Origin of the sequence: Falsirhodobacter sp. 1013, from assembly GCF_051195255.1 — a bacterium.
Taxonomy (GTDB): Bacteria; Pseudomonadota; Alphaproteobacteria; order Rhodobacterales; family Rhodobacteraceae; genus Falsirhodobacter.
On sequence record NZ_JBNJLK010000004.1, the window covers coordinates 53,968 to 109,001 of the forward strand.

Here is a 55,034-nt window from a genome sequence, read left to right on the forward strand (position 1 = left end):
GCGCCAACGTGCCGCCGTGACGCAAGGCCCGCAGCCCCGGCACCAGGCCGGCTGCACCGACGATGGCGGACATGGTCCAGTCCACCGGCCGGTCCGCGGCCTCGGCGATGGCCTGCACCCCGCCCGCCACCGCAATTCCGCTTCCCGCAAGGGCGTCGCGCAACGCCGGCAAGCACTCCTCATAGGCGGTGACGGCCAGTTCGGCCCCCAACGTCCGGGCCATTTCGGCCAGACGCGCGATGTTGCGCCCGCCCGTCAGCGCCACGGTCCGGTAGGTACCCGGCGGGGCACGGCGGATCAGGTCATAGGTGCTTTCACCGATGGAACCGGTGGCACCGAAAATGGAAAGGCTGCGCATCAGATGCTGTCCGGTACGGGAAGAGGGAAAAGAAGGCTCAGCAGCATGATCGCAACCACGGCCCCGATGACGGCGTCGAACCGGTCCAGAAGACCACCATGCCCCGGGATCAGGCTGGAGCTGTCCTTGATGCCGGCCCGCCGCTTGATCCAGCTTTCGGCGATGTCCCCCAGCTGGCCGGCAAAGGCCACGATGGCGGACAACAGGATGACCGGCCACGGCTCCCCCGCGAAGATCACGGTGGCAAGGCCGACAAAGGCCGCGCCCACCCAACCGGCGATCGTGCCGGACCAGGTCTTGTTCGGGCTGACGCGGGGCCAGAACTTCGGCCCGCCCAGGCTGCGCCCGACGAAATAGCCCATCACGTCCGACGCCACCACGATGGTGATCAGCCAGACGATGACCAGCGTTCCTTCCATGTTCCGAAGATCGATCAGGGTATAGCCGGTCAGCATGATCGCCAGCGCGTAGACGGCGGCGACCTTGCGGTGATGCAGGCTGGCCAGACAGGCCAGGGGGGGAATGCCCATCAGCACGGGCCGCCACAGGGGGGGCGTGTACAACAGCGCCAGAAGGCAGCCCGCCGCCAAAAGCCCCAGCCCGATCGGCACCCAAAGCGCGCGCGGGTTCTGCATCCGCGCCAGTTCCCATGTCATCAGCCCCGTCAGCAGAACCACCAGCAGCGAGAAGGTCGTCCCGCCCAGCCAGATCTCCACCACTCCGACGCTGAGCATGATCGCGGCCGAGGCCATGCGCTTGGGCAGATCGCCCCAGCGGCCCTGCTTGCGGCCCGCCTTCATGCCTGCCTTACGCCGCCGAAACGGCGATCGCGGTTGCCGAAGCGCGCCACGATCCGCGCCAGTTCATCCGGTGAAAAATCGGGCCACAAGGTCGACGTGAATTCATACTCGGCATAGGCCGTCTGCCACGGCAGAAAGTTGGAGGTCCGCGTCTCGCCCGACGTGCGGATGACCAGATCCGGGTCCGGCAGGTCCGCGGTGTCCAGGGCGGCGGCGATGGTGGCGCTGTTGATCGCCTCGGGCGCCAGCCGGCCGGAAGCCACGTCGGCCGCCATTTTGCGGATGGTGCGCGTCAACTCGTCTCGGCCGCCATAGTTTATGGCCACGGTCAGGTTCAGACGGGACAGGTTGGCCGTCCGCGACTCGATCCCCGCCATCAGGGTCTGCAACCGGGCGTCCAGCCGCGACCGGTCGCCGATGAAGCGCATCCGCACCCCTTCGATGGCCAGCCGGTCGGCTTCCCGCTCGATATAGCGGGCGAAGATGCCCATCAGACCCAGAACCTCTTCGGTGGAGCGTTTCCAGTTCTCGGTGGAAAAGGCGTAGATCGTCAGCCACTCGATCCCCAGATCAGGGGCGCAGCGGACGATCTGCTTCACCCGTTCGGCCCCCTTCCGGTGGCCGACCAGCCGTGGCCAGCTTCGATTCGTGGCCCAGCGGCCGTTGCCATCCATGATGATGGCGACGTGGCGCGCGCCGTCCTGTTTGATGCCGGACACGGGTGTTCCTCCGATCATGCAGGCTCAGACCTGCATGATCTCCTGCTGTTTCTGCTCCAGCGTCTTGTCCACGTTGGCGATGGCCTTGTCCGTCAGGGCCTGAACCTCGTCCGACCACATCTTCTGGTCGTCCTCGGCCATGCCGGCGGCTTTCGCCTTCTTGATCTGGTCCATGCCGTCGCGGCGTACGTTGCGGATGGCCACACGGGTGTTTTCGGCATAGCCGGCGGCGACCTTGGTCAGTTCGCGGCGACGCTCCTCGTTCAATTCCGGGATGGGCAGGCGGATCAGCGGGCCGTCGACCACCGGGTTGATGCCGATGCCGCTTTCGCGGATGGCCTTTTCCACTTTGGAGATCATGCCCTTGTCCCAGACGTTGATCACGACCATCCGCGGCTCGGGCACGTTGACGGTGCCCAGCTGGTTGATCGGTGTCATCTGGCCGTAGGCGTCGACATGGATCGGATCCAGGATCGCGCCCGAAGCGCGCCCCGTCCGCAGAGAGCCGAACTCCACCCGCAAGGCCGCGATCGCGCCGTCCATGCGACGCTCGATCGCGTCGAGATCGATCTCCAGATCGTCAGACATCGGTTTTCCTTCCTGATAGTTCCGCGCTTCATAACAGCCTGTCGCGCGGGGGTATAGCCTTAGCCGCGCACCCGCGTATAGGTGCCTTCGCCGCGCAGGATGCCGCGGAAACCGCCCGGTTCATCCAGCGAGAAGACGATGATCGGCAGGTCGTTGTCGCGGGCCAGCGCGATGGCCGAAGCGTCCATGACGCCCAGATGCTTGGCCAGCACCTCGTCATAGGTCACGTCGTCGTAACGCTTGGCGTCGGCGTGCTTGGCCGGGTCCTTGTCATAGACGCCGTCCACCTTGGTGCCCTTGAAGATGGCCTGGCAGGCCATCTCGTTCGCGCGCAGCGTGGCGGCGGTGTCGGTCGTGAAATAGGGGTTGCCCGTGCCGGCGGCGAAGATGCAGACGCGCTTCTTTTCCAGGTGACGCACGGCGCGGCGGCGGATGTAGGGCTCGCACACCTGGTCCATCGGAATGGCGCTGATCACGCGCGTGTGGATGTTCAGCGCTTCCATCGCGGCCTGCATGGCCAGCGCGTTCATCACCGTCGCCAGCATCCCCATGTAGTCGGCCGTCGTACGCTCCATCCCCTGCGCGGAGCCTTGGAGCCCGCGGAAGATGTTGCCGCCGCCGATCACCATGCAGATCTCCACACCCAGATCGTGAACGGATTTGACCTCGCGGGCGATGCGGTCGACGGTGGGGGGATGCAGGCCGAAGCCCTGATCACCCATCAGCGCCTCTCCCGAAATCTTCAGCATGACGCGCTTGTAGGCAACGGGGGTAGGGGCGATCGTGTTCATGGGGCGCTTTCGTCGGTTTTACTTCGCGTGAAAATGTCTCAAAACGGCGCCGGTTTCAACCGGAGCGACGCGCATGATCGACATTCCCCCCGACCGGCCCGTCCTGATCGCCGGACCGACGGCCAGCGGCAAGTCGGCGCTGGCGGCCCGCATCGTGCGCGACGGCGGGGGCATCGTGGTGAACGCCGATGCATTGCAGGTCTACGGCAACTGGCGGATCCTGACCGCCCGTCCTTCGGTGCCCGAGGAAGAGGCACTTCCCCACGCGCTTTACGGCCATGTGGCCCGGGATGCCCAATATTCGGTCGGTCACTGGCTGCGCGAGGTCGAGGTGATCTTGCAGGGCCCGTTGCGTCCCGTCATCGTCGGCGGCACCGGACTTTATTTCACGGCGCTGACGCAGGGACTGGCCCCGATCCCCGCCACACCCGTCGAAATCCGCACCGAAGGCGACGCCCTGCCCCTGCCCGACCTCATCCGCGCACTGGACGCGGACACGGCCGCCGGAATCGATCTGAGCAACCGCGCCCGCGTTCAGCGCGCGTGGGAGGTGCTGCGGGCGACCGGCAAGGGTCTGGCCGCCTGGCAGGCCGACACTCCGCCCCCCTTGCTGCCGCTGGACCGAGCCATGGCGCTGGTCCTGCGGCCGAAGGCCGCATGGCTCGATGCCCGCATCGACCGACGCTTCGACATGATGATGGCCGATGGCGCGCTGGAGGAGGCGCGGGCCGAACTGCCGCATTGGCAGGCAAACCGCCCCTCGTCCCGCGCCATCGGTGCGCCGGAACTGATCGCCCATCTGCGGGGTGAGATGACGCTGGAAGACGCGGTGGCCGCGGGAAAGCTGGCGACACGGCAATACGCCAAGCGGCAAAGAACATGGTTCCGCAACCGGATGCGCGCATGGCAGGAATTGACCCCGGAAAACGCGGACTAGATCCCCTTCATGCACATCCTCGCCCGCCGCCATCTTCGCGACCACCAGAACGGCCGCCTGTCCCGGCGGGAGTTTCTGACGCGCGTGACAGCGCTGGGCGTGTCGGTGCCACTGGCCTACGATCTGCTGGGCACGGCACCGGTCGCGGCACAGGAAGCACCTGTGGCCGGGGGCACGCTGCGGATGCAGATGCCGACCCTTGCGCTGTGCGATCCGCGCCTTGCCGACTGGCCCGAGATCGGGAACATGCTGCGCGGCTGGCTTGAACCGCTTGTGACCTACAACGCGGACGGCACCTTCACCGGCCACCTGCTGGAGCGGTGGGAACTGTCCGAGGACGGCCTGCACCTGCGCCTTCATCTGCGCCCCGGCATCCTTTGGCAGAACGGAGAGCCGATGGTGGCGGAGCACGTGGCCCACAACCTGCGCCGCTGGTGCGAGCCGGTTCCGCGAAACGGTCTGGCTGCGGTCATGGAGGCGGTGATCCAAGGGCAGATCGAGGTGGTGGATGACCGGATGCTGGACCTGACCCTCGGCTTCCCGGATGCCACCCTGATAGCGAGCATGTCGGACTATAATGCGCTGATCGTCCACCCCTCGTATGACGGCGCAGATCCGGCGGTAAATCCATTAGGGTCCGGACCTTACCGGCCAATCTTGAACGAGGTTGGCAAGATGCAGTCGCTGGAAAAGGTGACGTGGTGGGGCACGCCCGTCTTCGGCGGCCCCTGGCTGGACCGGATCGATTACGTCGACCTCGGCACCGCGCCCATGCGGGCGCTGGAGGCGGCGCAGGCCGGCCTCATCGACGCCGTGGATCAGACGGTCGCCGACAACATCCGCGCGATGGAGGATCTGGGCTGGGTCGCCTCGCAAGCCGAATCCTCGGCGACACTCGCGGTGCGCTTCCAGCAGCAGGACCCCACCTTTGCCGATCGCAGGGTGCGTCAGGCGCTTCAACTGGCCGTCGACAACGGGATCGTGCTGGACATCGGCGTGAACGGGCTGGGCATCCGCGGCGAGAACCACCACGTGTCGCCCCTGCAGCCCGATTATGCCCGCGTGGATCCGCCCGCCACCGACATACCCGCAGCTCAGGCTCTTCTGGCCGAGGCTGGCTTTGCCGAGCACACCTTTATCCTCACCTCGCTCGACGACACGTGGCAGGCGCTAAGCTGCGACGCGGTCGCGGCGCAATTGAACGACGCCGGCATCACCGTCCAGCGCCAGATATTGCCGGGGGCTGAGTATTGGGCGAACTGGCGGTCCTACGGGTTTTCAGGCACCTATTGGAACATGCGTCCGCTGGGGGTTCAGGTGCTTCGGCTCGCCTATCGTAGCGGTTCCGCCTGGAACGAAACGGGATTTTCCAACCCCGATTTCGACAAGGCGCTGGATCGTGCACTGGGCATCGCCGGCGCCACCGAACGGCAGAAGGTGATGGCCGAACTGGAAACGATCCTGCGCGAGGAGGCGGTGCTGATCCAGCCCTTCTGGCGCAGCCTGACCCGCCACGCCACGCCACGATTGCGCGGCGCGGCGATCCTGCCGACGCTGGAACACCGCCACCACGAATGGTGGCTGGCGCCCTAGGGCTTCTTCTTGTCCAGGTGCTTGCGAAGACGCGACGGTGTCCCGAAGTTCTTCTTGTCCTTGTAGGGATTCTTGTCGCCCTGCCCGCGCAGCGTCAAGCGGATCGGCGTGCCCGGCATGTCAAAATGGTCGCGCAACCCGTTGACAAGATAGCGTTTGTAGCTGTCGGGCACCATGTCTTGATGGCTGCACATCACGATGAAGCCCGGCGGACGGGTCTTCACCTGCGTCATGTAGCGCATCTTGATCCGGCGGCCGCCCGGGGCCGGCGGCGGGTGGGCCTCCGTCATCGCGCCCAGCCACGAGTTCAGGCGCGCGGTGGGGATGCGCTGGTTCCAGGTGTCGTGCACGCGCAGGATGGCGTCGCGCAACCGCTCCAGTCCCCGGCCTGTCTTGGCCGAGACGGTGATCAGCGGCGCCCCACGAAGCTGCGGCAGAAGACGGTCGAACATCTCCTTCACCTCGGCCAGCTTGTCCTGCTTGTCGTCTTCCAGATCCCACTTGTTGACCGCGATGACGACGGCCCGCCCCTCCGTCTCGGCATAGTCGGCGATGCGCAGGTCCTGCTGCTCGAACGGGATCTCCACGTCCAGAAGCACCACGACGACTTCTGCGAAGCGGACGGCACGCAGACCGTCGGACACCGACAGCTTTTCAACCTTGTCCGTGATCTTGGCCTTCTTGCGCATCCCCGCCGTGTCAAAGATACGGATCGGCGTGCCGTTCCAGTCCGTGCGGATGGAGATGGCGTCGCGGGTGATCCCCGCCTCCGGCCCCGTCAGCAGACGGTCATGGCCCAGGATCTTGTTGATCAGCGTGGATTTTCCCGCGTTCGGACGGCCGATCACGGCGATCTGAAGGGGGTGCTTGTCAGTAGGCTTGTGCGCCTCGGGATCGGATTCTTCTTCCGAGTCCTCGGGCACATCGACGTCGATGATCGGGGCGTCCTGCTCCGCCCGTTCGGCAAAGCCGTCGGCGATGGGAACGAGGATGCGGTAAAGATCGTCCATCCCCTCGCCATGCTCGGCCGACAGGCGGACGGGTTCACCCAGACCAAGGCTCCAAGCCTCGATCGCGCCGCTGTCGCCGGCCTTGCCCTCGGCCTTGTTCACGCCAAGGATGACATGCGCGTTCTTGCGGCGCAGGATGTCGGCGAAGACCTCGTCGCTGGGGGTCACGCCAACCCGGCCGTCGATCAGGAACAGGCAGACGTCGGCCATGTCCACCGCGCGTTCGGTCAAGCGGCGCATCCGGCCTTGAAGGCTATCATCGGTCACTTCCTCCAGCCCCGCCGTGTCTATCACGGTGAAGCGAAGGTCGATCAGCTTGGCATCGCCCTCGCGCAGATCGCGCGTGACGCCGGGCTGGTCGTCGACCAGCGCCAGCCGCTTGCCGACCAGCCGGTTGAACAGGGTCGATTTGCCCACGTTGGGCCGCCCGACAATGGCGAGGGTGAAACTCATGCCGCTCTCCTTACGAAGGTCGGACGCTTACACTGTCCTTGCGTCAGCGGAAAGCGTGAATCCGACCATCCGTCGATACCACATAGATCGCGCCGCCCGCGACCGCCGGTTGCGCCGCAGCCCCGCCGTCCAGATCCAGCGTCCCCACAAGGTTGCCGTTGATCGGATCGAACATCCGCAGGACCCCGTCGGCCGAGGCCACGACGACCCGCCCGCCCGCGATGACCGGCCCGTAATGCGCCACGATCGCCGCACGCTTGCGAACCTTCTTTGCCTTGTAATACGGCATCGGCACGGACCAGATGGTCTGGCCCGTCGCGGCGTCCAGACGCACCAGATGCGCCTCGTCCGACACGAGGAAGAGCGAGTTGCCGCCCACCGCGACGGGGCCGTAAGCCCCTTCCTTCGCCGCCCAGATCCGTTCGCCGGTGCCCCGGTCGACCGCGACGGTCTGACCGCCCTGGTTGCCGACATAGATGCGCTGGCCATCCACCACGGGATCGCCGGTGATGTCGGACATCAGGGCATAGGTGCGGCCACGCCGCTGTCCCGCCACGGCGGTGGTCCAGCTGCGCGAACCCGACTGGCGCAGAACGGCCATCACCTCACCCGTGGCGAAGGGAAGGATCACCTCACCCCCCGCGACGGCGGGGGAGCCTGTCCCCAGCATGCCGCCGATTTCCGACGTGCCCAGAACCGTCCAGTCCACACGGCCGGTGCCGGCGTCCACGGCCCAAGCCGTTCCGTCACGCGCCACGGCATAAACCGTTCCGCCCTCCACCGTCGGCGCGCCGATCGCGGCCGCGCCCAGATCCTGCCGCCACAGAACCGCGCCCGTGGCAGGGTCGAGCGCCACAAGCTCGCCATATCCCGTCGTCGCGAACAGGCGCCCGTCCCCGAAGGCGAGCCCGCCGCCCGAGATCTGGGACCCTTCACCGGACGGACGCAGCGGCGTCGTCCATTGAAGCTGCCCCGAGGTCGAGACCGAGGCCACCCGCGTGTCCGCGTCCATGGCAAAGACCTGATTGCCGGCGGCAACCGGCGCGGCGGCAATGCGCTGCCGATTTCCGTTCCCGTCGCCGAGCCGCACCGACCACACCTCGGTCGGGGTGGCCGACAAGGCGCCATTGCCCGCAAGATGCTGGGCGTTGCCGCCGCGATGCGTCCAGCTTCCCGCCCGCTGGGCCGGAAGGGCGATGGGTGCCGCGCGGTTGGTGGTCAGCCCCGTCGTGTCGGCGCCGCCCGACAGGCTCGCCTCCAGCGGGGCGCGCACGTCGAAACGGGGACCGGGCAAGGTGGCTTCCCGCTGGCAACCGGCCACGGCCAGTGCGGCCAGCGTGACAAGAGCCGTGGTTGTCTTCATCATGGGGAAACCCTCCTAGCCGGCGGCGATGGAACCGCCCAGGGCGGTGATGACCTGCGACGCGCGCTGGCGAAGATCGGCCGGGCTTTGCTGATCCGTCAGCAGCGCCTTCAGGCCTTCGATGGCAGCCTGCGTGTCGCCGGCCTCGATGTCCAGATAGGCCAGCTGCTCCCGCGCCAGTGGGCGATAGGGCTGGCCCGGCCCGGTCAGGGGTTGCAGAAGAGCGCGGCGTTCCTCGACCGACAGGCTGTCGCCGGCCACCACGGCCTTGCGCAGAACGGCCAGATCATGGAACGCGGCCGGAAGGCTGGTGTCGGCGATCACGCTGTCCAGTGCGGCCACCGTGGCGGCGCGGTCCTGATCCGGGTCGGAGGCCTTGATGAGGCCGACCAGCGCCTCGCGCGGGCCTTCGGCCGTCACCCCGTCCAGCGCCGTGCGCCGCGCCTCGGGCGTGTCGGCCTGAAGGGCGGCCATCAGGGCATCCCCAAGCGCCTGCGACGACGTTTCATGCGCCTGCCGCTGCCAACCCGTCCACGCCACGCCGCCGGCGATGGCCAGCACGATCACACCGGCCACCCAACCGTAACGCTTCAGCGCGCCGAACAAACGCTCACGACGCAGCTCGTCGGCCACCTCGCTCATGAAGTTGTCGGAGTTGCTCACGAAAACCGCTCCCTTGCCTTTGTCATCGTCTTACACAGTTTCAGCGCGGATTGCCAAGAGCGTCCGCCTCTTCCGCGGACTGGTGCGCCCAAAGGCGCGCGTAGCGGCCGCCAAGGGCCAGAAGCTCCTCGTGCCGGCCATGTTCGGCCACGCGGCCCGCTTCCATGACAAGGATGCGGTCGGCGTCGGCGATGGTCGACAGACGGTGCGCGATCGTGACCACGGTGCGGCCCTGCGACATCTCGCGCAGGCTGTCCTGGATGTCCCGTTCGGTCTGCGTGTCCAGGGCCGAGGTCGCCTCGTCCAGAAGCAGGATCGGCGGGTTCTTCAAGATGGTGCGGGCGATGCCCACGCGCTGCTTTTCCCCGCCCGACAGCTTCAGCCCGCGTTCCCCCACCGTTGTTTCATACCCGTCCGGCAAGGACAGGATGAAGTCGTGGATCTTCGCGGCGCGGGCGGCAGCGAAGATCGCCTCCTCCCCGGCATCAGGACGACCATAGGCGATGTTGTAGCGGATGGTGTCGTTGAACAGGACCGTGTCCTGCGGCACGACGCCGATCTGGTCGTGCAGGCTGTCCTGCGTCACGTCGCGCAGATCCTGCCCGTCGATCCGCACCGCACCGCCCGTCACGTCATAGAAGCGGAACAGCAGGCGCCCGACGGTCGACTTGCCCGCGCCCGAGGGCCCGACCAGCGCGATCGTCTGCCCCGGTTCCGCCCGGAAGGACAGGCCCTGCAGGATGGGCCGTGCCGGATCATAGCCGAATTCGACGGCATCAAATTCCACCGCGCCGCCTGCAACCTGCAGCTTCTTGGCGTCGGGACGATCCTCAATCTCGGCCGGTTGACCCAGAAGGCCGAACATCTGGCCCATGTCGACCAGCGCCTGCCGGATCTCGCGGTAGACGGTGCCGAGAAAGCCGAGCGGCATGGTGATCTGGATCATGTAGGCGTTGACCATGACGAAATCGCCCACGGTCAGCGTGCCGGCCGTGACACCGCGCGCGGCCATGACCATGACGGCCACAAGACCTGCCGTGATGATCGCACCCTGCCCCATGTTCAGCAACGACAGGCTTTGCCCGGTGCGGATGGCGGCCCGTTCGTAGCCCGACATGGCCGTGTCGTAGCGGCCGGCCTCGCGGCTTTCGGCGCCGAAATACTTCACCGTCTCAAAGTTCAGGAGGCTGTCCACGGCCTTCTGGTTCGCGTCGTTGTCGGAATCGTTCATCTCCTGCCGGATGCGAACGCGGATTTCCGTCACCTTCAGGGTGAACGCGATGTAGAGGCCGACCGTCAGCAGCACGACCGCCATGTAGGCAAAGCCGAACACGACCCAGAAGATGATCGCAACCAGCGCCAGTTCCAGAATCAGCGGCCCGATGGAGAAGAGGAGGAAGCGCAGCAGGAAGTCGACGCCCTTCACCCCCCGTTCCATCACCCGCGACAGGGTGCCGGTCCGGCGCATGATGTGATACCGCAGGCTCAGGCGGTGGAGGTGCGTGAACGTTTCCAGCGCGAGCGCACGCAACGCCCGCTGCCCCACGCGCACGAAGACCAGATCGCGCAACTCGCCGAAGGCCTGCGCCCCGAACCGCGCCAGGCCATAGGCGAGCGTAAGCCCGACCGCGCCCAGAACCATGGGCGACGCCTCGCCCCCAAGGGCGTCCACAGCGGCCTTGTAGACGGCAGGCGTGGAGACGGAGATGACCTTTGCCAGAACCAGCAGCAGCAGCGCGCCCACCACACGGCGGCGCACCCAGGGCTGATCCTTGGGCCAAAGATAGGGAAGGACGCGGGCGATGGTCTGCCAGCCGCTGCTTGGGGTCTCGGTGCTCATGCCCATCTCATACGGCTGGCGGCGGGAAATGGCCAGATGGTCACCTTGCCGTCGCAAAGGCATCGGTTGTAGGCTGGACCGAAAAAGAAGGTGAAGCATGAGCTATTCAATGTCTGTCTGCGTGTTCTGCGGATCGCGCCCCGGCAACCGCCCCTCCTACATGACCGCGGCCGCCGAAACCGGCCAGATGATCGCCCGCAACGGCTGGCGGCTGGTGTATGGCGCTGGGGATGTGGGCCTGATGGGCGAAGTCGCGCGGGGTGCCGCGGCGGGGGACACGCTGGGCGTCATTCCCGAACACCTAATGGCCCGCGAACAGGGCCGGCGCGATGTCACGCATTTCGTGGTCACCGACAACATGCATGTGCGCAAGACGGTGATGTACATGAATTCGGACAAGATCGTGGTGCTGCCAGGCGGCGCCGGATCACTGGACGAATTCTTCGAGGTGCTGACCTGGCGTCAAATCGGCCTGCACAGCAAGCCGATCTTCCTCCTGAATACAGAGGGTTACTGGAATCCGCTCATGCAGGTTCTGAACCACACGGTGCAGGAAGGGTTTGCCGAAGCCGGTTTGCTTGACTTTGTCCGTCTGGCTGACACGGTTCCGGAGTTGGAGCAGGCCCTGAAGGGCTAGGCCGACATCTCGGCCAGCACCGCCTGTTCGATCTTGTCGATCGGCATGGATGTCAGGGACTTCGGAATCTCCTGCACGATCTTGGCCTGAACCTCCTTGTGGAGTTCGGACCGGAGCACGCCAAGGGTTTGCGGTGCCGCCACGATCACGAGCCGGTCGAAGCGGCCCTTCTGCGACATCTTGTACAGACGTTCGGCGAGATCCTGGGCAAAGCGATCCCGCTCCAGCTGATGATAATCCGTCTCCTCGATCGCAGAGCCGGTGCCACCCGCACGGTTGCCGAGTTGACCGGCCTTGTCGGTGCTTTGTTCTCGATCCGGCGGATTGTCGTGGGTCTCCACCGCGCGAACGCGCAGGATGGGATATTGCGCGTCGCCCTCGTTCTCAAGGAACAGGGCCTTTTCGCCATCTGCCACCACAACCCAGGTGCCGTTGGTCAGCCGTTGCATCTCGTTCTCCTTCTTGCCGTTCGGTGGTGCAACGAAGGGAAAGGAGTGCATGTTCCAGAATGAAATGGCCCGCGATGAACGCGGGCCATTTGGTGCTTACATGCGGGCCGCGACGGCTTCCCAGTTCACCAGCTTGTCCAGGAAGTTGGTGAGGTAGGCCGGACGCTTGTTGCGGAAATCGATGTAGTAGCTGTGCTCCCACACGTCGCAGCCCAGCAGCGCGGTCTGATCAAAGCAGAGCGGGTTCACCCCGTTTTCCGTCTTGGTGATCTTCAGCGCGCCCGAGGCGTCCTTCACGAGCCAGGCCCAGCCCGAACCGAACTGTCCGGCGCCGGCGGCCGCGAACTCTTCCTTGAACTTCTCGACCGAACCGAAGCTTTCGGTCAGCGCCTTTTCCAGCTCGGACGGGATCGTTTTCGGACCGGGGCCCATGATCTCCCAGAACAGGTTGTGGTTCCAGTGCTGCGAGGCGTTGTTGAAGATGCCCGATTGCGCCACGGCGTCCGGCTTATAGGTGCCGCGGACAACGTCTTCCAGCGACGCGTTTTCCCACTCGGTGCCGGCGATCAGCTTGTTGCCGTTGTCGACATAGGCCTTGTGGTGAATGTCATGGTGGAATTCGAGCGTTTCCTTCGACATGCCCAGATCGGCAAGCGCGTCGTGGGCATAGGGAAGATCGGGGAGCGTGAATGCCATCTTGGCCTCCTTCAGTCGGTTCGCGTCAATAAGAGACCACCGGCCGGGAAGGTCAAGGGGCGCGCCAAAGCAAAACGCCGCCCGGGGGGCGGCGTTTCACGAGGTTTCCGGAAGAAATCAGCCGGCCAGCGTCTTGGCGACTTCGGCGGCGAAATCTTCTTTTTCCTTTTCGATGCCTTCACCGACGGCCATGCGCACGAAGCCCACGACCTCGACGCCCGCATCCTTCGCGGCCTGGGCCACGGTAATGTCGGGGTTCAGCACGAACTTCTGACCCAGCAGCGTGACTTCCTCGAAGTACTTCGCCATGCGGCCGACGATCATCTTCTCGATCACGGCTTCGGGCTTGCCCGACTCGCGCGCCTGCTCGGTCAGGACGTTCTTCTCACGCTCCACCAGCGCGGGATCCAGATCGGCTTCCGACAGCGAGGCCGGGTTGGTCGCGGCGACGTGCATGGCGATCTGCTTGGCGATGCCGTTGTCGGCGCCCTTCACGGCCACCAGCACGCCGATGCGGCCCATGCCGTCGGCGGCGGCGGTGTGGACGTAGGACGCCACGGTGTCACCTTCCACGACGGCCATCCGGCGCAGGGTCATGTTCTCGCCGATGACGGCGATGGCTTCGTTCAGCACCGTTTCGACCGGCTTGCCGTTCAGGTCGGCCGATTTCAGCGCGTCCACGTCCGACACGGTCAGCGCCGTGGCGGTGATGCCGGACACCAGCTTCTGGAAGTCGGCGTTCTTGGCCACGAAGTCGGTTTCGGAGTTCACCTCGACCGCGACGCCCTTGCCGCCGGACACGGCGACGCCCACCAGACCTTCGGCCGCCACGCGACCGGATTTCTTGGCAGCCTTGGCCAGACCCTTGGTGCGCAGCCAGTCAACGGAGGCTTCCATGTCGCCGTTGTTTTCCGTCAGCGCCTTCTTGGCGTCCATCATCCCTGCGCCGGTCGACTCGCGCAGTTCCTTCACCATCTGTGCGGTGATTGCCATCGTGGCTCTCCTCGATATTCGATTGGAAATCCCGACGGGTGTAAACCCGCCGGGTAACGGTCAGACGACAGGCTTACGCCTCTTCGACGGCCTCTTCCTCGGGAGCGGTTTCCAGCTCTCCCAGGTCGATGCCGGCTGCGCCCATCTGGGCGGTCATGCCGTCCAGCGCCGCACGGGCGACCAGATCGCAATAGAGGCCGATCGCGCGGGCCGCGTCGTCGTTGCCTGGGATCACGTAGTCCACGCCCTTGGGGGACGCGTTGGTGTCGACGATCGCGACGACCGGAATGCCCAGCTTCTTGGCTTCCAGGATGGCGAGGTCTTCCTTGTTCACGTCGATCACGAACAGCAGGTCCGGAACGCCGCCCATGTCACGGATGCCGCCCAGCGAGGCTTGCAGCTTGGACTGCTCGCGCTCCATGTTCAGGCGCTCTTTCTTCGTGAGGCCTTCGGCACCGTTCGCCATCAGCTCGTCCAGTTGCTTCAGGCGCTGGATGGAGTTGGACACGGTTTTCCAGTTGGTGAGCGTGCCGCCCAGCCAGCGGTGGTTCATGTAGTGCTGTGCGCAACGCTCGGCCGCGTCGGCGACGGGCTTCTGCGCCTGGCGCTTCGTGCCGACGAACAGCACGCGGCCGCCCTTGGCGACGGTGTCGCGGACGACTTGCAGCGCCTTGTCCAGCATCGGGACGGTTTGCGTCAGGTCGATGATGTGGATGCCGTTGCGGTCGCCATAGATGAACTCGCCCATCTTGGGGTTCCAGCGAGCGGTTTGGTGACCGTAGTGAACGCCAGCTTCAAGCAGCTGACGCATCGAGAAATCGGGGAGCGCCATGTCCATGTCCTTTTCCGGTTTACGCCTCGGCAAAACCTTGAGGGATCTCTCCCAACCGGCGGACCTTTCGGGATGTCTCCCCGATCAGCCCAAGCTTCGCCTGTGAAGTGCCGCGCGTATAACCTGCACCGGGACCGTCCGCAACCCCTTGCGCGGCGCGCGTGCCTGAAGGAAAAGCGGGGAATGACAGACATTCTTTGCATCGGCTCGGTCCTATGGGACATCATCGGGCGTTCGCCCTCGGCCATGCGGCTCGGCTCCGACGTGCCGGGCCGCATCACGCGCATCCCCGGCGGGGTCGCGATGAACATCGCCATCACCTTGCGCCGCTTCGGCCTGACGCCCGCCTTGCTGACGGCGGTCGGGCGGGACGCCGAAGGGGATGAACTGGTCGCCGACTGCGCGCGGCTGGGCATGGTGACGGACCATATCTACCGCTCCGACGATCTGCCGACGGACCGCTACATGGCGGTGGAAGGGGCCAACGGCCTGATCGCCGCCATCGCCGACGCCCATTCGCTGGAAGCGGCGGGCGACAAGATCCTGCGGCCGCTGACGGGCGCCCTGGCCGGCTGGGAAGGCCCCATCGCGCTGGACGGCAACCTGACCGAACAACTGCTGGCCGAGATCGCGTCTTCTCCCCTGTTCGCGAAGGCGGACCTGCGCGTGGCCCCGGCCAGCCCCGGAAAGGCCGAACGGCTGCTGCCGCTGCTGACCTGCCCCAACGCCACGATCTACGTGAACCTTGAAGAAGCGAACATCCTGTCCAAGGCGCCCGCCGCCACCGCCGCCGACGCTGCGGAGGCCCTGCTCGCCCGTGGCGCCGCCCGCGTGCTGGTGACGGACGGGGGCCGCGCCTGCGCCGAGGGGCGCGCCGGGGCCGGCGTCATCACCGATCTTCCGCCGCCCGTCCTTGTCACCCGGGTGACAGGTGCGGGCGATACCTTCATGGCCGCGCATCTTGTGGCCGAACGGGGCGGCGCCAGCCGTCCGAACGCCCTGCGCGCCGCCCTTCGCGCCGCCGCCGATCATGTTTCCGGAGATATCGCATGACCCTGCCCCTCATCCTCCAGTCCTCGGTCGAGGAAGCGCTGGCCAATGGCACGCCCGTCGTCGCGCTGGAAAGCACGATCATCACCCACGGCATGCCCTATCCCCAGAACGTGGAGATGGCGCGCGCGGTGGAGGACACGATCCGCGCCGGAGGCGCCGTGCCCGCCACCATCGCCATCATGAACGGCGCGATCCATATCGGCCTGGATGACGAGGATCTGGAGATCCTGGGCCAGACCCCGGACGCGATGAAGCTGTCCCGCGCCGATCTGGCCGTGGGGATCACCAGCGGCCGCGTGGGCGCCACCACGGTGGCCGCGACGATGATCTGCGCGCAACTGGCGGGCATCGACGTCTTTGCGACCGGCGGCATCGGCGGCGTGCATCGCGGCGCGGAAACGAGCTTCGACATCTCGGCAGACCTGCCGGAGCTGGGGCAGACGGCGGTGACGGTCGTGGCGGCCGGGGCCAAGGCCATCCTCGACCTGCCCAAGACGTTCGAGGTGCTGGAAACGATGGGCGTTCCCGTCATTGCCTATGGCCAGGACGAACTTCCGGCCTTCTGGTCGCGCCAGTCCGGTCTGAAGGCCCCGCTGCGGATGGACACGGCCGCCCAGATCGCGAACGCCCACGTGATGCGCGGCCTTCTGGGCCTGCCGGGCGGCCAGCTGATCGCCAACCCCATCCCCGCCGAACACGAGATCCCGCAGGAGGAGATCGGCCCCGCCGTCGAGGCCGCCCTGCGCGATGCCGAGGCGCAGGGCATCGCCGCCAAGGAGGTGACGCCCTTCCTGCTGGACCGCATCTTCACGCTGACCGAAGGCCGTTCCTTGCGATCGAATATCGAGTTGGTTCTGAACAATGCGCGGCTTGCTGCGGAAATCGCGACGGAAATCGCCCGTCTGCGCTGAACGGCCAGAAGCGGGGTTGCCCCGCTTCGCCCAATTCTCTACTGCCCGGCGCAACGGCAAAAAAAAGACGCCGGCACGAAGCCGGCGTTCAGGTGAGGCAGGTTTCATACAGGCAAGAAACCTATCGAGCAGTGAGGTCTTTATACCCCCCTGCATTCGCTTGGCCAAGTTAAAAGTTTGAAATGGCACAACCAGCACTTAAGGTGGCGGCCATCTGCAAACGCTGAACAGGCAGACGGGGCATGAAACAACAATTCGTTAAGGTTTTGCTGCTAACGGCCCTCGCTTTTTTGCCGACACAGGTAGTGGCGGAAAAGTCACACGGCATCGCCATGTATGGTGAACCCGCGCTTCCCACAGACTTTTCCCGCCTGCCCTACGCCAATCCGGACGCCCCCAAGGGCGGCACTATGGTGATGGGAGAATCGGGCGGCTTCGACTCGCTCAATCCCTATATCTTGAAGGGGCGCGCGCCGTTTTTCTTGGGCCCGTGGACGGTGGAGACGTTGATGGCCCGCTCCATCGACGAGCCCTTCACGCTCTACGGCTTGCTGGCCGAAACCGTCGAAACCGACCCCGACCGGACATGGGTGGAATTCACCCTGCGGCCCGAAGCGCGATTTTCGAATGGCAATCCGGTCACAGTGGAGGACGTGATCTGGTCCTTCCGCACCTTGGCCGAGAAGGGTCAGCCGCGATACATCGGGGCGTGGCACAAGGTGCGGTCGGTGGTGCAGACGGGCCCCCGATCCGTTCGTTTCACCTTCACCGAACCCGACCGCGAGATGCCCCTGATCCTCGGTCTGCGCCCGGTTCTGGAGAAGGCGCAGTATGAGGGGAAGGATTTTGCCGAATCGTCCGACGCGCCAATCGGTTCGGGGCCGTATGTCGTGGAAAGCTTCAGCCCGAACCGTTCCGTCACCTATCGCCGGAACCCCGACTGGTGGGGCAAGGACCTGCCGTTCAACCAGGGCCTCTACAACTTCGACACCCTGCGGACTGAATATTACGCCGACACGGGTGTGGTGTTCGAAACGTTCAAGGCCGGCGGGCTTTCGATCTGGAGGGAGCCGAACCCCGCGCGCTGGCTGACCAACTTCTCTTTCCCCGCCGTCCAATCGGGCGACGTGGTGCTGGAGGAGATCCCCCACCGCCGCCCGTCGGGGATGAACGGGCTGGTCATGAACACGCGCGGCCCGATCTTCGACAACTGGCACGTACGCGAGGCGATGATCCTCGCCTTCGACTTCGACAAGATCAACCAGATCGTCACCGGCGGGGTAGAGCCGCGGATCGGCAGCTATTTCGACAATTCCGATCTGGCGATGGAGGATGGTTCCGCCCCGGCGGGGGTTGCCAAACTGCTCGCCCCCTATGCCGACAGCATTCCCCCGGACGCGCTGGACGCCTATGCGCTGCCCCCGTCCGACATGCCCCGCCGCACCCGTCTGCGCCGCGCGATGGAGTTGTTGCGCGAAGCGGGATGGGAGGTGGAGAACGGAATCCTGATGCGCGGCGGCCAGCCCTTCCGGTTCGAGATCCTGCTTCCGCAGGGCGCGGGCGAAACCGCGACCGTGGCCGACATCTATGTGCAGTCGCTGCGCAGCCTCGGGATCGAGGCGCGGGTGACCACCGTCGATCCCGCGCAATACAACGAACGCGTGACGAATTTCGACTTCGACATGACCAGCATCCTTCGAAGCTTCTCCCTTTCGCCCGGGAACGAGCAGATGCTCTACTGGGGGTCCGCCGGGGCGATGCAGCCGGGATCGCGCAACCTGATGGGCGCCGCCTCTCCGGCCATCGACGCGATGGTCACGGCGCTGGTGCGGTCCCAGACGCCGGCCGATTTCCGGAACGCGACCCGCGCGCTGGACCGGCTGCTGATGACCGGCCGCTACGTCATCCCGTTCTGGTACGCCAAGGTGTCGCGCATCGCCTATCGCCGCGGCTTCCATCATCCGGACCGCCTGCCCCTTTACGGCGACTGGCCGGGCTTCCAGCCCGACACATGGTGGCAGGACAACGGAACCGCGCCGCATTGACCGCGTTTTCCCCCTGATCGCAGAACGGAGGATTGTCGGATGCGCTGGCGCACTGTGGAACAGAACTGGGAAGCCTTTCATGAATCGCTTCTGGACACTTGGCCGGTGCTGAGCGAGGACGACCTGATCGACGTCGAGGGCGACCGCCAGACCTTCCAGCAACGGCTGATCGAACTGACGGGCGAAGAGCCCGATGACGTGGCCCAGCAGATCGAGGAATGGCTGGAAGGCGCCGTCCCCTCGGACGTGCACATGGACGAACAGCACGACAACCAGTCCATCCTCGACAGCGAGCTCTATGTCTCTCCGGGCGAGGATGCGTCGGACGACGACCGCAAGTTCGGCGACGACAATGTGACAGACGATCCGGTGCGCGGCGGCTGACTGTCGTCAAAAATTCACCTCGGCCCTCTGGCCAATCCACCGGACGCGGCGCATAAGAGTGTCGCGTCCATGTCATCTTCGACCGGGCGTGCTTCCACATCAGGAACCCTCATGACTCCGGCAACGATCCCGCTGGACGTGTTTTCCGATCCCGTCTGCCCATGGTGCTACATCGGCAAGACCTTTCTGGATCGCGCATTGGAAAGCCGTCCGCTTCACCCCTTCCGCGTGGAATGGCACCCCTTCCGCCTGAACACGGACCTGCCCCCCGAAGGGGTCGAACGCGCCCCCTATCTTGAAGCGAAATTCGGTGACCGCCGCAGCGTCGCCGAGGCCATGGCAAGGGTCCAGGCCGTCGCGGACGAGGCGGGCGTGCGGATGGACATGGGCAAGGCCACGCGCGTTCCCGACACGCTGGACGCCCACCGCCTGATCCACTGGGCCGGCATCGAAGGCGCGCAGAACCGCGTCGTGGACGCCCTGTTCCGCGCCTACTTCCAGGACGGCGCCGATATCGGTCAATCGGACGTGCTCTCCGCCATCGCCTCGGCCTGCGGGATGGACGGGGCACTGGTGGGGCGCCTTCTGTCCACCGACGGCGATCGGGACGACCTGATGGCCCGCGACCTCGACGCGCGGGAAAAAGGCGTGACGGCCGTGCCGACTTTTTTGGTCGACCGTCAATTCGTGCTTGCCGGCGCGCAATCGACCGCCACCTGGCAACAGATCATCGACGACATCCTCAAGCAATTGGAAACGACATGAGCCGCGTGCGTTCCACCGGACCGTTGGAATTCATCGCCCTCGTGGCGGCGATGATGGCCACGATCGCCTTCTCCATCGACTCCATGCTGCCGGCCTTCCCGGTCATGACCGAAGAGCTGACCCCCGAGGCCCCGAACCACGTCCAGCTGATCGTGACGATGTTCGTTCTGGGCATGGGCTTCGGCACGCTGATCGTCGGCCCGATCTCGGACGCGCTGGGACGCAAGCCGGTGATGCTGGGCTGCGTGGGCGTCTTCTGCCTTGGCGCGCTGATCGGCTGGCAGGCCGACACGCTGGAGTGGATGCTGGTGGGCCGCGTCATCCAAGGCCTGGGCGCCGCCGGGCCCCGCGTCGTGGCCATCGCCATGGTCCGCGACCTGCATGTCGGGCGCGAAATGGCGCGCGTCGTCAGCTTCATCATGATGGTCTTCACGATCGTGCCGGCCATGGCGCCCATGATCGGCAGCGGCATCATCGCGCTGTTCGACTGGCGCGCCCTGTTCATCGCCTTTGCCGTCCTGGCGATCATGGCGGGCAGCTGGCTTTACATCCGGCAGCCGGAAACGCTGCCCGTGACCAACCGCCGGCCGTTGAAGGTGTCGAGTCTTTCAAAGGGCATGGCCGAGATCCTGCGCAACCGTCTCGTGCTCACCTCCATGGTCGTGCAGGGCTTCATCGTAGGCTGCATGTTCGCGACCATCTCCTCGATCCAGCCGATCTTCGAAACGCGGTTCGGGGCGGCCGACACCTTCCCGATGTGGTTTGCCGTCATCGCGCTGGTGGCGGGCGTGTCCAGCTTCGTGAACGCGCGGCTGGTGATGACGGTGGGGATGCGGACGCTGATCACCACGGTGATCGGCGCACAGGTCGTGTTCTCCACCCTGATGGCGGTGCTGAACGGCACCGGCCTTATGCCAGAGGCGCTGGCCTTTCCGGCCCAGATCCTGTGGACGATGACGATGTTCGGAATGCTCGGCCTCAGCATGGGGAACCTGAACGCCCTGGCGCTGGAACCGCTGGGCCATCTGGCGGGGCTTGGCGCGTCGGTGATCGGCTGCTTGTCCACCGTCATGGGCGTGGCGCTGGCCACGCCGGTCGGTCAGGCGTTCGACGGCACGAACGTGCCGCTGGCCACCGGCATCGCAATCTATTCCTCCGCGTCGCTTCTTCTGATGCTGAGCTTGCCAAAGCGTCACTGACGCTTCGGTTTCACCACCTTCTCGGCCAGATCCCGGGCAAGGCCGAAAGCGCCCCGGATCCGGTCGCCCTCGGTCTTCCACTCGGCGGCCACGGCGATCTTGTTGCCCACGACCTTCGCCTCCGGCTGCGCCTTCACGAAATCCACGAGGCCCGCCGGGTTGGCGAACTTGTCGTTGTGGAACTGGATCGTCGCCCCCCGCGGACCGGCGTCCAGACGCGAGATTCCCGCTCGCTTGCACATGGCCTTGATGCGCACCACCAGCATCAGCGTGTTCACCTCGCGCGGCAACTCGCCGAACCGGTCGATCAGCTCTGCGGCGAAGCCTTCCATCTCCACCTTCGTGGTCAGCCCGGACAGGCGGCGATACAGGCCAAGGCGGATGTCGAGGTCAGGGATGTATTCCTCGGGGATCAGCACCGGCACGCCGATGCTGATCTGAGGCGCCCACTGGTCGTCCATCTCGGTCAATCCGCCGATCTCGCCCGAACGGATCTTCTGGATCGTCTCCTCCAGCATGTTCTGGTACAGCTCGTACCCGACTTCCTTGATATGACCCGACTGTTCGTCGCCCAGAAGGTTGCCCGCCCCCCGCAGATCCAGATCGTGCGAGGCAAGATTGAACCCCGCCCCCAGATTGTCGAGACTGCCCAGAAGGCGCAGCCGTTTCTGCGCCTGCGGTGTCAGCGGGCTGCGCGGCTTCGTCATCAGGTAGCAATAGGCCCGTGTCTTCGACCGGCCCACCCGTCCACGGATCTGATAAAGCTGCGACAGGCCGAACATGTCGGCGCGGTGCACGATCATCGTGTTGGCCGTCGGGATGTCCAGACCGGATTCCACGATCGTGGTGGCCAGCAGCACATCGTACTTCCCGTCGTAGAAGTTGTTCATCCGTTCGTCCAGATCGCCGGCGGCCAGTTGACCATTCGCAACGATGAAGGTGACCTCGGGCACATGCTCGCGCAGGAACTCCTCGATCTCGGGCAGGTCGGAAATGCGGGGCACGACGAAGAAGCTTTGCCCGCCGCGATAGCGTTCGCGCAGCAGCGCCTCGCGCACCGTCACGGTGTCGAACTCGGACACGTAGGTGCGGATGGCCAGACGGTCCACCGGCGGCGTCGCGATGATCGACAGGTCGCGCACCCCCGTCAGCGACAGTTGCAGCGTGCGCGGGATCGGCGTCGCGGTCAGGGTCAGGACGTGCACCTCGGACCGCATCTCCTTCAGGCGTTCCTTGTGGGACACGCCGAAATGCTGCTCCTCATCGATGACGAGCAGGCCGAGGTTCTTGATCCGCACCCCCTTGGCCAGCAGCGCGTGGGTGCCGATGCAGATGTCCACGGTGCCATCGGCCAGACCGGCGCGGGTTTCCGACGCTTCCTTTGCCGGAACGAAACGGGACAGCTGACGCACCTTGAAGGGGAAGCCGCGGAAGCGTTCGGCAAAGCTGCGGAAATGCTGACGGGCCAGAAGCGTCGTCGGGCAGATGACGGCCACCTGCATGCCGGCCATGGCGGCGACAAAGGCCGCGCGCATAGCCACCTCGGTCTTGCCGAAGCCCACATCGCCCACGACCAGCCGGTCCATCGGCCGGCCGGCTTCCAGATCCGAAACGACATCGGCGATGGCCGCCAGCTGATCGTCGGTTTCCTGATACGGGAAGCGGGCCGAAAACGCTTCCCACATCTGGTGCGGGGCTTCCAGGATGGGGGCGTGGCGCAGGTGGCGTTCGGCCGCGATCCGCATCAGGCGGTCCGCAATCTCGCGGATGCGTTCCTTCAGGCGGGCTTTCTTGGCCTGCCAGGCGCCGCCGCCCAGCTTGTCCAGAAGGCCTTCCTCATGCCCGTAGCGGGACAGAAGCTCGATGTTCTCCACCGGCAGGTAAAGCTTCGCATCCTCGGCATAGACGAGGTGGAGGTAATCGTGCGGCGGGCCCGGCTGGTTGCGCGGCGGCTGGGGCACGCGCAGGGTTTCGAGGCCCATGTAGCGGCCGACGCCATGTTCCACATGCACGACCAGATCGCCCGGGGACAGGGTGTCCACCTCGCGCAGGAAGTTGTCGGCCTTGCGCTTCTTGCGCGGCTTGCCGACCAGCCGGTCGCCCAGCACATCCTGTTCCGAGATCACGGCAAGGCCGGGCGCGACGAACCCCGCCTCCAGCGGCCAGACCATCAGGAACAGCCCGCCCTTTCCGTCCTTGACCTGCCGGAAATCCGTTACGTTGGCGGCGGTTGCGTCCTGATCTTCCAGCAACCCCTTCAAACGTTCCCGCGCGCCTTCGGACCAGCTGGCCACCACGACCTGATGATCCTTGCGCAACGTCTTGATGTGATCGGCAAGGGCGGCGAACAGGCTCACATTCTCTTGCTGACGTTCAGGAGCGAAGTTGCGCCCGATGCGACCGCCCGCGTCCAGAACCCCCGGTCCCGGTGCCTGCGCCAGCGGCGACAGTTGCACCACGCGGTGCGAGGCCAGGGCGGCCTCCCACGCCGCATCGTCCAGATACAGACCTTCGGGCGCAACGGGCTTATAAACGGTATCGACGCGGTTCTTCTGGCCCAAAGCCTCGCGCCGGGCGTCATACTGGTCGGCGATGCCTTCCCACCGCGACAGGCGCGCCGCCGTGATCTGGTCGTCCAGCATTACCGAGGCCGAGGGGATGTAGTCGAACAGCGTTTCCAACCGCTCGTGGAAGAAGGGCAGCCAATGCTCCATCCCCTGATGCTTGCGGCCCGCGCTGACGGCTTCGTACAAGGGATCGTTCGCGCCGCCCGCACCGAATTCCACGCGGTAGTTCTGGCGGAAGCGGGTAATGGCGCTTTCGTCCAGCATCACCTCCGACACCGGGGCCAGATCCAGCACCGACAGCTTTTCGGTGGACCGCTGCGTTTCCGGGTCGAAGTGGCGCAACCCGTCCAGCGTGTCGCCGAACAGGTCCAGCCGGACAGGCTCGGACTCCGGCGGATAGATGTCGATGATGCCGCCGCGGATCGCGAAATCCCCCGGCTCCGCCACCGTGGTCACGGGGGAATAGCCCATGCGCCCCAGATAATCGCGCAGCCGCCCTTCGTTGATCCGGTCCCCCACGCGGGCCGAGAAGCTGGCAGCCGCCAGCGTTTCACGGGTCGGCACCTTCTGCGTGGCGGCGTTCAGCGTGGTCAGCAGCACGAAAGCGCCCGGAAGCCCCTGCGCCAGCGCCGCCAGCGTGGCCATCCGGCGCGCGGCGATCAGCGGGTTCGGGGACACGCGGTCATAAGGAAGGCAATCCCAGGCCGGAAGCTCCAGCACCGCCACCTCGGGGGCAAGAACGGACAAGGCTATGCGCATCGCCTCCAGCCGCTTGTCGTCGCGCGCAACGTGGATGACCGGCGCGCCGCGCGCCACCTCCTTCGCCAGAAGGCGGGCGTCAAAACCTTCGGGCGCCCCGCCCAGGATGATACGGTCCGCCATGGTTTTTCCCCTAGATCGACAGGCTGAGAACGCGCCAGACGCCCCAGATCAATGTTATGAAAATAGCCGTCGTCGCAATGGCTTGGACCATGATCCTATGCCAGATCAGGCGGTTGGCAAGGGTCTCGGCGTCCGGTGCCTCGGCGGCAAGGCGATGGGCGAGGCGTAGGCGCAGCGCCTCGATCAGGGCCCAGGGGGCGCCCATCAGGAACAGGGCCTGCGCCGCATCCAGCCCCGCAAGGGCCAAGGCCAGAAGCCCCGACAGCACGAAGGCCACCACGGCCACCAGCGCCACGCGCAAGCCGGCCGGCATCGCCAGCTTGCGCCGGACGTGGAAACGGGTCAGCCACAGCATCTCCTCGGCCGCGCGGGCGTCGGTGCGGGCGTTCAGGATCACGTCCTGCGGCACGCCCATGACGTTCCGCGTCACGATCGTCCAGAACCCCGCCAGCGCGATCCAGAACCACAGCACCGAAAAGGAGCGCAGGCTGATCGCGGAAAAAACAAGCTCGTACCACTGCAACTTGGCGTGTTCCCCAACCTTTGTTCCGGTCCTAGCCTTGAGAGGGCGGCTTTTCCATGGCAGGACAAGAAAAAACCGTTCCGACCGCTTCTGCTGGCCGGCTTTTGCCCCCGAAAGGACCGCCATGCGACCGATCCAGGCCACATATCCTGCCACCCGCTTCCGCCGCAACCGCAGTTCCGACGCCCTGCGCCGGCTGACACAGGAAAATGTCCTGACGGTGAACGACCTGATCTGGCCGGTCTTCATCCAGGACGGCACCGGGCAGGAAACGGAAGTCGCCTCCATGCCCGGCGTGTTCCGCCGGTCCGTGGACCAGCTGGTCGCCGCCGTTGCCGACGCGGCAGAGATGGGCATCCCCGCCGTCTGCCTGTTCCCCTACACCGACCCCTCCCTTCGCAGCGAAACGTGCGAGGAAGCGTGGAACCCCGACAACCTGACCAACCGCGCCATCCGCGCCATCAAGGCCGAGGTGCCGCACATCGCGATCATGACCGACGTGGCGCTGGACCCCTACAGCGCGCATGGGCAGGATGGCCTGATGAAGGACGGCGTCGTGCTGAACGACGAGTCCGTCGAGGCGCTGGTAAAGATGGCGCTGGCGCAGGCCGAAAGTGGTGCCGACATCATCGGCCCGTCGGACATGATGGACGGTCGCATCGGCGTGATGCGCCTGGCGCTGGAGGCCGCGGGCCACAAAACGACCGCGATCATGTCCTATTCCGCCAAATACGCCTCGGCCTTCTATGGGCCGTTCCGGGACGCGGTGGGGGCAAGCGCGACGCTGAAAGGCGACAAGAAGACCTACCAGATGAACCCCGCCAACAGCGACGAGGCGCTGCGCCTTGTGCACCGCGACCTGACCGAAGGCGCCGACAGCGTCATGGTCAAGCCCGGCATGCCCTACCTCGACATCTGCCGCCGCGTGAAAGAGGAGTTCGGGGTTCCGACCTACGCCTATCAGGTGTCGGGCGAATACGCGATGCTGAAGGCCGCCGCGCAGAACGGCTGGCTGGACGGGGACGCCGTGATGCTGGAAAGCCTGATGGCCTTCAAGCGCGCGGGATGCGACGGCATTCTCACGTATTTCGCCCCCGAGGTCGCGCGGAAACTGGCCCGCGGGATCTGACCGGCGGTGACAGGGCCGGCCCGATGGGCTAGGCTTCCGCCAATTCCCGTAAAGGGTTAGGAGAAAGGGACAGGATATGGATCGTCGTGCATTGCTGGTCGGGCTGGGCGCCACCATGGGTCTGGTGGCCTGCTCCAACGGTGTGAACAGCGCCGGGGGCTCCATGATCGACGCCCGGGTGGATGTGGCGCGGGACTATCTGTACCAGCAGTTCCCCGGAACGCGCGAACTGGCCGAACGCTCCTCGGGCGTGCTGTTCATGCCGCTGATCACCGAAGCGGGCTTCGGCGTGGGCGGCGCCTACGGGCGCGGCGCGCTGCGGATCAACGGGGTGACGGTCGACTACTATTCGGCCGCGAAGGCGTCGGTCGGGTTCCAGATCGGGGCGCAGCAATACGCCCACGCCCTGTTCTTCATGACGCCGGACGCGTTGTCGCAGTTCCGCGCCTCCTCGGGCTGGGTGGCGGGCGCCGATGTGCGTTATGCCGTGCCGGATCAGGGCGCCAGCCTTGGCAAGGACACGACCGAGATCACGCCCGTGGTGGCGCTGGTCTATGGCCAGTCCGGTCTGATCGCCGGGGCAACCGTGGCCGGCACCAAGTACACCCGCATCATTCCCTGACGCGGGGCCGTCGGGCCCCGTTCACGCGGAAGATCACCTTCTCTCGCCAGCTCCGCCACGTCGGTTGCGACGCGGCCGGGGATCGACTACCAAGCAGCCTCTTTCATTCGCGAGAGTTCGATGATCCGCACGTTCCGCTGGCTTTTCCGTATCTTCACGGGCCTTGTCATCCTGGGATTGGCGGCGCTGGCGGTGGGGTACTGGTTCCTGTCCCGCTCCCTCCCCGATTATGCCGAGGATTTCACGCTGCAGGGGCTGAGCGGCCCGGTGGAGATTGTCCGCAATTCCAACGACGTGCCCCACATCTTCGGCCAGACGGACGAGGACGTGTTCCGCGCCCTTGGTTTCGCCCATGCGCAGGACCGTTTGTGGCAGATGACGCTGATGCGCCGCACCGCCCAGGGCCGCCTGTCCGAGATTTTTGGCAAGCGCACCGTGGCCACGGACGCGATGATGCGGCGGCTGGACCTGTACGGCTTGGCGCAGCAATCGGTCTCGGCGCAGGACGAGGTGACGCAAGCCGCGCTTCGGGCCTATGCCCAAGGGGTCAACGACTGGATCCAACAGGTCAACGCAAAGGCCCGCGGGCGGGGCGCGCCGCAGTTCTTCCTCTTCTCCAACGAGATCGCGGCCTGGCAGCCGGCGGACAGCATCGCGATCCTGAAGCTGCTGGCGCTGCAGATGACGTCCAAGGCGTCGGATGAGGTGCTGCGGGCGCGCATGTCGCTGATCCTGCCCGACAACCGGCTGCACGACATCCTGCCCGACGATCCGGGCCAGGCGGTGATGGCGCTGCCGCATTATTCTGACCTCGCCCCGGGCGTGGGTCCCGACTACCACCCGATCCGCGTGGCGCAGGATCCGCTGTCGCCCTTCAAGGCCCGCGCCTTTGCCGGCGCGTCGAACGCCTGGGCGGCCGCACCGGCGCGTTCGGCGGCGGGCGGGTCCCTGCTGGCGAACGATCCGCATTTGCCCTTCACGGCCCCGACCATCTGGTATCTGGCGCGGCTGCAACTGCATTCGGGTGGCGTCATCGGCGGCACCATTCCCGGCCTGCCGCTGATCCTTTCGGGCCGGTCGGACGGGTTGGGCTGGGGCCTGACGACCGCATATGTGGACGATCAGGACCTGCATCTGGAACAGGTGAACCCGGATCAGACCGATCAGTATCGCACGCCCGAAGGGTGGAAGCCGTTCCGCACGGAACGCTCGATCATCCAGATCAAGGACGCGGCGCCCGAAACGGTGACCCTGCGCTGGACGGACAACGGTCCGGTGCTGCCCGGTTCGCAATGGGATGTGGGCACGATCACGCCGCCGGGGCATGTCATGTCCCTGTCCTGGACCGGCCTGTCCGGTGCCGACACGTCGATGACGGCGGCCCTGCACCTGATGATGTCCGCCACCGTGGCCGACGCGATGGAGGCCGGCCGCCAGTTCGTGGCCCCGGCCCAGAACCTGATGCTGGCCGACCGCGACGGCATCGCGATGCAGACCGTGGGCGCGATACCCCTGCGGGACGCCACCATGCAGGCGCAGGCGCGGATGCCCACGCCGGGCTGGGACCCCCTGAACCGCTGGAAGGGCACCGCCCCCTATGACAGCAACCCGCGCACGGTGGCGCCACCCTCCGGCATCCTGGGCAACACCAACAACAAGACGGTCGATCGTCCCTTCCCCGACCATGTCAGCTTCGACTGGGGCGACACGCAGCGCATCCGCCGCTGGCTGACCCTGATGGACGCGCGCGAGGTGCACACCCGCGAAAGCTTCATTGAGGCGCAGCAGGACACCGTCAGCCCCACCATGCGAGAGATCCTGCCCCTGATGGGCGCCGATCTGTGGTTCACCGGCGACCCCGCCCCCGATGGCACCCCCGAACGCCTGCGCCAGCGCGCGCTGGAAATGCTGGCCAACTGGAACGGCGAGATGAACGAGCACATGCCCGAGCCGCTGATCGCCGAGGCGTGGCTGGTCGCCGTGCAGGACCGGCTGATCCGGGACGAGCTTGGCCCCATGGCGGATGAATTCGCGCGCGCCGATCCGGTATTTCTGGACCGCGTGTTCCGCAACACGGATGGCGCGGGGGTCTGGTGCGACGTGGCGCAATCCGCCCCGAAGGAAACGTGCACGGACATCGTGCGCGAGTCGCTGGACGCCGCGTTGATCTGGCTGTCCGAGAAATATGGCAAGAACCTGGAAAGCTGGCGCTGGGGCGACGCGCATCAGGCAACGCACGACGATCCGGTTCTGGGGTCGCTGCCGGTGCTGCGTTATCTGGTGAACATCCGGCAATCGACCTCGGGCGGGGATGACACGCTGAACCGCGGCGTGACGAAGGGCTACGGCAAGGACCCGTTCCAGAACGTGCATGGCGCGGGCTATCGCGGGGTCTACGACTTTGCCGATCCCGACAGCTCGGTCTTCATCACGTCCACGGGCCAGTCGGGGCATCCGCTGTCGCGCTTTTATGACGATCAGGGTGGGCTGTGGCGGCGGGGGGAGTATATTCCAATGTCGCTCGACCCCGCGCTGGCGCGGGCGGCGGCGGTGGGGATCACCCACCTGAACCCGGCGCCTTAACGGCGCAGGTATTCGTGCACGGTGCAGGCCGGCCCCTCGCTGCGCAGCGGGAGGCGGGAGATGCAGCGCCATTCATCCATGTCGAAAGCCGGGAAGAAGGCATCGGCGTCAGGGACGTCCACATCGACCTCCGTCACCAGCAGGCGGTCGGCGATGGGAAGCAGATCCTCATAGATGCGCTGGCCGCCGACGCCGTAGATCCGGGCATAGCCCGCGGCCCGCGCCAGATCGGGCGCGTTCTCCAAAATGGAGGTTTCGGCCTCCCCTTCAAACGAGCGGGAGGTGACGACGATGTTCATCCGGCGCGGCAAGGGCGACTTCGGCAGGCTTTCCCACGTCTTCCGGCCCATGATGACGGCCCCGCCCAGGGTTTCGCGCATGAAGAACTTCATGTCCTCCGGCGCGTCCCATGGGATCGTGTTGTTCTTTCCGATGGCGCCGTTCCGGGCGCGGGCGGCGATCAGGGTCAGCATCAGACGGCCACCTCGGCTGCGATGGGGGGATGGGGGTCATAGCCCGACAGTTCGAAATCCTCGATCCGATAGGCGTCGAGGCTTCCGGCGTTGCGCAGGGTCATGCTGGGCAGCGGGCGCGGGTCGCGGGCCAGTTGCGTCCGGGCCTGATCGAGGTGGTTCGAATAAAGGTGCACGTCGCCGCCGGTCCAGACCAGCTCCCCCGGACGCAACCCCGCTTGTTGGGCCAGCATCAGCTGCAACGCGGCCGCCCCCGTCAGGTTGAACGGCAGGCCCAGCAGCAGGTCGCAGGAGCGTTGATACAGCAACCCGTTCAGCCGCCCATCCGACGTGACGTGGTATTGATACACCATGTGGCAGGGCGGCAAGGCCATCTGCCCCACCTCGGCCACGTTCCAGGCGTGGAACAGCATGCGGCGGCTGGCGGGGTTGGTCTTCAGCGTGTCCAGCAGGGTCGCGATCTGGTCGTGTTCGCGCCCGTCGGGACCCGTCCATCGACGCCACTGCTTGCCATAGACGGGGCCGAGTTCGCCCCACTGCGCGGCGAAATCGGCATCGGCGACGATCCGGTCCTCGAACACACGCTGGTCAATGTCATCGCCCGTGGCGCGGCGATAGGCGGCCAGCGGCCAATCCGTCCAGATGCGGACGTTCTGTTCCAGAAGCGAGCGGATGTTGGTGCCGCCGGTCAGGAACCACAGCATCTCCCGCACCGCCAGCTTCCAGTAGACGCGCTTCGTGGTCAGGATCGGCACCTGTCCCCTGGACAGGTCGAAGCGCAACAGGGCCCCGAACAGCGACCGCGTGCCCACGCCTGTTCGGTCGATCCGTTCGTCCCCATGCTCCAGAACCTGCCGCATGAGGTCGAGATACTGTTGTTCCATGCGTTGCCCTGCCCGCCTGTTGTGTTAACTTTCGGCCAAAGGAGAAGCCGAATGAAATACTTGCACACGATGGTCCGCGTGAAAGACCTAGACGCGTCCATGGCCTTTTTTCATCTTTTGGGGCTGGAGGAAACCCGGCGTATAGAGAATGACAAGGCTCGTTTCAGCCTCGTCTTCATGGCGCCCCCCGGCCAGCCGGAATGCCCGGTCGAACTGACCTACAACTGGGACGGCGACGAAGGCCTGCCTTCGGACAGCCGCCATTTCGGCCATCTGGCGTATGAATGCGACAACATCTACGACCTGTGCGCCCATCTTCAGGCGAACGGCGTGACGATCAACCGCCCGCCGCGCGACGGGCACATGGCCTTTGTCCGCAGCCCGGACAACGTGTCGATCGAGCTGCTGCAGAAAGGCGAACGCCTCGCCCCGGCCGAGCCGTGGGCCTCGATGGAGAACACCGGCCACTGGTGATCAGGCGCGCCATCGCGTGAGGGTGTCGCCGCCGATGCGGCGATGCTCCTCCAGCCGGAACCGGGGGGCGTCGGCCAAGGCTGCAAGGTTCAGCGCCCCAAGCGCCGGCACGCCATCGCCTCCGATCGCCGCGCCGGCCGTGAAGGTCACCACCTCCCCCACCAGCCCCGCGGTCAGAAGGCTGGCGGCCACCGTGGCCCCGCCCTCGCTGAAGATCCGCGTCAGGCCTTGGCGGGCAAGCTCCCGCAAGGCCGCTTCCAGCGTGTCGGCCTGAAGAACCGTTGCGCCGGTGTCCCGCCACGCCTGTTGGGCGTCATTGGTGGCTTCCCGGTGGATCATGCAGACCGGCACCTGCCGCGCGGTGCGGCCAAGGCGGCTGTCGGGGGACAGGCGCAGGGTGCCGTCCAGCACGATCCGCAGCGGCTGACGCACCGTGCCCAGATCGCGCACCGTCAGGTCCGGATCATCGGCCAGCGCCGTGCCGACGCCCACCATGACCGCGTCGTGCTGCGCGCGCATCGCATGCACCGCCCGACGCGCCTCCGCCCCCGTAATCCAGCGGCTTTCGCCTGAGGACGTGGCGATGCGCCCGTCCAGCGTGGTGGCCAGCTTCAGGGTGACATGTGGCAGGCCCTGTTCGACGCGCCGCAGGAAGCCTTCGTTCAGCCGACGGGCCTGCGCCTCCAGCACGCCCTCCGTCACCGTCACCCCGGCGGCGCGCAGCATGGCATGCCCGCGACCTGCCACCCTTGGATCGGGGTCGGTCAGGGCCGTGACCACATGAACGACGCCGGCACGGATCAGCGCCTCGGCACAGGGCGGCGTCTTGCCGTGATGGGCGCAGGGTTCCAGCGTGACATAGGCGGTGGCCCCGCGCGCGGCCTCACCCGCCTGAACCAGCGCCCGCGCCTCGGCATGGGGACGGCCGCCGGGCTGGGTCCAGCCGCGGCCGACGATACGCCCGTTCTTCACGATCACGCAGCCCACGGCGGGGTTCGGCCAGACATTGCCCAAGCCCCGCTGCGCAAGGTTCAGGGCGTGGGCCATACGCGCCGCGTCGGTCATTCCTCGCGGACGGCCATCGGGCGCAGTTCGGCCACGAACTTGTCGAAATCGTCGGCCGAATGGAAATTCTTGTACACGCTGGCAAAGCGCACATAGCCGACCGTGTCGATCCGGGCGAGGCTTTCCATCACGATCTCTCCGATCACCTTGGAAGGGATGTCCGTGTCGCCCAGGCTTTCCAGCCGCCGCACGATGCCCGAGATCATCTGGTCCAGCCGTTCGGGCTCCGCCGGTCGTTTTTGCATTGCAATACGGATGGACCGTTCCAGCTTGCTGCGATCGAAATCCTCGCGCTTGCCGGAGCTTTTGATGACCACCAGATCGCGCAGCTGCACCCGTTCATAGGTCGTGAACCGCCCGCCGCAGCCCGGGCAGAACCGGCGGCGACGGATGGAGACGTGATCTTCGGCCGGACGGCTGTCCTTCACTTGCGTATCGATGTTTCCGCAGAACGGACAACGCATTCCAAACCCCTGTCGATGCCGGCAACCTACCGCATATTGCGTGCGATTGTCGCACTAACCCAACAGATGCGCAACCACCTCCCGCCGGTGGGGGGCGTCGCGATGTTCGAAGAGGTAGATGCCCTGCCAGCGTCCAAGCATCAGACGACCCGCCGCGACCGGGATCGACAGGCTGACGGGAAGCAGCGCCGCCTTGATATGCGCGGGCATGTCATCCGGCCCTTCATAGGTGTGGGTCAGGTAGCGCATGGAGGGATGGTCGGAGGGCGGCACCAGCCGCGCGAAGAATGCGCGCAGGTCCGTCTGCACCTCCGGATCCGCGTTTTCCTGGATCAGGAGGGAGGCGGAGGTGTGGCGGATAAACAGCGTCAGCAGCCCGTCCCCCTTCACCCACCGGGCCACTTGGGAAGTGAATTCGTAAAGGCCCTGCCCATCAGTGGGCAGGGTAAAGACCGTCTGCATCAATCGCGGTCGTAATAGACCCGCGGCTCGCACAGCGACGCGGCGTGACCGGCGGAAAGATGGTCGGTGGCCGGAAAGACCGCCACGCCCGTTTCCCCGATCGCGCCTTCGGGCGAGGTGGAGAAGGTCATCCCCTCCCCGCGCTGCAACGGCCGGGGCGAGATGCGGTAGATGGGGGTCGTCGGCAGCATGCCCAGATAGTCGTCGATGAACTGCCCCGCCGCGCACCAGTAGTTGCGCGCCGCCGCGCCCGGTTCATACCGGACGTGGAACTGCTGCGCATCGCCGGACACGTAGTAGCTTTCATCGGTGATGTAGGCGTGGGCGGGTGCGGCCGACACGATGGCGGCCAAGGCGATGTATTTCATCATTGGTCCAGGAAACTCCGCAATTTGCGCGAACGGCTGGGATGCTTCAGCTTGCGAAGCGCCTTCGCCTCGATCTGACGGATCCGTTCACGCGTGACGCTGAACTGCTGGCCCACTTCCTCCAGCGTGTGGTCGGTGTTCATGCCGATGCCGAAGCGCATCCGCAGAACCCGCTCCTCACGCGGCGTCAATGACGCCAGAACGCGGGTCGTGGTTTCCTTTAGGTTTTCCTGAATGGCGCTGTCCAGCGGCAGGATCGCGTTCTTGTCCTCGATGAAGTCGCCAAGCTGGCTGTCTTCCTCGTCCCCGATCGGGGTTTCGAGGGAGATCGGCTCCTTCGCGATCTTCATGACCTTGCGGACCTTGTCGAGCGGCATCTGCAGCTTCTCGGCCAGTTCCTCGGGAGTGGGTTCGCGGCCGATCTCGTGCAACATCTGGCGGCCGGTGCGGACCAGCTTGTTGATCGTCTCGATCATGTGAACCGGGATGCGGATCGTCCGCGCCTGATCCGCGATGGACCGGGTGATCGCCTGACGGATCCACCAGGTGGCATAGGTGGAGAACTTGTAGCCGCGACGATACTCGAACTTGTCCACGGCCTTCATCAGGCCGATATTGCCTTCCTGGATCAGGTCCAGGAACTGCAGACCGCGGTTCGTGTATTTCTTCGCGATGGAGATCACGAGGCGGAGGTTGGCTTCCACCATCTCCTTCTTGGCCTGACGGGCTTCCTTTTCGCCCTTCTGGACCTGCTGGACGATGCGACGGAATTCCGAGATGTCGACGCCGACATACTGGCCGACCTGCGCCATCTCGGTGCGCAGTTCCTCGACCTTGTCGCGGCTCTTCTCCATCAGCGTCTGCCAGCCGCGCCCGTCCTTGGCCGCCATGCGGTCCATCCAGGTCGGGTCCAGCTCGTAGCCCTGATACTCGTCGATGAACTCCCGCCGGTTGATGCGCGACGCGTCGGCCAGCTTCACCATGCCCGAGTTGATGGACATGACGCGGCGGTTGATGCCGTAAAGCTGGTCGATCAGCGCTTCGATCCGGTTGTTGTTCAGGTGCAGGCTGTTGACCAGCACCACCATCTCGGTCCGCAGCTTCTGATAGGCGGATTCCTTGACGAACGTTTCCCCCACCATGGTGGAGCGCATGCGGTCGTCCTGCATGCCCGACAGGGTGTCGTAGTTCTGGGCGATGGCGTCGAAGATGCTCAGCGCCTCCTCGCGGACCGACGCTTCCATCGCTGCGATCGACATGGCGGAGGCATCGTCATCCTCGTCGTCGTCGTCGCTGCGGATGGGGTTGCCGTCGGCGTCCAGTTCCGGCTCGCTGCTCGTCGGCTGACGACGCGCCTCACCCGAAACTTCGACACCTTCAAGGCCGATGCCCTCCATCTCGCCATCCGCGTCCATGGCGGAGCCGAAGGTGGCTTCCAGATCGATCACGTCGCGCAGAAGGATGTCTTCGGACAGAAGTTCGTCGCGCCAGATGGTGATGGCCTGGAAGGTCAGCGGGCTTTCGCACAGGCCCGCGATCATCGTGTTGCGGCCGGCTTCGATCCGCTTGGCGATGGCGATCTCGCCCTCGCGGCTCAGCAGTTCGACCGACCCCATCTCGCGCAGGTACATGCGCACCGGATCGTCGGTGCGTTCCAGCGTTTCGGACTGCGTGCCCGCGACGGCCACATCGCGCGAGGTGGAGGCGGCCGCGACCACGGCACCACCCTCTTCCTCGGCCTCGCCTTCTTCGCGGACCTCGATCCCCATCTCGGAAAGCATGGCCATCATATCCTCGATCTGGTCGGACGAGACCTGATCCTGCGGGATGACGGTGTTCAGCTGTTCATAGGTGATGTAGCCGCGTTCGCGCGCCTCGGCGATCATCCGTTTGACGGCGGCCTGGCTCATGTCCAGCGAGGAATCCTGTTCCTGATCCTCGTGCTTGCCGTCGTCGGTATCTTTGATTGCCATGATAGCTCCTAGCGGATGTGCCGCAGCGGCGCGAATCGCCACGGCCTTTCTCGAATCAATAGCGCGAATCACAAAGGATGTAAGCGCCTCAGCCCTTTTTCTTGACCCAGATCTGGCCGTCGATCAAATCCTGAAGATGACGCGAGAGGGCCGAGCGGTCTTCGCCCAGGTCACCCGCGTCGTCAAGCCGCGTTCGTCCGGCGTTGTTGCGCGCCTCGGCGGCCTGCTGCAAACGCCATGTCAGCCCTTCATCGGCCAACCCTTCCATATCCTCCATGGCTTCGCGGATCTCGATCTCCACCCCGTGGGCGGCGTCCAGTTTCGCAAACTCCTCGGCCAGACACATCCGGGCAAGATCGGTATCCTCCGGGTTGCGTACCGGCGGAGAGATGCGAACATGGGGCAGCGCCAGCAGGGTTTCAAGGTCTGCCTCCACCGACCCCAGATCATGGGCCAGCAGCGCTTCCTGCACGCGGCGATGTTCGGGCTGGCGGACGACCATGCGCTCGATCGCCGTCTCGAAGGCCGGGATCAGGCTGGGATGCGTGGCGAAGCCCGCGAGAAGAACGGCGGTGCGCAGGTCCAGCGCCATCGCCTCGTCCTCCACCATGGCCAGAAGCGACTGGCGGGCAGAGCTGGTGGGCACGGCCGGCGGCTGCGCGCGCTTTCCCGGCACGAAGGGCGTCTGGCTGCTGCGGCGGACACCGAACAGCTCCCACTTCAGACGCTTCATCTCCTCGCCATAATGATGGCGGATCGACGGGTCGGCGATACGGGCGATGGCCGCGCCCAACACCTTGTCCAGCCCGGCGCGGCGTTCGGGGCTGTCGAAGACCTTCCCTTCCGTTTCGCGCCGCCACAAAAGGCGCACCATCGGCTCGGCCCCGTCCAGCACCTTCTGGAACCCCTGCGCGCCCTGCGCCCGGATCAGATCATCCGGATCAAGGCCCGAGGGCAGGACGGCAAACCGCAATCCCTTGCCCGCTTCCAGAAGCGGCAGCGCCAGATCGACGACACGTAACGCGGCGCGGATGCCCGCGGCATCCCCGTCCAGCGCGATCACGGGTTCGTCTGCGATGCGCCACATCAGACGCAACTGTTCCTCGGTGATCGCCGTCCCCAAGGGGGCGACGGTGGCGGCGAACCCGGCCTCGGACAGGGCGATCGTGTCCATGTAGCCCTCGGCCACGATCAGCGGACGGCCCTTGCCCGCCGCCTCGCGCGCGGGGCCGTGGTTGTAAAGGTTGCGGCCCTTGTCGAACAGGTCCGTTTCCGGGCCGTTCAGGTACTTGGCGCGCGCGTTCGGGTCCATCGCGCGACCGCCAAGGCTGATCGCCCGCCCCCGCGCGTCGCGGATCGGAAAGATGATGCGGCCCCGGAACCGGTCGTAAGGCGCGCCCCCATCGTCAGGCCGGGCGCAGACGCCGGCGGCCACCAGCAGATCGGCCGACATCCCCTTGGCGGTCAGCGCCTGCAACAGGCCCTGACGGTGATCCGGCGCGAAGCCGATCTCCCACCGCTCCTGCGCCTCGACGCTCAGCCTCCGGCCGGTCAGATAGTCGCGCGCGGCGACGCCCTGCCCCGATTTCAGCATCAAACGGTAATGCTTCACCGCTTCTTCCACGACCTGAACCAGCTGCGTGCGGTGGTCGGTCTTTTCGGCGGCGCGGGGGTCACGGGCCGGCATGGGAAGGCCCGCCTCGCGCGCCAGGATCTCCACCGCCTCCATGAAGGACACGTTCTCCGTCTCTTTCACGAAGGTCAGGGCGTCGCCCTTGGCGTGGCAACCGAAGCAGTAATAGAAGCCCTTGCGGTCATCGACGTGGAACGAGGCCGACTTTTCCTGGTGGAACGGGCACGGCGCCCACCAGTCGCCCTTGCCCTGGTTGGACTTGCGCACGTCCCAGGTGACCTTGCGCCCCACAACCTGGGACAGCGAGATCCGGGTGCGCAATTCGTCAAGGAAGCCGTTCGGAAGGGACATGGCTTCTATATCGGGGCAACGCCGCCCCGTGTCCATAGGGGGCGCGCCGGACGGTGCCCGGCGCGCGAGGTCTTACAGGCCCTTGGACTGGTAGGTCGCGGCCACTCGGCTGATGGACACGATATAGGCGGCCACGCGCAGATCCTCGACATCGTCGCGGCCGTGCCACACCTCGCGCATGGCCTGATAGGCCGTCCGCATCGTGTCATCGAGGCCGGAGCGCACCAGCTCCAACTCTCCGGCCCCATGCAGGTAGCGCTTCTTGAAGTCCGGCGACAGCGTCCAGCCCAGACCCTTGTCCGAGGACAGACGCTCCAGCTCGTTCACCAGAAGCTCGTGGCGCGCTTCCTCGGCCCGGCGCTGCATCCGGCCGAAGCGGATGTGCGACAGGTTCTTCACCCATTCGAAATAAGACACCGTCACGCCGCCGGCATTGGCGTACATGTCGGGAATGATCAGCGTGCCCTTCTTGCGCAGGATCTCGTCCGCGCCGAAGGTGACGGGGCCGTTCGCCGCTTCGATGATCAGGGGGGCCTGGATGCGTTCGGCGTTGCCCCGGTGGATGGCACCTTCCATCGCGGCCGGGATCAGGATGTCGCACTCCGCCTCCAGCAACTTCGCGCCATCTTCCACGAACTGCGCGTTCGGATAGTCGCGGACCGAGCCGGTCTTGACGATCCACTGGCGGACGTCTTCCACATCCAGCGCGTCCCCGACCAAGGCACCGTCACGTTCGATGATGGCCGTGATCTTGGCGCCGTCCTCCTCGGACAGGAACTTCGCGGCGTGGTAGCCGACGTTGCCAAGGCCCTGCACGACCACGCGCTTGCCGTCCAGCTTGCCCGACAGGCCAGCCTTGGCCGCATCCTCGGGGTGGCGGAAAAACTCGCGCAGCGCGAACTGGATGCCCCGACCCGTGGCCTCCACCCGGCCCTGAATGCCGCCGGCGTTCAGCGGCTTGCCCGTGACGCAGGCCTTGGCGTTGATGTCGGTGGTGTTCATCCGCGCGTACTGGTCGGCGATCCAGGCCATCTCGCGCTCGCTCGTCCCCATGTCGGGCGCGGGCACGTTCTGGGCGGGGTTGATCAGGTCGCGCTTGATCAGTTCATAGGCGAAGCGGCGGGTGATCAGTTCCAGCTCCCGCTCGTCATACTGGCGGGGGTCGATGCACAACCCGCCCTTGGACCCGCCGAACGGCGTTTCCACCAGCGCGCATTTGTAGGTCATCAGCGCCGCAAGGGCTTCAACCTCGTCTTGGTTGACGTTCAGCGCAAAGCGGATGCCGCCTTTCACCGGCTCCATATGTTCGGAATGCACCGAACGGTAGCCCGTGAACGTTTCGATCTTGCCGCGCAGCCGCACGCCGAACCGCACCGTGTAGGTGGAGTTGCAGACGCGGATCTTCTGCTCCAGGCCCGGCGACAGATCCATGTGCCGAACGGCACGATTGAACATCAGATCGACGGACTCGCGAAAACTTGGCTCACCGGCAACGACCATGACAGGCTCCTCCATTGCTCCTTGAGGCGGACGCTACCCGTTGCTCTGCCGGTCGCCAACCCCGAAACGGTCCGGCCCGCGGGGTCGGAAACCAAACCCCCTCCCCATGGGTTCAGGCCATGATCTTACCGGAGATGTCCCATGCGCCGCCCATCCTTCCGCGAAACGAACCGCGCCTCCCTTCACCTGCGATCCAGGCATCTTCGCGCCGATCTGGAGCTGGAGGTCACGCCTGCAGGCCTCGGGGCGATCGGCCTTCTCGTGTCCGGGATCCTGCTGTCGGTGGTGCCCATCGTGTGGGTGTCGACCCGCAAGCTGCCGGATCGCAAGTAGCGCCGATTTGCGTATCTATTCTTCGGCAAAGGCCTAAGCTGGCAGACCCGCCGATTCCCGGCAACCACAAAGGAGCCATGTCATGGCCAAGGGCATGAACAAGCGCAAGCGCGACGAAAAGAAGCCCAAGAAGGAGGTGCCGAAGGTGATCGCGGCGGCTCCCAGCACGAAGGACGTCGTGGCCAACGCGGTCGCGAAGAAACGCTGACGAACCCGCCCTGCGCGGACGCGGCCGGAAGGCAAAAAGAAGCCCCGCACGATGGCGGGGCTTGATGGTGCCAGCGTCGGGGCCCGCCGCAGGCGGGACGTGGATCATGGACCCACGTCCCGGTTCAGCATCAGGCCTATGCGCCGACCGAAGAGTTCAAGGCACGCGCGGTGAAGTTGTCGAGGGTCGGGTTCGATGCCCCCGCCTCGACCGCCACGAACCCCACCTCAGTGCCCATGGGGGCGTTGGCCGGCAGCAGCAAGGCGCCGGGCTCCCAATGAGGGCCGCTTTCGAAGGCCGACAACACCTGGTACCCGGCGTTCTTCGGATAATGAACAACCGGCTCGGTGGTCGAGGTGCCGTTATGCCGGACGACCAGCTTGCGACCCTCTACCGTGATCCGGACGTCCACCGTGCCCGGGCTGCGGAACCGGGCCACCTCGGTCGTCACCCCAGCCACGGTCATGCTCAGGATGAGGGAGACAATCCCCCCTTCCAGTCGCCGCGCCGACAGGTAGTTCTTGGCGTCCACCACCCTGAAGGCCGTCGCCGCGCCCTGGCTGGCCTGATAGCTCACGATGATTTCCTGATCGCTGGAACCAAGCGAGCCCAGACTGACCAGATGAGGCACCCCGGCGCCGCCTAGATAGGCCAGCTTGTTCGCCCGGATCGCCCAGACGTCAAGGTTCCCGGCCAGTGCGACCGCTTTCGGATGCTTCACGCGCAGGAGTTCATCCGCCCGATCGAACGTGTCCACGATCTCTGTCGTCACCCGTTCGCCCGGGATCACGACCACCTGATGGGGTTCGTCCTGATAGTTCCCCCATGTGTCCATCACGCGAAGCGTGACGTCATAGGTGTTGTCGCTCCCGATGGCCCGGGCACCATTGTCCGCCCATTGCAGCTGACGGCCCGAGATGCGGAACAACGCGGCGTCCGCCCCGCCCGAGATGGTGAACCGCGCGTTCACCTCGTCGGCCAGCAGGTTGTGTGCCAGGGTATGACCCGCCACCGCTTCCAGCCGCGTCCGCGACAGGAAACGCAGGCTGCGCGACACCGGCATCAACGGGGCCTGTTGCGCCGTCACGGCTTCCAGCTTGTCCGGCCAGTCCGGAGCGTTGCCCGCCCCCCCGATGTCATGCGCCGCGATGAAATCGGCGCTCAGCCCGGTGATGGTGAAGTCGATGTGGAAGTGGCTCCGCACATGGGTGTAGCGATCGGCGATCGGGAACCACGCCCGCGACTTGACCACGCCGTTGTCCTTCCAGCAGCCCCACCGCTGAACAAGCTGTTCGGGCTGAAGTTTGTCGAGGTTGATCGGTCCCTTCACGCTGACATTCGACAAGGAGCTTTCCGACGACTGCGCATCCGGCCAACGGCGCACCCCCACCGAATCCACGATGATGCCGTGGACGCTGCCGGCGCTGCGGCCTGCCCCCGCCGCAAGCGTGGTGTTCACGCCCGTCATGTCGACGCCGTTGCCCAGGATGAAATAGGGTGCCTTGCCCACCGGGACCTGCGCGTAGCCCTTTGGCAGCACACCGCCATACCCGTAAGGTGCCAGGGGATAGGGCTGTGGAAGATCCGCCGCCGTGATCGGCTTGTAGCGGCGCGCGATTCCCGAATCGTTGGAAATCTTTTCCGCGTCGCCCATGACGCCCCATTTGCTTTCCAGCGTGATCCCGGTCCGTTTGGTGACGGGGGCGTTGGTGAACGCGCCACCACCATCCACGCCGATGTCGATGAAGAACCCGTCATAGTTCAGGCCGCCGCCGACATCCGCGAATTGGGTGTCATAGTCGATCAGCCGCAGGTTCGCGAAGTTCCAGCCGAAGGTGACGTTGCCCAGCGAGGCCGCGGTGTAGCCCTTCCCCTTCTTCGGCGATTTCCAAAGGCAGTCCTTGACGTAATAGGAGTTGGAGTATTGCCCCACGACCCATGGCGAGGGCACGTTCAGGCAGTGGAACCGCTCCATCAGCATCGGCGTCAAATCGCGGGCCCAGTTCGTTGACGACAGACGGTGGACGACCTCGAACCCCACGGTGCAGGCATGGGCCTCGTTGTCGAGGAACGGCGGTATCTGTGCACGGAAATGCGCGAGGTATTCGTCATAGCTTTTCTGGCCCGATCCGTTCGTGCCCTTGATCAGCCCGTCCTTGAAGCGCATGTCGATGTCGCGCAACCAGCGTTTCTGCCAGTGGCTTTTCTGGGCGTGGTACAGATACCCGTAGCGGCACGAAACCGAGATGTTGCCGTGCATCAGGATCATGCGGCTTTGGTTGCCGAATCCTATGCCCGCGGAATCGTTGTGGTTCGCGTGCATTTCCTGACGCTGGCCCCAATCGCTGCTTTCCCCGTCGCCCCGGCAGAACATGGACAGGTTCTGGGCCCAGTGCCCGATCTCGTTCCCGAGTTCAGACACCATGCCGACCCCGCGCACGTTGAACGCGAAGCAGTCCTCGATCGCCATGCGCGTTCCGTGCTGGGTGATGGCCCAGCCCGGCACCGGCGGTGCGTTCAGCGGCGCCCAGGCCGAGGCCCCGATGCAGTTGATCTGCGCGGAGGCCAGATACGGCCCCTGACACCAGTGGAAGTGGATGGAATACCGGCCCCGGACGTTGAGGGGGTCGGCGATGGCCACGCCGCCGGTCTTGGCGCTCAGCAGCGGCTGGACGCCGCCCGTGACGGCGATGGCGTCGCTCGGATACTCGTCCACCCAAAGCGTCGGGTTCGTGTCGGTGCGTGCCATGTTCTTGGTGGAGAAATAACGCACGTCCACATCCGGAGAGCGCATGAACATCGAATGTCCGCGCTTCTGCAGGTTGACGAGGTCCGCGGTCGGATCAAGATGGCCGTCCTCCTCGGCAGAGGCGCTGCGCAACTCGATGTTGTGGCTGGGGTTGCCGACGACCGGTGCATTCACCACGTGCTGGCCCTGCGGAAGCATGCCTTCCATGCCGACGTGATCATAGATCAGGGGTTCCGCGAAATGGGCCCAATCCCCGTCGATCTTGGTGATGATCCGTTCTTCTTCCTGCCCGAACTGATACCGGTTGAGCGTTCTGGTCGTGTTCCGGCCGGGGTTGTAGTAGGTGGTCGGCCCCTTGTAGTCGGGGTCCGTCGATGCAAGCGGAACGTATTCGGTCCCGCCGAACATCATGTACTGCCCCACGCGCCATCCCGATTGCGCAAGCCCCGGCATGTACGCCTTCGTCGCGCCGGCGCGAACAGCGGGAACCGTTTCGCCTTTCGCGATCTGCTCGGACGACAGGCCGATGCGCAGATGGCTTTTCTTCTGCGCGCCGTGGATGCGGGTCGGCCCCATGGCCATCAGACCGCCACGGGTGGAGGCCCCGGGCGCCTGCTGGATGTGCCAGATGAACTGGTGCTTGACCTTTCCCGGCGTCGCGCTGGGCGTCTTGTCCACGAGGATCAGGTTGCCCATCGCCATGAACGTGTCGAGCCGCCAGCGCGTGTCGGTGTCCGTGGCCAGACGGAACGTGCCGCCAAACTCCACCAGCATGTCCTTCAGGATCACGTCGTCGTTCTTGTCTCCGATCAGCACGTGGCCTTGGGACACGGCAACGACGTCGCCCTTCCCCGGCACCTTGCCGGTGCTCCATACCGTCGGGTCCGTGTAGCGGCCGGACTTCACGGTGCGGGTCGTGACGCCCATGATGTGCGGGTGCGCCACGGGATCGAGGAACTCCGCCTGGCCCGCCTTGTAGTAATCCGCCGGAATCCAGTTCGGACGGCCGCCGTGGGTTTGCTTGATGACCGGGATTCGGTCGGCGGGAACGGTGTCCGCTGGCTTGGTGCGGACCTTGGTCCAGGGGCCGGTGGACGACACGGTCGACGTTTCATAATCCGTGTCGGGTTGCAGCCCGCTCACAAGGATCCAGGGACCGGTGAACGTATCCTTTCCGGTCACTTCGTTGACGATGGCCGGTTTGCTGGCGAGACGCCACCACAATTTACGAGGCATGTCTTGTCCTGTCTTACCCGTGCACCACGATCGTGTCGGGGGTCGTTTCCACTGTAAGTTCATCGCGAAGGGGCTGGGGCTGATCCTCGGCGCCGCCCAAAAGCTGATCGACCTGCGCGGTCAGGGACGCGATCATCTGCATGACGCTGGCCAGATCGGCCTCAATGCCGCCGACGCCTTCCAGCTTGGCCAAAACAGCATCTCGGGCGGCCGTCGCTTCTGCCGCCTTGGTCGCGGCGACCTGCACACTGGCCGAGGCTTCGGCGGCCTTGGTGGTTGCAGTGGTCGCGCTGGCCGCTGCGGCCGCAGCGCGCGTGCCAGCTTCCGTGGCCTTTGCGCCGGCCGCCGTCGCACTGGTGGCCGCAGCAGCGGCATTGGTCGCGGCCAGTTCGGCGCTCGCGCCAGCTTCCGTGGCTTTCGCGGCCGCCGTGGTGGCGCTGGTGGCCGCTCCGCTCACCTTCGCCGAAACAGCCCGGTCCGTTTCAGCGACCGTTTGCACGCTTGCAGCAACGGCAGCACGGTCCTGGGCGACGACCTGCGCGGCTTGCCGCACCTGCTCAAGCGCAGAGCTAGCCTGCTTCGCCGCCTTGGTCGCCTTGACCATGGCGGCACCGACGGCGTCACGGCTTTCTTCCACTTGCTCTGCCAGAAGCTTGACCTCGGCGGCCGCGGCGACTCCGGTCGCGATCAATTCGCGGTCGGAGTCCTTCATTCCCATGCTGTCGACCCATTGGGCTTTCGTAAGTGCAGGCAGTCCCAGAACGGTCTGCACCTCGACATAGATGTCATAGGCGGAGGCGACGGGTGCGTCGCTGACGCTGTTAAGAACTTCCAACGGGAATCTCCTTCAAGAAATCAGGTGATCAGGCTATCTACAACGGTGGCTTCACCGCCCTGACCCGCCCGGACGTCAGCCCCCAGACGATCCACAGCGGAACCCTGACGCCTTCAGGCGGCCGTCAGGAGTGATTGCCGGACTCGCTCGGCGGGCTTTGCAACGGTGCGGGTGCCCAAAGGAGGCGTCACAAGCACGGCACCTTTAACAACAAGACCCCAAGTGGCGGAGCGCCTGGTCTGACGGTCCCGCGGACCGCGCAGAGAGATCGACGAAGCAGGGGCAGTAGTGATCACACCTGATCAGGTTCACGAGTTGGGAATTTGCCATGGGAAGAGTTGACGTCGACCCAAACGGCCGTGCGTAAAAGCAACCGACTCTTAATCTTTCCGTGCTGCGATCCCACGCAACGCCATGCGGCATCCGAAGAGGTCAACCAACCTGATGTGGTGAACGCAGCACCGCGAGGGTGGCGGCGTCGATCTTCACTATCCGCCGGCTTTCTGGCATCGCCGGATGGCCGCAAGCACCACTGGTCCCGACGCGCAGGTTCAGGATCATCGGCAGCAAGCGCGGACTGAAAGCGATCCTGATCACGGCCGCTGTCGGGAGCATCGTACAAGTCCGGGCGGAAACCCTGACATCTTCCTTGCGCGAACATCTGCACAGGTCGATGGACGTCGGGAGCACGGCGAGGCGGGTTTGCATGAGTGTTTTGGCAAGCACGCTGCAAAGTCGGGAAAGGACCCCCTGCTTCTTGCCCTACACATCGGGCGCTTTGACCCTCTACAGACACAGGTGGAACGGGATTTAGCCCTCACCTCAGCCCTTCACTTGGTCAGCGGAAGAAGCCCATGCGGGTGGACCTATCTCGCGGACAGGGGGCCAAAGCATCGGAAATATTGGTGCCCCCAGACGGACTCGAACCGCCGACCCGCTGATTACAAATCAGCCGCTCTACCAGCTGAGCTATAGAGGCGCCGTGCCGTCTGTAGCGCGACTGTGGGCGGGTGGCAACCCTTTCGGTATGCGGTTCACTCGCCGCCCCGGGAAGGCTATATGGGGACAGAGCAGACAAAGGAACACTGATGCAGATCGCATTCCATGTTGGCGTTCATTGCACCGATGACGGCCGGTTGCTCCGCTGCCTTCAGGCCAATGCGGAGGCGCTCGCGGCCGAAGGAATCGCGGTTCCCGATCCGGACATCTACCGCAACCTGCTGCGCGACGCCGCCAGCACGCTTCAGGGCCAGGCCGCCAGCGCCGAGACCGAGGCCATCATGATCGAGCAGATCATGGACGAACAGCAGGCCGACCGCATCATCCTGTCATGGGACAGCTTCCTCGCCTATCCGAACTGGGCCGTGCGGGGACGCTTCTATTCGAAAGCGGGGGAACGCGTCCGCGGGCTTCAGAACACCTTCCCGTCCCATGAGACGCAGATCTACATGGCGATTCGGAACCCGGCGACCTTCCTGCCCGACCTGTGTTCGCGCAAGCGCAACCGCCCGGTGTCGGAGATCATCGGCGATGTCGACCCTCTCGACCTTTATTGGTCCGAGGTGGTGAACGACCTCCGCTCCCTTGTGCCGCATGCGCCGCTGACCGTCTGGTGCGATGAGGATACCCCCATGATCTGGCCCGAAGTTCTCGCCGCCGTGGCCGGGGTGGAGGACGGGACCGCGCTGACGGGATGGGACGATATCCTGCACCACGTGATGGAGGACGAGGGGGTGCGCCGCCTGCAGACCATCATGTCGGAAACGCCCGTGCCGGACCTGGCCCGGCGGCGCGACATGATCGGGAACCTGTTGTCGGAATTCGTGCGCCCCGAGGTGGTCGAGGCGGAGTTCGAGATGCCGGGCTGGACCCAAGCCCACGTGGACGAGATGACGGCCCGCTACGAGGCCGACATCGAGCGCATTCAGCGGACGCCGGGGGTGACGTTCCTCGCCCCCTGACGGTCACTGCATGCCAAGGGCGGCCTTGTACATGTCCATGATCGCCTCTTCCTCGGCGATCTCGTCGGGCTTGCGACGGCGCAGGGCGATGACCTTCTTCATCACCTTGGTGTCGTAGCCGCGGCCCTTGGCTTCGGCCATCAGTTCTTTCTGCTGTTCGTTCACGTCCTTCTTTTCGGCTTCAAGCTGCTCGAAGCGCTCGATGAACTGGCGCAGTTCGTCTGCGGTGACATTGTAGGAATCGAGGGGATCGCTCATGTCTTCTCGGCCCGGATGCTGTAGGTGATGTCGTGGATGCGGCCCGGGATAGGCCGCCGCGAACGGCAAGGCGGCGGACGGTGCGCGCTTGCCAGTTGCCGGTGACGGGGTTACCCCCTCGGCCGATGGAATGGAAGGGGTCGCGATGGAATGGCTGGTCTGGATCGGCGCGGTGTTGTGCCTGGGCGGCATCGTGGGGCTGGCGCGCTGCATCCAACTTGCGCTGCGCGCGCGCAACGAAGGACTTGAAGGGCCGGCCCTGCAGGAACGGTTCCGCAAGCTGACGTTGCTGAACACGGCCTCCTTGGGCGTTTCGGCCTTGGGCCTGATGATGGTGGTCGCGGGCGTCATCCTGTCCTGACCATTGCGGGGGGCGGATCGGGGCGGTAACGTCGGGCGAATTCAGGCCCCGGCTTCAGGAAAGACCCCCGCATGGACATCCGCAAGATCACCGACACCTACGCCGTTTCGCCGCAGATCGCGCTTGAGGACGTGGCGGCCCTGCGCGAGGCGGGCTTCACCACGATCATCGACAACCGCCCCGACAACGAGATTCCGCCCCACCTGCACACCGACGCCATGCGCGCGGCGGTGGAAGCGGAAGGCCTGTGCTTCGTCGCCAACCCCATCATCCCCGGACAGCTGACAAACGAGATGCTCGACGTGCAGCGCGCCGCCATTGACGAGGCGGAGGGTCCGGTCTTCGCCTATTGCGCGTCGGGCAACCGCAGTTCCATCCTCTGGGCCCTGGTCCATGCGGGGCAGATGCCGGTCGACGATCTGGTGGGTCTGCCGGCGCAGCACGGCTATGACCTGAACCACCTGCGCCCCACGCTGGAGCGGATGGCCTAAGCCACCCCCCGCAGGGGCACGATCTCGGCCGAGGCGGGACGTTCCTCCGTCATCAGGCGAAGGGCGCGCATCCCGCGATTCTGCCCCAGCCGCCCCTGCCCGACCCCCTGACCGGCGGCGGTTTCCAGACGCACCTCCTCCAGCGAGGCGCGAGGCAAGGGAATCGCCTCCCCCACCCGCAGCTGCATCACGGCGGACAGGGGCGCCGAGAACCGGCACAACACCGCCTGCAGAAGCGTTTCCGACGACAGGATCTGTTCGGCCAGATCGTCGCGGAACGCCAGATCCTCGGCCTGCGCCTCCGGCACGGCGGCCAGCGCGGGCAGGATCAGCCAAAGGCTGGCCGCGCGCCCGCCGCTGGCCGCGCCCGCAAGCACCACCTTGCTGTGCATCACCCTCAGATCATCGGCCGACAACGCGAGGATCAGCGCCTCGGCGTCCGGCAGGAAACCGTCGCTGTGAAAGCCGTGGGCCCAGCGGTCCGCATCCGCGGTCAGCGCCGCGCCAAGCGCGACCATGGCCGCGTCGGCGGCCCCACTGCAAAGGGTGGCGTCGATGCGCGTCGGACGGCGAGCCGCCGCATCGGCGGGAATGCGGCCGGTCATCTGCATCCCCACGATCGCCGCCGTCAGTTCCGCCGAAAGGATCATCGCGCCGCGCGCGCCGTTTTCATCCGCCAGCGACAGGATCAGGGCGTGATCGGGCACAAGGGCCGGCAGATCGGCCAGCCCCTTCCGATCAACGGTGACGGCGGTCAGGACGATGTCCAGCCCCACGGCCTCCAGCACGGCGCGGGGCAAGGCCTGACGCCAGGCGCGCGCGGCCCCGTCTTCCTGCGGGGCCGGACGGGAAAGCTTTTGGCGGATGATCGTCACGTGGCCTCTCCATCGGTTCGGCGCAGGATGCCACGATATTCCCTAACGGAAGGTTATGCACCGGCGGAGACCCGCATCCGCGGCATAGTAACCCTTGCAAGCGTTGGAAAAGGAGGCAACATCCGCGCAACCGCAATTCCCCTCCGAGGTATCACTTGTCGCATTCGAGGTTCCGGATCCTTGCCGCCACCGCCCTCTCGCTGTCGCTGATCGCACCGGCCGCGCAGGCGCAGACCCCAACCCCCACGGCCCCGGTCGAGGATGCAGCCCAGCACCGCTTCGGCGAAGCGCAGCCCTTCAGCTTCGACCAGCTGACCGCGCGCGCCCGCGACATGTCCACCAAGGCGTTCCAGCCCGTGGAACCGGTCCATCCCGACATCCTTGGCCAGATCGACTTCAACGCCCATTGGCGCATCCGCTTCAAGAATGAGGAAACGGTCAAGATCGGCGACGCGCCGGTGCAGTTCTTCCACCTCGGCAAGTATTTCCAGCAGCCCGTGAAGATCTTTGAGGTCGCGAACGGTCAGGCGCGGCAGATCCTGTATCACCGCAACTACTTCACCATGCCCGAAGACAGCCCGGCGATGCTGCTGGGCGATGACACGGGCTTTGCAGGTTTCCGCGTCATGCGGCCGGACCTGAAGACGGACTGGATTTCGTTCCTCGGCGCGTCCTATTTCCGCACGGACGGGTTTGCCCGCCAATACGGCCTGTCTGCTCGCGGCCTTGCCCTGAACACCGGCACCGCCCAGACCGAAGAGTTTCCGCGCTTCACGGAATTCTATCTGGAAACGCCGACCGATCCCTCGCAGGACCTCATCATCAACGCGCTGCTGGACAGTCCCAGCGTCGCGGGCGCCTACCGGATCACCCTGACCAACCGCAACGGTCTGGGCCAGGTGGCCGAGGTGCAGAGCCGCCTCTTCTTCCGCAACGGCGTCGAACGTCTGGGCGTGGCGCCGCTGACGTCGATGTTCTGGTTCTCGGAAATCAACCGCTTCGCCTCCTCCGACTGGCGGCCCGAGGTGCACGACACCGACGGATTGATGATGGTGACCGGCAAGGGGGAGGAGATCTGGCGTCCCCTGAACAACCCTGACCGCGTCGTGACCTCCACCTTCTCGGACGAGAACCCGCGCGGGTTCGGCCTGCTGCAGCGCGACCGCAACTTCGAGAACTATCAGGACGACGGCATCTTCTACGACAAGCGCCCCTCGGTCTGGGTGGAGCCGACGTCAAACTGGGGCAAGGGCGCCGTCACGCTGGTGGAACTGCCCACGAATGACGAGGTTTATGACAACATCGGCGCCTTCTGGACGCCCGCCGAAGCGCCGAAACCGGGGCAGGAGATGGACTTCAACTATCGCCTGCACTGGGCCGAGGACGTGCCGATCCCGGAAAACGTGGCCCGCACCTCGGCCACGCGGATCGGCGAAGGCGGCTATCCGGGCAACCCGCGCCCCGACAACCAGGTGAAGGTCCATGTCGAATTTACCGGCGACGTGCTGAAGGGCCTGACGCGCGACGACGTGAACTTCAACGTGGGAATATCAGGCGGCCTCAAGCCGATCGAGCCGGGCGTGGTGGCCGTGGTCGGCAAGAACGACACGTTCCGCCTGACCTTCGACGTGGCCTCCGATGCCGAAACTCTGGACCTCCGGGCCAACCTCGTCAGCCCGAATGGCGAACCGCTGACCGAAACCTGGCTGGGGCAGATTCACCCCCGCCAGATCCAGTACCTGCGCAAGCACTGATCAGGCGGCCTGCGCGATCCCGACCAGATCGCGCAGCGCTTCGGCAGCGATGGTGAAGCTGCGCTTGCGGGCGGCATGGTCGTGGATCATGCCGGTCACCATCACCTCATCCGGCTTGTAGCGGTCGACAAGGATGCCCAACTGCTTGCGCACCGTGTCGGCCGATCCGGTGGCCGCAATCGCCAGCGCCTCGTTCGAGGCGGCGAGGTAGGCAGCCGGCACGACCTCCTCGATGTTCCGGACCGGGCGCGGCAGGCGGCCGGGTCGTCCCAGCCGCAGGTTCGCGAAGGCCTGCTGCTGCGAGGTGCGCAGGTAGGCCGCCTCCTCATCCGTGTCGGCCGCGAAGACGTTGGCCGCCAGCATGAAGTACGGCTTATCGAGGAAGCGCGACGCGCGGAATGTTTCGCGATAGGTCGCGATCGCCTCCTCCAGCGCCTGGGGCGCGAAGTGGGACGCGAAGGCGTAGGGCAGCCCCAGATAGGCCGCCAGCTGCGCCCCGAACAGGCTGGAGCCGAGGATCCAGACCGGCACCTGCGTCCCCTCGCCTGGGATGGCGCGGATCTGGGCGTTCAGGGGCGCCTCGTCGAAATACTCGATCAGTTCGACCACGTCCTGCGGGAAGGTGTCGCCCGCCTGCAGGTTGCGGCGCAGCGCCCGGGCGGTGCCCATGTCGGTCCCGGGCGCGCGGCCCAGTCCCAGATCGACCCGGCCGGGGAACAGCGTGGCCAGCGTGCCGAACTGCTCGGCGATCACCAGCGGCGCGTGGTTCGGCAGCATGATCCCGCCCGCCCCCACGCGAATGCGCGACGTGTGCGCCGCCACCTGCCCGATCACCACCGCCGTCGCGGCCGAGGCGATGCCCGGCATGTTGTGATGTTCGGCCAGCCAGAAGCGGTGATAGCCCGACGCTTCGGCCAGTTGCGCCAGATCGACCGTCTGGGCCAGCGCCTCGGCCGGGGTCTGCCCCTCGGGCACGGGTGACAGGTCGAGCATGGAATAGTGTTGCATGGGAATCCCCTTTCCCGCCCGATATAGGCAACCGTCCGTTCGGTTAAAGGGTCATCTGCTGTCCCAGCATGATCGTACGGTTCGACGGCAGCCGGTAGAAGTCCGTCGCGTCCGAGGCCGAACGCGTCATGGAGATGTAGAGCCGCTTCTGCCACGCCGGCAGCGCCTGGCTGGTGCTGCTTCGGAAACTTCGGCGGTTGACGAAGAACGACGTGCTCATGATGTCGAAACTCTTGCCCTCGCGCCGGACCAGCATCAGGGCCTTGGGCACGTTGGGCGTTTCCATGTATCCAAACGACATGCGGATGCGCGAAAAGCGCCCGTCGATCGGTTCCAGCGTGATGCGGGCGTCGTCCGTCACATAGGGGGCGTCGGCCACGCTGACGGTGACGATGAAGTTCTGCGCATGCAGGACGTGGTTGTGCTTGAGGTTGTGGAGAAGCGCCGGAGGTGCGGCCTCGCTTTCCGAGGTTAGGAAGACGGCCGTTCCGGGCGCCGTCAGCGGGTGGGACTTGTCCAGCATGGCGATCAGCGTGGTCAGCTTCAGCTGCCCCACCCGCGCCTTTTCCACCACGTGCCGGGTGCAGCGCACCCACGTCCACATCATCACGCACAGCACGGCCGAGATCAGGACGGGAATATAACCGCCATCCGCCAGCTTCGCCGCGTTGGCCGTCAGGAACAGGACCTCGATCAGCAGGATCGGGACCATCAGCCCGATCACCCCCGCCAGTGGCCAGCGCCACCCCTTGCGGAACAGGATAATGGCGAGGACCGAGGTGATGACCATGTCGCCCGACACCGCGATCCCGTAAGCGCTCGCCAGTTCCGAGGAGCTTTGGAACACGAGCACCAGCACGATCACCCCGACCGCCAGGATGAAGTTGATGCGCGGAACGTAGATCTGCCCCGCCTGCGTTTCAGAGGTGTGCAGGATGTCGAGCCGCGGCAGAAGCCCGGTCTGCACCGCCTGCTGCACCATGGAAAACGCGCCCGAGATCACGGCCTGACTGGCGATGACGGTGGCGAAGGTGGCAAGGATGACCAGCGGCACCAGCGCCCAGGGCGGTGCCATCAGGAAAAAGGGATTCTCCGCCATCTCGGGATGGGCCAGCACCGCGGCGCCCTGACCCAGATAGGACAGCGCCAGCGCGGGCAGCACGACCGCCGTCCAGGCGATGCGGATCGGGCGTCGGCCAAAATGGCCCATGTCGGCATAAAGCGCCTCCCCCCCGGTGACGGCAAGGAAGACCAGCCCCATCACCGCCAGCGCGCCCGCCCCGTTGGCCACGACATAGCGCACCGCATAAAGGGGGTTGAAGGCCAGCAGGATGCCGGGATCGTCCCCGATGTGCAGCAGGCCTGTCACGGCCATCGTCACGAACCAGACCAGCATGATCGGCCCGAAGAACACGGATACCTTTCCGGTCCCCTTGTTCTGCACCAGAAACAACCCGACGATGATGGCCAGCGTGATCGGCAGCACATAGCGCGCAAGATCCGGAGAGATCAGGCGCATCCCCTCCACCGCCGACAACACCGACATGGCGGGCGTGATCATCGCATCCCCGAAGAACAGCGAGATCCCGACCACGCCAAGCGCCAGCAGCCAGTTCGGCCGCCGTGCCAACGCGCGCATGACCAGCGCCACCAGCGACAGGGTCCCGCCCTCGCCCTTGTTGTCGGCCCGCATGACCAGAAGGACGTATTTCAGCGACACGATCAGCATGATCGTCCATAGAAGAAGGGAGATGATGCCCAGCACCTCGGCCCGCGTGGCGGACGCGCCGCCGGCCGCGTGCAGGGATTCCCGCAGCGCATAGATCGGGCTGGTCCCGATGTCGCCGTAAACGACGCCGATGGAGCCGAGGACAAGGGCGCGCCCCGTCATCTGCGGGTGGTGTGCGGTGGCATCCGTCATCTTGCGCCCTTCGCGGTTCAGCCGGTGATCAGGTTCCACAGCCAGCCCAGAACATTGCCGCCGATCTCTCCCGATTTGGGAACAAGAAAGGCCCAGGCCAGCGCCCCGAGGATGTCCCATCCGATGAAGCGACGGAACGGCATCCGGGAAATGCCGGCCATCAGAAAGACGATCGCGCGCAACGGCCCGAAGAAGTGGCCGATCAGCAGCGCGGCGCCGCCCCATTTGGCAAAGGCGGCACGGCCACGTTCCGCCATCTGGGGGTCTTTCGACATGGGCCACCGTTCCAGCACCCATTCACCCCAACGGCGGCCCAGCCACCAGCTGAAGCAGGACCCGAGGATGGCCCCGACCGACGCCCCCGCCCAGATCGGCAGGAAATCCACGCCGCCCGTCGCGACCAGCGCACCGACCCCGATCAGGATCGCCGTGGAGGGAATGAGGATCGACACGATCGGCATCGTTTCGGCCAGCGCGAAGAACAGCGCGATCCAGAAGGCCCAGCGTTCATGGGCTTCCACGAAGGCGATGATGTTGTCGATCAGCGAATCCAACGCCGCGCCTCCGGTTGCGATGTCCATGACCTAAAGCGCCCCCGCCCCCGCCGCAAGCGCGGGATTTGGACGCTTTCCCTTGAGGTTCGTGTCGCGTATAACCCCTGACAATCACGCGCCCACGGGCGCTTTCACGCAACGAAGGCCGAATGGCCAAAGCACCCCGAGGACGGCATGAGCAAGCAATCCCCCGAACAGGACGTCGATTTCATCAAGGCGCTGGCCGAACTGCTGAACGCCAATGAGCTGACCGAACTGTCGGTGAAGCGTGAATATGGCGACGATGACAGCCTTGAGGTGCGGGTGGTCAAGCAGGTGAACGTCGTCACCACCTCCGTTGCGGCCGCACCCGTGGCCGCGCCCGTTCTGGCCGCACCGTCCGCCACCCCCGCCGCCGCCGTGGCGGTCGAGGATCCGGCACAGCATCCGGGCGCCGTCACTTCCCCCATGGTGGGCACCGCCTATCTGGCGGCCGAACCGGGTGCGACGCCCTTCGTGACCGTGGGCGCGACCGTGTCCGAGGGGCAGACCGTCCTCATCATCGAGGCGATGAAGACCATGAACCACATTCCGGCGACGAAATCCGGCGTCGTGAAGCGCGTTCTGGTGTCCGACGGCACCCCCGTGGAATTCGGCGCCCCCCTGCTGATCATCGAGTGAGGGTCGGATGTTTTCCAAGATCCTGATCGCCAACCGCGGCGAGATCGCGCTGCGCGTCATCCGGGCCTGCCGCGAGATGGGCATCACCTCGGTCGCCGTGCATTCCACGGCCGACAGCGACGCGATGCATGTCCGCATGGCCGACGAATCCGTCTGCATCGGGCCGGCGCCATCTTCGGAAAGCTATCTGAAGAAGGCGGCCATCATCTCCGCCTGCGAGATTTCGGGCGCCGAGGCGGTGCATCCGGGCTACGGCTTCCTGTCCGAGAACGGAGGCTTCGCGCAGGCGCTGGCCGATCACGGGATCACCTTCATCGGCCCGACGGCGGAGCATATCCGCATCATGGGCGACAAGATCACGGCCAAGGAAACCGCCAAGGCGCTGGGCATTCCCGTGGTGCCGGGATCCGACGGGGGCGTGCCGGATTATGAAACGGCGATCGGCGTGGCCGGCAAGATCGGCTTCCCGGTCATCATCAAGGCGACCGCCGGCGGCGGCGGTCGCGGCATGAAGGTCGCTCGCAACCCGTCGGAACTGGAGATCGCCTTCCGCACCGCGCGGTCCGAAGCGAAGGTCGCCTTCGGCAACGACGAAGTGTATATCGAGAAGTACCTTCAAACGCCGCGCCATATCGAGATTCAGGTCTTCGGCGACGGCAAGGGCAACGCGGTCCATCTGGGCGAACGTGACTGCTCGCTTCAGCGCCGTCACCAGAAGGTGTTCGAGGAAGCGCCCGGCCCGGCCATCTCTCCCGAGCTGCGCGCGCGCATCGGCAAGATCTGCGCGGACGCTGTGGC

53 protein-coding genes and 1 tRNA gene (2 of these 54 only partly in view) are annotated in these 55,034 nt (G+C 65.7%); 21 read left to right on the forward strand and 33 right to left on the reverse strand.

Annotated elements, in window-relative coordinates:
* The 5 genes in view from dxr to pyrH are tightly spaced (at most 59 nt apart) and all read right to left on the reverse strand, a layout consistent with a single transcriptional unit that may run on beyond the window.
* On the reverse strand, positions 1 to 358 hold the 5' end (the start) of the coding sequence (gene dxr, locus ACSHZY_RS08255; RefSeq protein WP_435168039.1) for a 1-deoxy-D-xylulose-5-phosphate reductoisomerase. The gene continues 812 nt to the left of window position 1, outside the view; only the first 358 of its 1,170 coding nucleotides appear in the window; its start codon is at positions 356 to 358; its stop codon lies off the left edge, out of view.
* The gene (locus tag ACSHZY_RS08260) at positions 358 to 1,158 is read right to left on the reverse strand and encodes a phosphatidate cytidylyltransferase (protein WP_435168042.1); all 801 of its coding nucleotides are present in this window, start codon (positions 1,156 to 1,158) and stop codon (positions 358 to 360) included. The genes dxr and ACSHZY_RS08260 overlap by 1 nt, the downstream gene beginning before the upstream one ends.
* Positions 1,155 to 1,895: a polyprenyl diphosphate synthase gene (uppS, locus tag ACSHZY_RS08265; RefSeq protein WP_435168045.1), complete on the reverse strand. Its 741-nt coding sequence runs from the start codon at positions 1,893 to 1,895 to the stop codon at positions 1,155 to 1,157. Before uppS ends, ACSHZY_RS08260 begins: the two co-directional genes overlap by 4 nt.
* Positions 1,896 to 1,901: 6 nt before the next feature.
* Positions 1,902 to 2,465, reverse strand: a complete 564-nt coding sequence (frr, locus tag ACSHZY_RS08270; RefSeq protein WP_435168047.1) for a ribosome recycling factor — start codon at positions 2,463 to 2,465, stop codon at positions 1,902 to 1,904.
* 59 nt (positions 2,466 to 2,524) lie between these two features.
* Positions 2,525 to 3,256 (reverse strand): UMP kinase, encoded by a 732-nt coding sequence (gene pyrH / locus ACSHZY_RS08275; protein ID WP_435168050.1) that lies wholly within the window; start codon positions 3,254 to 3,256, stop codon positions 2,525 to 2,527.
* Positions 3,257 to 3,329: 73 nt separating this feature from the next.
* Here pyrH and miaA point away from each other — a divergent pair, with 73 nt between their 5' ends.
* Together miaA and ACSHZY_RS08285 are read left to right on the forward strand one after the other, a co-directional pair.
* A complete protein-coding gene (gene miaA / locus ACSHZY_RS08280) occupies positions 3,330 to 4,193 on the forward strand; it encodes a tRNA (adenosine(37)-N6)-dimethylallyltransferase MiaA (protein WP_435168053.1) in 864 nt (287 codons plus the stop codon).
* 9 nt (positions 4,194 to 4,202) lie between these two features.
* Positions 4,203 to 5,786, forward strand: a complete 1,584-nt coding sequence (locus tag ACSHZY_RS08285) for an ABC transporter substrate-binding protein (protein WP_435168055.1) — start codon at positions 4,203 to 4,205, stop codon at positions 5,784 to 5,786.
* Here ACSHZY_RS08285 and der read toward each other — a convergent pair.
* From der to ACSHZY_RS08305, 4 genes are read right to left on the reverse strand one after another with little or no spacing between them, the layout of a single operon-like run.
* Positions 5,783 to 7,249 carry a ribosome biogenesis GTPase Der gene (gene der, locus ACSHZY_RS08290; RefSeq protein WP_435168058.1) on the reverse strand — a complete coding sequence of 489 codons (1,467 nt, stop codon included), beginning with the start codon at positions 7,247 to 7,249 and terminating at the stop codon, positions 5,783 to 5,785. The two genes, ACSHZY_RS08285 and der, sit on opposite strands and share 4 nt — an antisense overlap.
* Positions 7,250 to 7,292: 43 nt before the next feature.
* On the reverse strand, positions 7,293 to 8,615 hold the full coding sequence (locus ACSHZY_RS08295) for a PQQ-binding-like beta-propeller repeat protein (RefSeq protein WP_435168061.1): 1,323 nt from the start codon (positions 8,613 to 8,615) through the stop codon (positions 7,293 to 7,295).
* A 12-nt stretch (positions 8,616 to 8,627) separates the two neighbouring features.
* Complete coding sequence (locus ACSHZY_RS08300) at positions 8,628 to 9,275, reverse strand: hypothetical protein (RefSeq protein ID WP_435168064.1); 648 nt, start codon at positions 9,273 to 9,275, stop codon at positions 8,628 to 8,630.
* Between the two features lie 40 nt (positions 9,276 to 9,315).
* Positions 9,316 to 11,115 carry an ABCB family ABC transporter ATP-binding protein/permease gene (locus ACSHZY_RS08305; RefSeq protein WP_435168067.1) on the reverse strand — a complete coding sequence of 600 codons (1,800 nt, stop codon included), beginning with the start codon at positions 11,113 to 11,115 and terminating at the stop codon, positions 9,316 to 9,318.
* A gap of 97 nt (positions 11,116 to 11,212) precedes the next feature.
* Between ACSHZY_RS08305 and ACSHZY_RS08310 the strand changes: the two genes are divergently transcribed.
* Positions 11,213 to 11,752: a TIGR00730 family Rossman fold protein gene (locus tag ACSHZY_RS08310; RefSeq protein ID WP_435168069.1), complete on the forward strand. Its 540-nt coding sequence runs from the start codon at positions 11,213 to 11,215 to the stop codon at positions 11,750 to 11,752.
* Here the strand turns inward: ACSHZY_RS08310 and ACSHZY_RS08315 are convergent.
* From ACSHZY_RS08315 to rpsB, 4 genes are all read right to left on the reverse strand, one after another.
* Positions 11,749 to 12,201, reverse strand: coding sequence for a host attachment family protein (locus ACSHZY_RS08315; protein WP_435168072.1), 453 nt, complete (start codon positions 12,199 to 12,201; stop codon positions 11,749 to 11,751). The genes ACSHZY_RS08310 and ACSHZY_RS08315 overlap by 4 nt on opposite strands.
* 96 nt (positions 12,202 to 12,297) lie before the next feature.
* Positions 12,298 to 12,897: a superoxide dismutase gene (locus tag ACSHZY_RS08320; RefSeq protein WP_435168074.1), complete on the reverse strand. Its 600-nt coding sequence runs from the start codon at positions 12,895 to 12,897 to the stop codon at positions 12,298 to 12,300.
* A 117-nt stretch (positions 12,898 to 13,014) separates the two neighbouring features.
* Positions 13,015 to 13,890 (reverse strand): translation elongation factor Ts, encoded by an 876-nt coding sequence (gene tsf / locus ACSHZY_RS08325; RefSeq protein ID WP_435168077.1) that lies wholly within the window; start codon positions 13,888 to 13,890, stop codon positions 13,015 to 13,017.
* A gap of 73 nt (positions 13,891 to 13,963) precedes the next feature.
* Positions 13,964 to 14,728: a 30S ribosomal protein S2 gene (rpsB, locus tag ACSHZY_RS08330; protein ID WP_271973949.1), complete on the reverse strand. Its 765-nt coding sequence runs from the start codon at positions 14,726 to 14,728 to the stop codon at positions 13,964 to 13,966.
* A 177-nt stretch (positions 14,729 to 14,905) separates the two neighbouring features.
* Here rpsB and ACSHZY_RS08335 point away from each other — a divergent pair, with 177 nt between their 5' ends.
* The 6 genes from ACSHZY_RS08335 to ACSHZY_RS08360 all read left to right on the forward strand — a co-directional run bounded on the left by ACSHZY_RS08335 (position 14,906) and on the right by ACSHZY_RS08360 (position 21,079).
* Positions 14,906 to 15,775 (forward strand): PfkB family carbohydrate kinase, encoded by an 870-nt coding sequence (locus ACSHZY_RS08335; protein ID WP_435168080.1) that lies wholly within the window; start codon positions 14,906 to 14,908, stop codon positions 15,773 to 15,775.
* Positions 15,772 to 16,686, forward strand: a complete 915-nt coding sequence (locus tag ACSHZY_RS08340) for a pseudouridine-5'-phosphate glycosidase (RefSeq protein WP_435168083.1) — start codon at positions 15,772 to 15,774, stop codon at positions 16,684 to 16,686. The genes ACSHZY_RS08335 and ACSHZY_RS08340 overlap by 4 nt, the downstream gene beginning before the upstream one ends.
* Before the next feature lie 332 nt (positions 16,687 to 17,018).
* Positions 17,019 to 18,731 (forward strand): extracellular solute-binding protein, encoded by a 1,713-nt coding sequence (locus ACSHZY_RS08345; protein WP_435168085.1) that lies wholly within the window; start codon positions 17,019 to 17,021, stop codon positions 18,729 to 18,731.
* A 39-nt stretch (positions 18,732 to 18,770) separates the two neighbouring features.
* On the forward strand, positions 18,771 to 19,115 hold the full coding sequence (locus ACSHZY_RS08350; protein ID WP_435168088.1) for a hypothetical protein: 345 nt from the start codon (positions 18,771 to 18,773) through the stop codon (positions 19,113 to 19,115).
* A gap of 111 nt (positions 19,116 to 19,226) precedes the next feature.
* Positions 19,227 to 19,880, forward strand: coding sequence for a DsbA family oxidoreductase (locus ACSHZY_RS08355; protein WP_435168091.1), 654 nt, complete (start codon positions 19,227 to 19,229; stop codon positions 19,878 to 19,880).
* A complete protein-coding gene (locus ACSHZY_RS08360; protein WP_435168094.1) occupies positions 19,877 to 21,079 on the forward strand; it encodes a multidrug effflux MFS transporter in 1,203 nt (400 codons plus the stop codon). Before ACSHZY_RS08355 ends, ACSHZY_RS08360 begins: the two co-directional genes overlap by 4 nt.
* Here the strand turns inward: ACSHZY_RS08360 and mfd are convergent.
* Both mfd and ACSHZY_RS08370 read right to left on the reverse strand, forming a co-directional pair.
* Entirely contained in the window at positions 21,073 to 24,528 is a 3,456-nt protein-coding gene (gene mfd, locus ACSHZY_RS08365; RefSeq protein ID WP_435168097.1) for a transcription-repair coupling factor, read from the reverse strand. The two genes, ACSHZY_RS08360 and mfd, sit on opposite strands and share 7 nt — an antisense overlap.
* 10 nt (positions 24,529 to 24,538) lie before the next feature.
* Entirely contained in the window at positions 24,539 to 25,051 is a 513-nt protein-coding gene (locus ACSHZY_RS08370; protein WP_435168099.1) for a component of SufBCD complex, read from the reverse strand.
* Positions 25,052 to 25,175: 124 nt separating this feature from the next.
* Between ACSHZY_RS08370 and hemB the strand changes: the two genes are divergently transcribed.
* The 3 genes from hemB (at position 25,176) to ACSHZY_RS08385 (ending at position 29,385) form a co-directional block, all read left to right on the forward strand.
* Positions 25,176 to 26,180, forward strand: coding sequence for a porphobilinogen synthase (gene hemB / locus ACSHZY_RS08375; protein WP_435168102.1), 1,005 nt, complete (start codon positions 25,176 to 25,178; stop codon positions 26,178 to 26,180).
* Between the two features lie 76 nt (positions 26,181 to 26,256).
* Positions 26,257 to 26,802: a YSC84-related protein gene (locus ACSHZY_RS08380; RefSeq protein ID WP_435168105.1), complete on the forward strand. Its 546-nt coding sequence runs from the start codon at positions 26,257 to 26,259 to the stop codon at positions 26,800 to 26,802.
* Positions 26,803 to 26,922: 120 nt separating this feature from the next.
* Positions 26,923 to 29,385 (forward strand): penicillin acylase family protein, encoded by a 2,463-nt coding sequence (locus tag ACSHZY_RS08385; RefSeq protein ID WP_435168107.1) that lies wholly within the window; start codon positions 26,923 to 26,925, stop codon positions 29,383 to 29,385.
* Here the strand turns inward: ACSHZY_RS08385 and ACSHZY_RS08390 are convergent.
* Both ACSHZY_RS08390 and ACSHZY_RS08395 read right to left on the reverse strand, forming a co-directional pair.
* Entirely contained in the window at positions 29,382 to 29,858 is a 477-nt protein-coding gene (locus tag ACSHZY_RS08390) for a dihydrofolate reductase (RefSeq protein WP_435168109.1), read from the reverse strand. The two genes, ACSHZY_RS08385 and ACSHZY_RS08390, sit on opposite strands and share 4 nt — an antisense overlap.
* Positions 29,858 to 30,742 (reverse strand): thymidylate synthase, encoded by an 885-nt coding sequence (locus tag ACSHZY_RS08395; RefSeq protein ID WP_435168112.1) that lies wholly within the window; start codon positions 30,740 to 30,742, stop codon positions 29,858 to 29,860. The genes ACSHZY_RS08390 and ACSHZY_RS08395 overlap by 1 nt, the downstream gene beginning before the upstream one ends.
* A 51-nt stretch (positions 30,743 to 30,793) precedes the next feature.
* Here ACSHZY_RS08395 and ACSHZY_RS08400 point away from each other — a divergent pair, with 51 nt between their 5' ends.
* Positions 30,794 to 31,216 carry a VOC family protein gene (locus tag ACSHZY_RS08400; RefSeq protein ID WP_435168114.1) on the forward strand — a complete coding sequence of 141 codons (423 nt, stop codon included), beginning with the start codon at positions 30,794 to 30,796 and terminating at the stop codon, positions 31,214 to 31,216.
* On the opposite strand, the gene ribD is transcribed toward ACSHZY_RS08400, so the two are convergent.
* The 7 genes from ribD to ACSHZY_RS08435 form a co-directional block, all read right to left on the reverse strand.
* The gene (gene ribD / locus ACSHZY_RS08405) at positions 31,217 to 32,281 is read right to left on the reverse strand and encodes a bifunctional diaminohydroxyphosphoribosylaminopyrimidine deaminase/5-amino-6-(5-phosphoribosylamino)uracil reductase RibD (RefSeq protein ID WP_435168116.1); all 1,065 of its coding nucleotides are present in this window, start codon (positions 32,279 to 32,281) and stop codon (positions 31,217 to 31,219) included.
* Entirely contained in the window at positions 32,278 to 32,745 is a 468-nt protein-coding gene (nrdR, locus tag ACSHZY_RS08410) for a transcriptional regulator NrdR (protein ID WP_435168117.1), read from the reverse strand. Before nrdR ends, ribD begins: the two co-directional genes overlap by 4 nt.
* A gap of 54 nt (positions 32,746 to 32,799) precedes the next feature.
* Positions 32,800 to 33,207 (reverse strand): secondary thiamine-phosphate synthase enzyme YjbQ, encoded by a 408-nt coding sequence (locus ACSHZY_RS08415; RefSeq protein ID WP_435168119.1) that lies wholly within the window; start codon positions 33,205 to 33,207, stop codon positions 32,800 to 32,802.
* Positions 33,207 to 33,578, reverse strand: a complete 372-nt coding sequence (locus ACSHZY_RS08420; protein ID WP_435168121.1) for a hypothetical protein — start codon at positions 33,576 to 33,578, stop codon at positions 33,207 to 33,209. The genes ACSHZY_RS08415 and ACSHZY_RS08420 overlap by 1 nt, the downstream gene beginning before the upstream one ends.
* Entirely contained in the window at positions 33,575 to 35,548 is a 1,974-nt protein-coding gene (gene rpoD / locus ACSHZY_RS08425) for an RNA polymerase sigma factor RpoD (protein WP_435168123.1), read from the reverse strand. The genes ACSHZY_RS08420 and rpoD overlap by 4 nt, the downstream gene beginning before the upstream one ends.
* 88 nt (positions 35,549 to 35,636) lie before the next feature.
* A complete protein-coding gene (dnaG, locus tag ACSHZY_RS08430) occupies positions 35,637 to 37,532 on the reverse strand; it encodes a DNA primase (protein ID WP_435168124.1) in 1,896 nt (631 codons plus the stop codon).
* 72 nt (positions 37,533 to 37,604) lie between these two features.
* The gene (locus ACSHZY_RS08435) at positions 37,605 to 39,032 is read right to left on the reverse strand and encodes a Glu/Leu/Phe/Val family dehydrogenase (protein ID WP_435168125.1); all 1,428 of its coding nucleotides are present in this window, start codon (positions 39,030 to 39,032) and stop codon (positions 37,605 to 37,607) included.
* 141 nt (positions 39,033 to 39,173) lie between these two features.
* Here ACSHZY_RS08435 and ACSHZY_RS08440 point away from each other — a divergent pair, with 141 nt between their 5' ends.
* Positions 39,174 to 39,365: a hypothetical protein gene (locus tag ACSHZY_RS08440; protein WP_435168126.1), complete on the forward strand. Its 192-nt coding sequence runs from the start codon at positions 39,174 to 39,176 to the stop codon at positions 39,363 to 39,365.
* Between the two features lie 82 nt (positions 39,366 to 39,447).
* Positions 39,448 to 39,573, forward strand: coding sequence for a hypothetical protein (locus tag ACSHZY_RS08445; protein WP_435168127.1), 126 nt, complete (start codon positions 39,448 to 39,450; stop codon positions 39,571 to 39,573).
* A 136-nt stretch (positions 39,574 to 39,709) separates the two neighbouring features.
* Here ACSHZY_RS08445 and ACSHZY_RS08450 read toward each other — a convergent pair whose 3' ends face one another.
* From ACSHZY_RS08450 to ACSHZY_RS08465, 4 genes are all read right to left on the reverse strand, one after another.
* Complete coding sequence (locus tag ACSHZY_RS08450) at positions 39,710 to 43,558, reverse strand: hypothetical protein (protein ID WP_435168129.1); 3,849 nt, start codon at positions 43,556 to 43,558, stop codon at positions 39,710 to 39,712.
* A gap of 13 nt (positions 43,559 to 43,571) precedes the next feature.
* Complete coding sequence (locus ACSHZY_RS08455) at positions 43,572 to 44,393, reverse strand: hypothetical protein (protein ID WP_435168131.1); 822 nt, start codon at positions 44,391 to 44,393, stop codon at positions 43,572 to 43,574.
* A gap of 432 nt (positions 44,394 to 44,825) precedes the next feature.
* Entirely contained in the window at positions 44,826 to 45,101 is a 276-nt protein-coding gene (locus ACSHZY_RS08460; protein WP_435168133.1) for a hypothetical protein, read from the reverse strand.
* A 195-nt stretch (positions 45,102 to 45,296) separates the two neighbouring features.
* Positions 45,297 to 45,372 (reverse strand) — tRNA-Thr (locus tag ACSHZY_RS08465).
* Positions 45,373 to 45,481: 109 nt separating this feature from the next.
* On the opposite strand from ACSHZY_RS08465, the gene ACSHZY_RS08470 reads away from it, so the two are divergent.
* Positions 45,482 to 46,354 carry a hypothetical protein gene (locus ACSHZY_RS08470; RefSeq protein ID WP_435168134.1) on the forward strand — a complete coding sequence of 291 codons (873 nt, stop codon included), beginning with the start codon at positions 45,482 to 45,484 and terminating at the stop codon, positions 46,352 to 46,354.
* A gap of 3 nt (positions 46,355 to 46,357) precedes the next feature.
* Here ACSHZY_RS08470 and ACSHZY_RS08475 read toward each other — a convergent pair whose 3' ends face one another.
* Complete coding sequence (locus ACSHZY_RS08475) at positions 46,358 to 46,612, reverse strand: DUF2312 domain-containing protein (protein ID WP_435168135.1); 255 nt, start codon at positions 46,610 to 46,612, stop codon at positions 46,358 to 46,360.
* A gap of 130 nt (positions 46,613 to 46,742) precedes the next feature.
* Between ACSHZY_RS08475 and ACSHZY_RS08480 the strand changes: the two genes are divergently transcribed.
* The gene (locus ACSHZY_RS08480) at positions 46,743 to 46,973 is read left to right on the forward strand and encodes a hypothetical protein (RefSeq protein WP_435168137.1); all 231 of its coding nucleotides are present in this window, start codon (positions 46,743 to 46,745) and stop codon (positions 46,971 to 46,973) included.
* A gap of 71 nt (positions 46,974 to 47,044) precedes the next feature.
* Complete coding sequence (locus tag ACSHZY_RS08485) at positions 47,045 to 47,464, forward strand: TIGR01244 family sulfur transferase (protein WP_435168138.1); 420 nt, start codon at positions 47,045 to 47,047, stop codon at positions 47,462 to 47,464.
* Here ACSHZY_RS08485 and ACSHZY_RS08490 read toward each other — a convergent pair.
* On the reverse strand, positions 47,461 to 48,339 hold the full coding sequence (locus tag ACSHZY_RS08490) for a FliM/FliN family flagellar motor switch protein (RefSeq protein ID WP_435168139.1): 879 nt from the start codon (positions 48,337 to 48,339) through the stop codon (positions 47,461 to 47,463). The genes ACSHZY_RS08485 and ACSHZY_RS08490 overlap by 4 nt on opposite strands.
* A gap of 155 nt (positions 48,340 to 48,494) precedes the next feature.
* Between ACSHZY_RS08490 and ACSHZY_RS08495 the strand changes: the two genes are divergently transcribed.
* Positions 48,495 to 50,093: a glucan biosynthesis protein gene (locus ACSHZY_RS08495; protein WP_435168140.1), complete on the forward strand. Its 1,599-nt coding sequence runs from the start codon at positions 48,495 to 48,497 to the stop codon at positions 50,091 to 50,093.
* Here the strand turns inward: ACSHZY_RS08495 and ACSHZY_RS08500 are convergent, their stop codons facing one another.
* From ACSHZY_RS08500 to ACSHZY_RS08510, 3 genes are read right to left on the reverse strand one after another with little or no spacing between them, the layout of a single operon-like run.
* Entirely contained in the window at positions 50,094 to 51,101 is a 1,008-nt protein-coding gene (locus ACSHZY_RS08500) for an LLM class flavin-dependent oxidoreductase (RefSeq protein WP_435168141.1), read from the reverse strand.
* A gap of 43 nt (positions 51,102 to 51,144) precedes the next feature.
* A complete protein-coding gene (locus ACSHZY_RS08505) occupies positions 51,145 to 53,022 on the reverse strand; it encodes a potassium transporter Kup (protein ID WP_435168142.1) in 1,878 nt (625 codons plus the stop codon).
* A gap of 17 nt (positions 53,023 to 53,039) precedes the next feature.
* Complete coding sequence (locus tag ACSHZY_RS08510) at positions 53,040 to 53,603, reverse strand: DedA family protein (protein WP_435168144.1); 564 nt, start codon at positions 53,601 to 53,603, stop codon at positions 53,040 to 53,042.
* A 147-nt stretch (positions 53,604 to 53,750) separates the two neighbouring features.
* Here ACSHZY_RS08510 and accB point away from each other — a divergent pair, with 147 nt between their 5' ends.
* Both accB and accC read left to right on the forward strand, forming a co-directional pair.
* On the forward strand, positions 53,751 to 54,236 hold the full coding sequence (gene accB / locus ACSHZY_RS08515; RefSeq protein ID WP_435168145.1) for an acetyl-CoA carboxylase biotin carboxyl carrier protein: 486 nt from the start codon (positions 53,751 to 53,753) through the stop codon (positions 54,234 to 54,236).
* Between the two features lie 7 nt (positions 54,237 to 54,243).
* On the forward strand, positions 54,244 to 55,034 hold the 5' portion of the coding sequence (accC, locus tag ACSHZY_RS08520) for an acetyl-CoA carboxylase biotin carboxylase subunit (RefSeq protein WP_435168147.1). It continues 559 nt past the right edge of the window; 791 of the gene's 1,350 nt are visible here — the first part of the coding sequence; its start codon is at positions 54,244 to 54,246; its stop codon lies off the right edge, out of view.

What these genes read in the sequence shown, in the direction of transcription:
- ACSHZY_RS08450 (WP_435168129.1), bottom strand. Translation starts at nt 43,558, where the DNA reads ATGCCTCGTAAATTGTGGTGGCGTCTCGCCAGCAAACCGGCCATCGTC.
- ACSHZY_RS08380 (WP_435168105.1), top strand. Translation starts at nt 26,257, where the DNA reads ATGGATCGTCGTGCATTGCTGGTCGGGCTGGGCGCCACCATGGGTCTG.
- ACSHZY_RS08355 (WP_435168091.1), top strand. Translation starts at nt 19,227, where the DNA reads ATGACTCCGGCAACGATCCCGCTGGACGTGTTTTCCGATCCCGTCTGC.
- ACSHZY_RS08440 (WP_435168126.1), top strand. Translation starts at nt 39,174, where the DNA reads ATGCGCCGCCCATCCTTCCGCGAAACGAACCGCGCCTCCCTTCACCTG.
- ACSHZY_RS08315 (WP_435168072.1), bottom strand. Translation starts at nt 12,201, where the DNA reads ATGCAACGGCTGACCAACGGCACCTGGGTTGTGGTGGCAGATGGCGAA.
- ACSHZY_RS08500 (WP_435168141.1), bottom strand. Translation starts at nt 51,101, where the DNA reads ATGCAACACTATTCCATGCTCGACCTGTCACCCGTGCCCGAGGGGCAG.
- uppS (WP_435168045.1), bottom strand. Translation starts at nt 1,895, where the DNA reads ATGATCGGAGGAACACCCGTGTCCGGCATCAAACAGGACGGCGCGCGC.
- ACSHZY_RS08320 (WP_435168074.1), bottom strand. Translation starts at nt 12,897, where the DNA reads ATGGCATTCACGCTCCCCGATCTTCCCTATGCCCACGACGCGCTTGCC.
- ACSHZY_RS08305 (WP_435168067.1), bottom strand. Translation starts at nt 11,115, where the DNA reads ATGAGCACCGAGACCCCAAGCAGCGGCTGGCAGACCATCGCCCGCGTC.
- ACSHZY_RS08435 (WP_435168125.1), bottom strand. Translation starts at nt 39,032, where the DNA reads ATGGTCGTTGCCGGTGAGCCAAGTTTTCGCGAGTCCGTCGATCTGATG.
- mfd (WP_435168097.1), bottom strand. Translation starts at nt 24,528, where the DNA reads ATGGCGGACCGTATCATCCTGGGCGGGGCGCCCGAAGGTTTTGACGCC.
- ACSHZY_RS08310 (WP_435168069.1), top strand. Translation starts at nt 11,213, where the DNA reads ATGAGCTATTCAATGTCTGTCTGCGTGTTCTGCGGATCGCGCCCCGGC.
- ACSHZY_RS08260 (WP_435168042.1), bottom strand. Translation starts at nt 1,158, where the DNA reads ATGAAGGCGGGCCGCAAGCAGGGCCGCTGGGGCGATCTGCCCAAGCGC.
- ACSHZY_RS08470 (WP_435168134.1), top strand. Translation starts at nt 45,482, where the DNA reads ATGCAGATCGCATTCCATGTTGGCGTTCATTGCACCGATGACGGCCGG.
- der (WP_435168058.1), bottom strand. Translation starts at nt 7,249, where the DNA reads ATGAGTTTCACCCTCGCCATTGTCGGGCGGCCCAACGTGGGCAAATCG.
- ACSHZY_RS08335 (WP_435168080.1), top strand. Translation starts at nt 14,906, where the DNA reads ATGACAGACATTCTTTGCATCGGCTCGGTCCTATGGGACATCATCGGG.
- dnaG (WP_435168124.1), bottom strand. Translation starts at nt 37,532, where the DNA reads ATGTCCCTTCCGAACGGCTTCCTTGACGAATTGCGCACCCGGATCTCG.
- ACSHZY_RS08385 (WP_435168107.1), top strand. Translation starts at nt 26,923, where the DNA reads ATGATCCGCACGTTCCGCTGGCTTTTCCGTATCTTCACGGGCCTTGTC.
- ACSHZY_RS08350 (WP_435168088.1), top strand. Translation starts at nt 18,771, where the DNA reads ATGCGCTGGCGCACTGTGGAACAGAACTGGGAAGCCTTTCATGAATCG.
- ACSHZY_RS08390 (WP_435168109.1), bottom strand. Translation starts at nt 29,858, where the DNA reads ATGCTGACCCTGATCGCCGCCCGCGCCCGGAACGGCGCCATCGGAAAG.
- ACSHZY_RS08395 (WP_435168112.1), bottom strand. Translation starts at nt 30,742, where the DNA reads ATGGAACAACAGTATCTCGACCTCATGCGGCAGGTTCTGGAGCATGGG.
- frr (WP_435168047.1), bottom strand. Translation starts at nt 2,465, where the DNA reads ATGTCTGACGATCTGGAGATCGATCTCGACGCGATCGAGCGTCGCATG.
- ACSHZY_RS08485 (WP_435168138.1), top strand. Translation starts at nt 47,045, where the DNA reads ATGGACATCCGCAAGATCACCGACACCTACGCCGTTTCGCCGCAGATC.
- ACSHZY_RS08340 (WP_435168083.1), top strand. Translation starts at nt 15,772, where the DNA reads ATGACCCTGCCCCTCATCCTCCAGTCCTCGGTCGAGGAAGCGCTGGCC.
- ACSHZY_RS08420 (WP_435168121.1), bottom strand. Translation starts at nt 33,578, where the DNA reads ATGATGAAATACATCGCCTTGGCCGCCATCGTGTCGGCCGCACCCGCC.
- hemB (WP_435168102.1), top strand. Translation starts at nt 25,176, where the DNA reads ATGCGACCGATCCAGGCCACATATCCTGCCACCCGCTTCCGCCGCAAC.
- rpsB (WP_271973949.1), bottom strand. Translation starts at nt 14,728, where the DNA reads ATGGACATGGCGCTCCCCGATTTCTCGATGCGTCAGCTGCTTGAAGCT.
- ACSHZY_RS08415 (WP_435168119.1), bottom strand. Translation starts at nt 33,207, where the DNA reads ATGCAGACGGTCTTTACCCTGCCCACTGATGGGCAGGGCCTTTACGAA.
- nrdR (WP_435168117.1), bottom strand. Translation starts at nt 32,745, where the DNA reads ATGCGTTGTCCGTTCTGCGGAAACATCGATACGCAAGTGAAGGACAGC.
- ACSHZY_RS08360 (WP_435168094.1), top strand. Translation starts at nt 19,877, where the DNA reads ATGAGCCGCGTGCGTTCCACCGGACCGTTGGAATTCATCGCCCTCGTG.
- ACSHZY_RS08400 (WP_435168114.1), top strand. Translation starts at nt 30,794, where the DNA reads ATGAAATACTTGCACACGATGGTCCGCGTGAAAGACCTAGACGCGTCC.
- ribD (WP_435168116.1), bottom strand. Translation starts at nt 32,281, where the DNA reads ATGACCGACGCGGCGCGTATGGCCCACGCCCTGAACCTTGCGCAGCGG.
- ACSHZY_RS08285 (WP_435168055.1), top strand. Translation starts at nt 4,203, where the DNA reads ATGCACATCCTCGCCCGCCGCCATCTTCGCGACCACCAGAACGGCCGC.
- miaA (WP_435168053.1), top strand. Translation starts at nt 3,330, where the DNA reads ATGATCGACATTCCCCCCGACCGGCCCGTCCTGATCGCCGGACCGACG.
- ACSHZY_RS08460 (WP_435168133.1), bottom strand. Translation starts at nt 45,101, where the DNA reads ATGCAAACCCGCCTCGCCGTGCTCCCGACGTCCATCGACCTGTGCAGA.
- ACSHZY_RS08510 (WP_435168144.1), bottom strand. Translation starts at nt 53,603, where the DNA reads ATGGACATCGCAACCGGAGGCGCGGCGTTGGATTCGCTGATCGACAAC.
- ACSHZY_RS08445 (WP_435168127.1), top strand. Translation starts at nt 39,448, where the DNA reads ATGGCCAAGGGCATGAACAAGCGCAAGCGCGACGAAAAGAAGCCCAAG.
- ACSHZY_RS08475 (WP_435168135.1), bottom strand. Translation starts at nt 46,612, where the DNA reads ATGAGCGATCCCCTCGATTCCTACAATGTCACCGCAGACGAACTGCGC.
- ACSHZY_RS08295 (WP_435168061.1), bottom strand. Translation starts at nt 8,615, where the DNA reads ATGATGAAGACAACCACGGCTCTTGTCACGCTGGCCGCACTGGCCGTG.
- ACSHZY_RS08480 (WP_435168137.1), top strand. Translation starts at nt 46,743, where the DNA reads ATGGAAGGGGTCGCGATGGAATGGCTGGTCTGGATCGGCGCGGTGTTG.
- ACSHZY_RS08345 (WP_435168085.1), top strand. Translation starts at nt 17,019, where the DNA reads ATGTATGGTGAACCCGCGCTTCCCACAGACTTTTCCCGCCTGCCCTAC.
- ACSHZY_RS08505 (WP_435168142.1), bottom strand. Translation starts at nt 53,022, where the DNA reads ATGACGGATGCCACCGCACACCACCCGCAGATGACGGGGCGCGCCCTT.
- rpoD (WP_435168123.1), bottom strand. Translation starts at nt 35,548, where the DNA reads ATGGCAATCAAAGATACCGACGACGGCAAGCACGAGGATCAGGAACAG.
- accB (WP_435168145.1), top strand. Translation starts at nt 53,751, where the DNA reads ATGAGCAAGCAATCCCCCGAACAGGACGTCGATTTCATCAAGGCGCTG.
- tsf (WP_435168077.1), bottom strand. Translation starts at nt 13,890, where the DNA reads ATGGCAATCACCGCACAGATGGTGAAGGAACTGCGCGAGTCGACCGGC.
- pyrH (WP_435168050.1), bottom strand. Translation starts at nt 3,256, where the DNA reads ATGAACACGATCGCCCCTACCCCCGTTGCCTACAAGCGCGTCATGCTG.